We start from the raw sequence: 57,671 nt of genomic DNA on the forward strand, positions 1-57,671 counted from the left end.
GACGCGGAGGACGACGAGGACGTTGAATAGCAAAATTGGGACGGCATCGTGCCGTCTCCAATCCCATCGATAGCACGATCGCTGCTCATGCGCCGTGACCGGGTAGCTCAAAGTCGATGCTTATTGCGTCGCCGCATCGCAAAGATTCCGTGTCGGCGAGCTTGTGGAAATGACCTTCACCAACAACGCGCGGCCCGTTGCCTTTTGCCTCGGGCAAACCGTTTCAAGGTCGCGAATCACGATTGTTGCTCGTCCTTTGAGCTGACACGCCCCATCGGACGGTGCATGGGGAAGCCGCAGGTAACGCAGCGCATCGTGCTGATTCGAAAAAACGATCAGGCCGGCACGCTGCGAGTGGTCCGGCAGCCGGCCAGCTGATGTGCTGTCTTCTACAAACCATACTTCGAGCTCTGATCCAGCGCCTTGTCGCCTGCGCTGCAGTCATTTCGCTGCGTTCCGCGTTTGGCCCGCGCCCCCTCTCGCATCCCGCTATCCGTCAAAACTGAGCCGTCAACTGAAATCCAACCGTGACGCGCGCAGTCGGGAACCCCGAAGGCTTGTACACGGGCGTGCCGGCGAACAAATCGTACCCATAGGCTCCCAACCGCGTTGCGACGCTCCCCTTCACGCCAATCACTGCACCGGCCAACTGCGTTCCGACCAACACGATCGGCTGCGGCCCCCATACACGGCCGTAGTCCAGTCCAGCATAAATCGCCTGCCCGGTCTGCCCGATAGGCATTTGCAGTTCGTTGCGCCAGTACAGGCCACGCGCCGCCGCCAACATCGTTTCACCGTCGAAGCCGCGCACCGTGTATCGGCTGCCAATGGTCAGGTCATCGATGTAGTACAGCGTGTTCCCCGTGTATTGACCATGAACGCTCGCCACGTAACGGAACGGCTGCTTTGCAATCGCGAACGGCACCGACAGATTCGCGTCCAGCACCGCCATTCTGTAGCGGTAGGTTGGGCCGCCACCTGCCGCAAGTATGTCGTCCCGCGCGCCGAGTCCGCCGACGCCCTGACGATAGGCGAGCGCGCCGTCGAACTGTGCCCCGTCGAAGTAGTGACGATCGGTCAGGCCAAGTTCGATAACCGTGTTGTTGCGGCGCTGCTGCGTGATTTCCGTATCTTCGATAAAGCTTTCGCCAAAACGACGCGACAGGCGGACGTACCCGCCGAACACATCGTTCTGACTGCGCAACAGCACGCGCGCCAGTTTGAAATCTAGCGTCTTTGAATTGCCGCTCGCGACGAACGTCTGGTTCACGCCGGCAATCTGTTGATAGTAGGTGTTCGTGTACGCCGCAATCGTGGCGGTCCAGTAGCCCCACGGAATCGAATAGAAGCCATTCCAGCCGTGTGACCCAAGACGCTTGTCGCCAAATTCGAGGTCCTGACTAACGCCAACGTTAAACACGTCGTTCAAGCCGAGCGGGTTATCGATGCCGATCGAAAGATTGCCCTGCAGTCTGCCCGTTGCCCGCGTGCCTGAATTGTCGATCGATGCGACGACGGTCCACGGCTTGCCGCGCTTCACGTCCAGCACCACATCGCTTTCGCCCGGCTGGTCGGCGGGGACGATTTGCATCGACACGTCCTGACTGGTGACGCGCTTCATTTGCTCCAGACCTTGCTCAAGGTCGCGCAGGTTCAGCACTTCGCCGTCGCCGGTCGGGAACGCGGTCTTCCAGGTGCCGCGCAATTTCTCGTCGGCGAAACGGACGTGCCGAATTACGCCAGGAATCAAAGCAAGCTTCAGCGTACCGGTCGCCAAATCCTGCTCCGGCAGCAACACGCGCGTCGTGATGTAACCGCGCGCCAAGATTTCCCGAGACAACGCCTTGACGATCGTATCGACGCCTTGCTTACCGACACACTGGCCCGCGTAGTGGCCGAGCCATTCGCGTGCGAAGGCGAAGCGATCCATCGGCAGTGCGGAAGCACCGGCCGACTTCACGGCATCGGGCAATGAATCCGGTACGTCGAGCGCGAAGCGGTCGATACGGAAACACGGCTGTTCGCTCGGCAACGGCGGATAGGTTTCAGCACGCGGCACGTCCGACCGCACGGAAGGGGCGCGCAACGCCGCGTCACGTTGCTGCGCGTCGCGTTGCTGCTGTGCCTGCCGGTCCTGTTCCGCGTTAGCGCGTGCGGCGGCGGCCCGATCTTCGGGCGTGGGGGCCTGCTGTGCGTGAACCCCGAGCGATAGCAAGACTGTGATCGGAAAGGCAGCCAACCCCGGATATATTTTCATTATCGATCGAGTGTCGCGTTGCGTTCTATTTAATTAAATTCAGACAATCCATACGGCGCACCGTATTCGGCAATCGATTCCAAAACGTTCGAGTCGGCCTCGGAAATTATCTCTGACATATATTTCGATTTCCCCGAGTTGACATATGCAAGATGTGCGACATGACCAATTACCATAGCAATAAATACGAGCGCATTCAGACCGGCGGGGTTGCCGCAAAATATGGACTCCTGCATCCACGGATTCTCAGTCTCATCTGCATCAAGGTAGAACGCCAAGCTTTCCGGGGTGATGGGCTTGCCATCCAACCAATCTTTACATGCAATCAAGGCGCGTTCGCACACTTTAAAACTCTTCGGATGCGATGCCTTGATCGTCTCGTTAGCGCGGCTTGCCATCGCAAGCAGTGAAAGAACTCGATTCTCCCACGGCATAGCCATCAGCTTATTTGCAATATCAGTTAACAATCTTTATTCTTAACCCCTTGAAATCCAAACGTCATTTATCCACTCAGCAAGTCCAGCCCACGATTCGGCTGTGACCCCATCAGGTGACCAAAATCGAATTTTCCCATCCGGAACGATGCAGTAATAATCGCCGTTGTCCTCGCAGATCGGAAGCCAATCAAACGGTAGGCCAATTTGCCGTGCTTTTTGAATCGCCGAACTCAATTCGCAGCGGTCATTTCTTTCGCTGGTAATCACCAACGGTTCCATGACTCCAAAGAATATGGTGCTCGCGTCTTTCAAAAACAACCTATACTCTTCGGAAAATGAAAAGCCCACATCCTTTTCATATTCCGATATCAGGGTATCATCGGGCGCGGGCGTTTTAATGCGCGTTCCCGCCGATAAAATTTTAAGTTCGTCAATAGCAGATACTAATTTGGCGTCCATCAATGACCCCCGAAATCTTTGGCTCGATTCACCCAATAACTCGATCTCCACGAATTGAATTGAGAGCGATTAATTCCAGATGGTATATCAGTCCCTGAATTAATGTGAATCGTAGAGCTGTTTTGTTGGTGGAAGGTTTGCGTAACTTCCGCGATTGGTCCATCGTTGGATTGTAGCATGTGATGCAAGTTTATCGGCTGCCCATCTGGACCAATCGGCGCTCGGCCAGCCTCCATGAGTTCAAGATTTGTCATGCCGGTTCTACTATCTACGCGCGCAGGATCAATCAAGTCGCTACGCTGATATACTTTTGAACCGTCAAAATTGACGGGATCGCTAGTCCAATACGATCTATCTTTCCCGAATGCATTGGAAAGAGCATTTTCCGCTGCCGATTTATTATTACCATTCGTCGCCTGCGAATTACCTTGAGATGCACTTTGATTCGAAGTAACACCTTGACTGGAATCATCGCTCGATCCACCACCATTCGACAGAATAGCGTTAGATGGTGCGCCGCGCGAGCCCGTAAGTGCAGCGTTTGCCGCCTGTTCCCCAGATGAAGTAACCAACGCGGTGCCGGGATTTATCGGGGGTTCACCCCCTGTCGCCCCAGCGACCGCGCCCAACCCATTCGCGGTTCCTCTAGCGACTTGAACCACTGCGGGTTGCGACATCGTTGCTTTGGTATCGTTTTGCGCCATCCCAACAACCTGCTTCCCCCAGCGAGTCATGTCGCCAATCGGGTCCCCATACGTATCCTTCGCCCAGCTGACTACGCCATCCTTGAGCTTGTTAAGCCGGTCAAGGAACTCGCTTCCGGTGCTGCATTTCCCATCGTTGTTGCATTGGCTGCGGTTATACAGATCGGCATTCGATGCTGTGAAGGCCCCCGACGTACCGCCAATAAGCGCGCCGCCAGCACCAGCCAATACGTTCGACAGAACGTTGCCAGCCAGCAGCGAACCCGTACTGCCGCCAACCGCATCGGCAAGGCTGTTCAACTTACCTGCCATCGTTGACGACAGGGCAGCGCCTGCGGCCCCCGCAAAAGCGTTGCCACCGCCCATTCCCGCCAGCGCTGCACCGGCCGCCGTGTGCAGCAGCACTCGGTTGGTGCCGCCTTCCGCCCACGAATCGGCTTCGGCCTGATAAGCAGCCTGCGACGTTGTATCACCCGCGAGCTTGGCCGCATCAGCTGCGTGTTGGGCTTCGGCTTTCTTCAAATCCGCGTAAGCGCCGATGCCTTGCGCGACGACCTGACCGGCGGCCTGTCCCGCATTCATCAGGTCCGCCTGCTTATCGAGCAGGTTCTGCACGTCCGGCGTCTTCGACACCGTTCCGTTCAGATTCGACGTATCGCGGTTCAGGTTAGCCAGGTCCTGCGTCTGACCTGCCGGATTCGTGATGTTGATCGTTCCTGCGCTGACACCGCTACGGGTAGTCGCGTTCTCGCTTCCGCTATCCGATTGCGAAATCATCGGCGTCACGCCGCCCGAGCCGCTGACCGCTCCCGTTCCGATTGCCTTGCCGGTGACCCCCACACCGGCACCTGCGCTAAAGCCGCTGCTATCGGCGTTGTACGTCGATTGGTTCGCAATATCGCTAGTGGTCAGCGTGCCGGTCGTCAACGTGTTCTTCGACGGATCGGCCGTGCTGGCGATCGCTGCGCCCTTCAGGTCGGTATTGCCCTTGACGCTCACATTAAAGCCACCGTCGCCGGCCTGAATCCCGGCCTGTTCGTTCACGCCCGCATAATTGCCGTTTGCGTTACCCTTTGACGAACTAAAACTAGCACTGCCGCCCATTGTGCTGACACTGATGCCGCCGCCCGCGCTGCTTTGATGTGCGCTGCTGACGGTCGTATCCTGCACACTGCGAATATTCAGGTTGCCACCGACATCGGCCGTCACGGCTCGGCCCGATACGTCCGAACCGACGATGTTGGTATCGCCGCCGCTGACCATCGTCACGCTGTTCGCACCCGTGACGTGCGAATTGTTCTGCATCACGGCATCGCTGTTGCCGTCACCGTGCGCACGCGACATGGCTGCCGACACGCCGATACCGTTCGTGCCGATCGACACGCCGACGCTCGCGCTTGACGACGAATTCGAGCTGCGCGTTGAATCGGTATTGGTCGTGTTCTGGAGGTCAATCTGATTCTTCGCGACGAGCAACACATCGTTGCCCGACACGTTCGAACCCGCCACCGTGATATTGCCGCTGCCCAGCGTGCCGTTACCGGTCGCAATCAGGGAAGTGGTGCCGCCAGCCTTAACGTTCGATCCGACTTGCGTCGTCTGGTTTTCCGACGTATCGAGCCGGCTATGGCTCGATCCGACACTGACTTGAACGCCGATGCTCGGCGTACCGCCGCCTGCCAGTGCGCCACCAGTCATGCCAGCTACACCCATCGCAGCATCGCCAGCCGCAGCGATCGCATGCAGAGCCGTCGCCCGGCTGTCGCCGGCACCGCTCTTGGCTGCCTGCGCCTGCTGATACGCACCGTTGATCGCATCGCCGACGCTACCCGACAGGCCGAGCGTGACGCCGCTGCTGCTGGTTGTCTCGCTATGGGTCTTGTTGCTGGTATCCGTCGCCGAATCGATCACGACGTTCGCGGCACTGCCCGTCAGGTTCTTTCCGGCAACCAGGTCGCTACCCGTCACGTGCAGGGTATCGCCGGCCTTGACAGTCAAGTTGCCGTTAAGCGAACCAACCGTGCTCGCGTTGTTCGTGACCGACGATGCATGATCCGTATCGTTCTTCTTCTGCGTGCCGATACTCACGCTCAGGCCACTTGTGCCGATACCCGAATGCGTTTCGTGATAGTAGCTGTCCTGCGAAACCGTATCCTTGGACGTCGTGACATTGACGTTGTTCGTCGCCGCAAGACTCACGTCGTTCGTACCGACGACCGTGCTGCCTTGAACAGTCAGGTCGTGGCCGGATTGAATGTTGACGGTGTTACCCGAAACCGTACTGCCGACGCCGATGTTCGCCTGCGTGTTCTGCATCGAATCGGTCTTCGTGCTGCTGACGAAGCTGCCGCGCTGGACCTGCACCGACTGGTACTTGTCGTGTTCCTCCCGCGCTTCGTTCACCGTGACGTTGCCCGTTGCAGCAATGTTCGCTGCACCTGTGGCGTTCTCAACACCGTTCGTCATGCCAGCAATGAGGGAGGAGCCCGTGAGCGTCACGTTACCTTTCGACGCGTCGGTGCTCGCCGCCCCGAGCGACGCATTGCCACCTGCAGTGAATTGCGTACCGACGGCGTGCTCGTCGTAGTTGTGATCGACTTCTTTGCGCGTCTTGCTGTCCGCCGCGACGTTATCGAGCTTCGCGGTATCCGTGACCGTCGTCGCCGTCAGGTTACCGCCTGCAAGCACTGACAGATCCTTGCCGGCGGTCACCGTCGCGCCCTTGAGCGTCGTATCGTTACCGCTTTGCATCCCCAAGCTGCCACCTGCGGTGATGCCGCTCGTGACGTTCTTCGTCGTGGATTCTTCCCAATGATGCTGATCGTTCAGATACATCGATTGGTTCGTCGTGGACTGAACCGAATCGACGTTGATATCCCGGCCCGCCGTGACCAGCGCATCGCCGCCGGCCGAAAGATTTGCACCATGAAGCGTGAGGTCGCGACCAGCCTGCACGGACAAGTCGCCCGTTGCCGCGATCGTGCCTTGCTGGCCGATCAAGCTTGTACTGGCCTTGCTTGCACCCGATGCACCGGTCGCGCCTACTGCATCAACCAGCGTCGTGTTGACGATATCGCGACCGGCCGACACGGCAACTCGATTGCCGGTGATCATCCCCGACGAATTCACCACATCATTGCTGGCCGATACGACCGTCGTGCCGTTCGTGCTGCTACTCGAGATCGTGCCGCCACGGTTCAGGATATCGGTCGCGGTGAGTACCGTCTTCGTGCCGCCCTTGATGACGCCCGTATTTGTCGTGCTGCCGGTCGTATGAATTTCAACGTCATCAGCCGCGATCAAGGCACCGGTCGGTTGCAGGTCGTTCGCATGGGTTTGCGACATGTAGACGACCGGGGCCAACACATGCGTCGTGCTGCCGTCGGGCAGGGTCACGGTCTGGTCAACGAGCCACACGATATCGCTCGTCAGCGCATCCATTTGTGCGGCCGTCAGTGCCATGCCGGGCACCAAGCCGAATGACTTCGCGTAGTTCGCGCCATTCGTCATCAGCGCGCGATATTCGTCTTCGGCGCTGGCATAGCCCGGCAGGAAAGTACGACCCGTCAACTGCGTAATCTGGTTACGCACCATCTGTTGTTCATACATGCCGTCACCCAAGCGTTTTTCGATGCTCGCGGGGTTCAGGTTCAGCTGGCCGAGCATGTAGTCGCTCGAGATGAAATTCGTGTAGCTCGTCAACCGCGGATCGGTGACGATCAAATACGGTTGCCCCGGCGCGGAATGAATCGAGTACATGCCGCTGGTCGGCAACGTGATCGACAATGCACCGGTTGCGGTCGCAACCGATTGCAGTGCGGGGACCGTTGTCGAGCCGCTGGCCGCGCCGACCTTGTTCAGCGTGCTACCGGATACACCCTGATTGGCCGAATTGCTGCCGAGCGTGCCGCCCGTCGCGCCAGTCGCCGAATTCTGCGCGGCGACGTTCTGGTTATTGACGCTCTGTCCGGTGATCGACACCGACTGATTCGCGATGATCGTACCGCCCGTGCCACCGATCGCGACCGGCGTATGGACAACGGTCGGTTCTACGATCGTGCCGCGATCCTGCGTCGTGTCTTCGTTCCAAGCGTACATCGACACGATATTGTCGGTCTGGTACTGATACAGCGTCCGACCGACGTTGTTCACGACCGTGCCGCCGTAGCTGCCGCTACCGACAGACCCGTTCTGTTGCGTGCTGCCGATTTGAATCGACTTGCCGGCCGTGATCACGCTGTAGTCGTTATTGATCGTGCCGACGTTCGCCATCGTGATACTGCCGCCCGCGACGAGCTGCGCTTGTTGCGCCTGGCTCGTTACCTTGTCTTGCTGGGTCGTGGACGTGGTATCGCGCCAGATCTCGACACGCTGGTAGCCGTTGTGGCCGTCGCTGCGCGTCTTGTATTCCGTATCCGGGACGTAGTTGATGTGCGGGTCGTATGCGTCCCAATAGTTGACCGTAACCGACCCGTCCGCGTTGGTCGTCAGCGTGTTGTAGTAAATCGTCTGCTGCTTGCCGTTCACGTTCACGACCAGCACCTTGTCGGTCGCGTTCGGCCCCGATGTTTCCGATACAACCTGCGAAGGGCTATAGCTTGAAGTGAGCGCAGTTTTATAGCCGTTCACCCACATCGCCTGCGAGCAGCCGCCGTTCGGGTCCGCGTTCATCGTCGCGCACACGATGTATTTCTGGCGCTTGGTTTGGTGCGAGGTGGTCGTGCCGGTCGTTTCAGTCGTGACCGTCGGCGCGGGGCGCGAATTGGTGAACGTGCCGGCTGCAAGCTCCACGTTGCCTTGTGCTTCGATCGTGGATTGATCGTTCAGCACGTTCTGAGTACGGTTGGCGAGCAACCCGTTCGCGTCGCGCTGACCATTCGCCGCGATGTTGATATCGCCGACGCTGAACAGGTTCGCGCCGCCCGTATTCGACAACTGATTCGTCGCGTACAGGTTCAATTGGTTAGCGGCGGCGAAGACAGCGGCAGCACCGGTGTTCGTGATCGTATTCGCGTTCGCCGTCACGTTGGCACCGATCACGGTTCCCGTATTGTTCAACGTCGCGCTGTTGGTCGTGACCGAATCGCCTTCGATGCGGCCAGCGTTATCGATCGTGCCGCCGTTCGCGTTGACCGTCGTGTTAGCGGAATTCAAATCCGCACCACTCTGGTTGTCGACGTTCGCCGCATTCACCGTGAGCGCGCCATTGGCATCCAGCACGCCCTGGTTCGTCAGCTTGCCCGACGTAGTGAAATTCAGGTTGCCGTTTGCGTGAAGCTTGTTCGCCGCCGTCTGCGTGTAATCACTCGCGAGCGTGATTGAGCCGTTGCGACCCGCGATGATGGAACCGTCGCCGGACAACGTGCCCGTGTTCAGCGTCAGGTCTTGATCGCTACCAATCGCGCCGCCCTGATTCGACAATGCGCCGGTCTGAATCGACACGCTGCCGCCGCTGCCGGCGTCATTACCAATCTTGCCGGACGTGTCGTCAATCGATGCAGCCGTCAACGACAGCACGCCGTTTGCTCGCACAGATCCGTTCGAATTTGAAAGGACAGCGTTCGCGCCGTTCAGCGTCAGGTTGTTCGCGGCCGACAGTACGCCGCCTGAATTGTTCGCGTTACTGCCGACGTTCAACGTCAGGTCGTGGCCGGCCAGTGTCTGACCGCCTTGCGCGTTCGTGAGGGTTTGGGCGGTCAGCGTCACATCACCGTTGCCGCCGATCGTGCCGGCACCGGCTTTGCCGGATGCGTCCGTGTTCGTGATCGAAGCGCCGCCGTCGATCGTCGTTGCGCCCGTGCCGATATTGGCTATGCGCCCGTCACTATTATCAATGTTCGATCCGGACAGTTGGAGCGTCGCCGTTGCGCCGTTCGCTTCAATTTGCCCGCCGTTATTGAGCACCGCGCCTTGCGCTGCGACCTTCAAATTGCCGTTCGCTTGAATCAGGCCGGCCGAATTTGAGAGCTGGCCGTTCGACTGTACCGACAGCGATTGTGCGGCCAGCAAAGAACCGTTCGAATTGTCGACCGTGCCACTCGAAACCGACACGTCACCGTTGCCGCCGATCGTACCGCCTGCCGTGTTCGTCAGCGCGTTCGTCGTCGTGACGGACAGCGCATCCGTGCCGAGTGCTTTAACCGCACCGCCATCGTTCGCCAGGCTATCGGCCGAGACCGTCAGGGCGTGGTTCGACTCGATGGCACCGGTTTTGTTGTTGATCGCCCCTTGGGATTTGATCGTGACGCTATCGGCACCGATGTAGCCGGACGCGCTGTTGTCGAGCGACTGAACGCCGAGCGTGGCTTGTCGCTGCGCGGACAGGGTGCCGGCTTGATTCGACACGGCGGCGGCGGTCAGTGCCAGCGCGCCATTGGTCGCGATGGACCCGCCATTATTCGACAATGCGCCGGTCCCGATGGTCAGCGTCCCGCTGCCTGCATGCGCGATTTTGCCGTGGTCGTTAATCAGCGTCGCAGGCGTGAGGCTCAAATCGGCACTGTTGGTGTGCACGGTGCCCGAACTATTGTCGAGCGTGCCGGAAACGGCGATGGTGGTCGGGTTCGTGCCAGTCTGTGTGATCGCGCCTGAGCGGTTCCCAAGGTCGGTCGCCGTCAACGACAACTGGCTTCCCTGAATCGAACCTGAACTGTTGTCCAGATTGGTCGCGCGAACGTTTGCCAACGCGCCGGCAGAAATGCTGCCGGCTGCGTTAGCCAGGTGCGCGCCCGCATCGATCGATGCGTTCTGACCGGCCGTCAGTGACCCGCTACCGTTGTCGATGGACTGCGCACCGACGTTCAAATCGGTCGTGGCGCTGATCGATCCTTGGTTTGCGATGCTGCCGGCCTGAACCGTGACAGCGCCGTCACCACCGATCACGCCGCCTTGCGCGCCGTTCGCGGTCGTGCCCGCTGCATTCGTTAGTTGACCGCTCGTCGTGATGGACAGACCATCACTGTTCAGGGACGTAACGCGCCCTGCGGAATTCTGAAGCGAAGCGGCGACCACCTTCATTTGGCCGGCGCTCTGGATGATGCCTTGCTGATTGTTGATCGCGCCGCCTTCCACCTCGGCGGTGTTCTGCGATACCAGCGTACCGGCCTGATTCGAAATCGCGCCGGAAGATTTAACCGTCAACGGGCCTTGCGCCGACACCGTGCCGCCTTGGTTCGACATGCTGCCCGACGTCAGCGTGGCACCGCTTTGGCTGGACAGGCTGCCGTGGTCGTTGACGATCGCGCCCGCTGCGGTTGCGTTCAACACACCCTGTGCGCTTGTCGTCGCGTTCGACAGATTGATATCGCCCGCCGTCGCGTTCACATCCAGCGTGCCGTTCGTTGCCGTCTTGCTGCCGGCCAGACTGACGCCGTAGCCGCGCAAGGTCGTGTTACCGCCTGCGATGTTCTGGCCGGTCGCGCTCAATTGACCCGTCGTCGTCACTTGCAGGTCACCGGCTTGCGTGACGGTACCGTTGCTATCGACACCCGCGCCGATTGCGCCGGTCGAATTCAGCGAACCAGCATTCACGCCAACGTTGTGTTGCGCGGCGAGCGTGCCGGTATTCGTCATGTCCGCGCCGGTACTCATCGACACGGATTGCTGGCTGTAGGTCGTGCCGTTGTTGTCGATGCCGCCGCCGGCCGACACCGCGACATTGCCAAGCGCGCTAATCTTGCCGGACTGCACCAAGCGCCCGTCGGTGGTGAGCGTCATGCCGGCCGCGTCTGCCGAAAGCGTGCCGGCATTCTGGACACCGACAGCGCTGCCCGAGCTGACCAGAAAAATGCGGTTGGCGTACATACCACCGAGCTGCCCAACGTCGATCGCAACCGCCGGGGCCGCGCCGTCGCCCTGAATGGGTGTCGCCGCGAGCGTGTCGTGATTAACCTGATTCGAACCGGCGATTACGTTCAGATTTTTCGCATAAATAGCTGCATTCGCCTGAACGGCGCGCGCTATGATGTCAACCTGATCGATATTTGCCGCATTCAGACCCGATCCGGATACCGTTACAAGCCCGCGATTGACATTGAAACCGGCCACGGAACCATCCGCGCCGTAATACGGAACGCCGGTTGTCAGTACGGCGCGTGAGGTGTTAATAAATCCGCCGCCATCGATTTGCAATCCGGCCGGATTACTTATAATTAGCTCGGCTTTTTGTCCCGCAATCTCAACGAAACCGCGAATCGAGCTTGGGTTGTTGCTGTTGACCTGGTTGACGATGATCCGCGCGGCGTCGTTCGGCCCGAAGTTCGGGTTGCCGTTGATCATGCCGGCTTGCTGCGTGTTAACAATCGTGGGCGAATTATTCAATATCGCGCCAGATTTAGAAACGTCAAATTGGTTATAGGTATTTAAAGATACGCCCGCATTTCCTGGCTTATTAATGTTGACTTGCGGCAATCCGTTTTGCGTCTGAATCACAGAAGGCGCGTGCGCACCGCCGCCGACAATCTGCGCATTCGCCCACATCGGCGTCGCACCGGCCACGACCATTACCGCGAATGCCGCGTGGCGCAGCGCGAATCGTGCGAATACATGCGGTACCCGAGCTGCTGACGCAACTTCGCCTCGGCCGGCGTTGCCTGACGCACTGGCAGTTTCTTCGACGGCAATCAGCATGCCCCGGACGCGACTGAATACCAGTCGGTAGTTATTCTTGTTCATGGTTCTGGTCTACTCGCAAATCGCGCCACGGCGCACTACCGTTCAACGGACAATCACATTGTCTCGCAGAAGATATCTCGCTCGTTCTCGATGCGAGTTAAAGAGTGTCAAATCGTGGCGACAGCGAGACGTTTGTTAAGCGAGCCTGTCAATTTCAACAGGTCAATCGCAATATCTCGAAAATATATCGACCATCTCAATTCCCCTTTTTCCTCATCGAAACGCGAAAATCCGCACAACAATCGCCGGCCGGGAGTCAATCGTGCTCCTCGCCCTCGCATCGTTCGCGCTCTTGCGTCAATCTAGATGAACCGCACCAGGAATCGCGCGCTGTCAGGTCGGGCGACTGATGAAGCTGTAGGGTTTGCGAGGTGTGCGGCAAGCGAGTTCGCACGACGACTTCCGATATGTCCGCACCACGTCCGTCGGACCGGGTCAGGCTGCAATTCGTGGTCGGGCGGCTCAATCAGCCAAGGTGGTACATGTTGAAAGCCCACTGTGCCGCGAGCCTTTACCCTCGGATCGACCGAATGCCGACGATGGCGAATGCCCGAGAGCGGCACGAATGATTTGCGCGTTTCTTTACAGGATGGGAATACAAGGAAAAGACAGGGGCAACGAAAGTGCCAAACGAACTGAACGCCCTCATGCGTCCGGTGCGCGCCGGACCGGGCAATCCCGACCCGGCGCTCCGGGCAGCCGACCTCGCATCGGCAGCGCGGCGGACCTTCTTCTCTTATTCACTACGTCTGCTCTCTCAGGCTCGCTTCATTTTTTTCTTCGTCGCGCCGCGCCATTATCCGCCCAATCCGGTCAACGGGAAACGTTTGCGGGTGCACCGGGCACGTTATTCCCGCTATTCGGCAACAGTCTTTCTGAATGCTTACGGATCGCGCGCCACGGTTCGGCAATTCTTGCATTCGCGTCGGCGTTCCTTTTTAATGGAACTGGTTCCAGTCGCTGATTCGGCCATGTTCTCGCGTGACGCTTCGTCGTGTGCGCGTCATCATGCCGATTCAGGATCGAGGATCGCTCAGCTCAGGATTCGCATCGCCCGTCCCTCCCGGACACCCCGTCAAACGAGACCGTCATGCCCGATTCCGCCTCCCTGCAGCACCTGTTTCCCGCCTATCAGGACATCCCCGCCGAATTTCGGCTGAGTTCGCCGATCCACCAGCGCGTGTCGCTCGTCGACGGCGAACTGCGGCCGTGGGACGGTACGACCAAGACTGTGCTGTCGCCCGTGTGCGTGCGGCAGGCGGACGGCAGCGTCGAGCAGATGGAGATCGGCAGCTACCCGGTGATGGGCGAAACGGAAAGCGACGCGGCGCTCGACGCTGCGGTGCGCGCGTACGACTCGGGCCGCGGCGAATGGCCGACGATGAAGGTCGAGCAGCGCATCGCGTGCATGCAGGATTTCATCAAGCGGATGGTCGCGCAGCGCGAGCTCGTCGTGAACCTGATCATGTGGGAGATCGGCAAGAGCCTCGCCGATTCGCAGAAGGAGTTCGACCGCACCGTCACGTACATGACGCAGACGATCGATGCGCTGAAGGAGCTCGACAACGCGAACTCGCGCTTCGTGATCGCGGAAGGCACGATCGGCCAAATCCGCCGCACGCCGCTCGGCGTCGTGCTGTGCATGGGCCCGTACAACTATCCGCTGAACGAAACCTTCGCGACGCTGATCCCCGCGCTGCTGATGGGTAACACCGTGGTGTTCAAGCCGCCGCAGTACGGCACGCTGCTGTTCGAGCCGCTGCTCGAAGCGTTCCGCGATACGTTCCCGAAGGGCGTGATCAACACGATCTACGCGCCGGGCGCGGTGGTCGTGCCGCACATGCTCGCGTCGGGCAAGATCAACGTGCTCGCGCTGATCGGGTCGAGCAAGGTGGCCGATCACCTGAAGAAGCAGCACCCGAAGTCGCACCGGCTGCGCGCGATCCTCGGCCTCGACGCGAAGAACGCGGCGATCGTGCTGCCCGACGCCGATCTCGATCTCACCGTGAAGGAATGCCTGCTCGGCGCGCTGTCGTTCAACGGCCAGCGCTGCACCGCGCTGAAGATGCTGCTCGTGCACCGCTCGATCGTTGACGAATTCCTGAAGCGCTTCACCGCCGCGCTCGAACAGCTGAAGATCGGCATGCCGTGGGAAAAAGGCGTCAGCATCACGCCGCTGCCCGGCATGCATCGTACGGCCTACATGACGGACGCGATCGACGATGCGAAGGAAAAGGGGGCGCAGGTCGTCAACCACTCGGGCGGCGAGTTCAGCAAGACGCTGTTCTATCCGGCCGTCGTATACCCGGTGTCCGAAGGGATGAAGCTGTACCGCGAGGAACAGTTCGGGCCGATCATCCCGGTCGCGCCGTTCGACGACGTCGACACCGCGCTCGACTACGTGACGACGTCGGATCACGGCCAGCAGGTCAGCATCTTCGGTTCCGACCCGGCGCAGATCGGCGCGCTCGTCGATCCGCTCGTGAACCAGGTGTGCCGTGTGAACATCAACTGCCAGTGCCAGCGCGGGCCCGATGTGTTCCCGTTCGCGGGCCGCAAGGATTCGGCCGAAGGCACGCTGTCGGTGAGCGACGCGCTGCGCGCGTTCTCGATCCGCTCGATGGTCGCCGCGAAACAGACCGACGGCAGCAAGCAGTTGCTCGACTCGATCGTGTCGGACCACTACTCGAAGTTCATCAATACGGGCTTCATTTTCTGAAGCAACCGTGATGCGCGAACCCTTCGCCGTGCGTCAGCGCGGCGGAGGGTTCGTTCCGGCGAGTTATACGTTCGACGCCAGCAACCGGATCCCCGCCACGCCGAACACCACGGCGAGACACGCTTCCATCGCGCGCCGGCCGCGCACGTACAGCCGGCGTGCGCCATCCATCGAGAACACGAGCGCATAACCGCCGAACACCAGGCACCCGATCACGAGGCAGCCCGGCACGACGGCGCCATGCGACGCGCCCGCGCCGTTCGACGACAGCGCGACGATCGATACCCATACGAGGATGGCTTTCGGATTGGTCAGGTGCAGCATCGCGCCGCGTACGTAGAAACGCGACAGCCGCTGCTCGCGCGCCGCATTCACGGACGCCGCCGCCGGGCCCGCCAGCGCCGTGCGCCCCGACTTGAACGCGAGCCACAGCAGATACAGCCCGCCGAAGATCTTGATCGCGACCAGCAGTTTCGACCACGCGAGCAGCGCGGCCGACACGCCGAGTGCCGCCACCGTCGCCCAGCACATCGACCCCGAAATGACGCCGAGCGCGAACGCCAGCGCCGCCTTGCGGCCCTGGTTCGCGGCGACCGACATGATCGCAAGATTGCTCGGCCCGGGGCTGGCCGTACCGATGAAATAGGCCGTGTACGCAAGCAGCAGGTTGGCCGAGAAGAAGACGTGGACGCTCATGTCGAACCTCGCAGGGATGATCCGCAGATTGTTGGCAAACGCGCGCCATCTGCCCATGGACAATTGCGTGGCCAATCGCTGGGCCAGTTCGATGGCCGCGCGGCCGAAGCGCCGCTCGCGAAACCGTCTCGGTTCTGAAACAACTGGCGCATTAGCCGCCGGTTGCGACGGGCAATGGCGACCCTCTCGTACCATCTCTTCCGACAGGCCGAACGCGTTGCCGGCTCAGGCGGCACGCGCGGGCCGGCACGTTTCGGCCGTCCGCCGGCGGCAACGCGCAACGCGTTTTATTCCGGCGTTACGTTACATCCGTGAAGCATTTCACTTCGTCGAGCCGCTCGGTACGCCCGACGTCCGCCGCGCCCCACCTGTAGACGCCCTCCTCAGCCGCCTCCGCAACCCAGTACCGGCGGGACTCGCCGACCGGTGCGGTAGCGCGGCTCAACATTGCTCAACAATCGGATTGCGACGCTGGTACGGAACCTGCATTCCGTTCGGGTAAAAGTCGCGCCGGTCACCGCGCGGCCATGAGTCCACCCTCGGGCGCGTCCACCGGATACGCCCGAACGATCCGCGCAAGCAACGAGGCCCTTCATGGATGCGCTGCCCAATTCGTCCGACACGTCGTTCCAGCTCTTTCTCGCGAAGCTGCTCGAACAGCCGTTGCCCGACTGGACCGAAAAACAGCAGATGGAACTCGAGATGGCACGCACGCTGTCCACCGAGATGGTTCACCTCGCCGAAGACATGCGTGCCCGCACGCCCGATCTCGCGCGCTGCCTCGTGCTGCTCCGCTATGCGAAGGTGCTCGACTTCATGCTGACGTCGCTCGCCGCGCACCGCGACATTCACCCGCAGACGCTGCGCACGCTGTTCCGGCTCGCGAACCTGAAGGTCGACGACGCGTATCCGGCTTGAGCCGGCGCCACGCATCGGCCGCCACGGCCGGCAATCACGGCACGGGCGGCCCTTCCCGCTTCGCGCGAATGCCCGACGACATCGCCGCATGAGCATCAGGAACCGACAATCCCGATTGGCCGGCGAACTCGGCGTCTTCGTGCAGCGCGACGGACGCCGCGCGCAGAAGCATGTCGATCCGAACGATCGCCGCTACGATCACGACGTCGAGCGCATGATCGCGCGGCTGTCGCCGGCCGCCCTCTCCGATCTGCTGGCCGGCGATGATTTCAGCGAAGACGACGCCGCGGCCAGTTCCGCCGATACGAGACACACCCCGTGAACGCCGCCGACTTCGACCGGATCTGGCCGGCCATCTGCGATACGCCCGCGTGGTCCGTGACGAAAGGCCAGGGCAGCTTTCTCACGTGCGAATTCGGGGAACCCGCGCTGCATGTCAGGGAGCCGCTCGTCGGTTCGCCCGACCTGTCCGCGGCGGCGCGCGACCGGCTGGCGTCGCGGCACGTGACCGTCGCCGGCAACGGGCATCTGTGGATCTGCTACTGCCACTGGTCGATCGCGCTCGACGGTCGCGAACTCGCACACAGCGAATCGCGGTCCGGCGACATCGCGGCCGCCGCGCAACGTCTCGACGGACAGATCCTGCAATCGGTCGCGCCGCGTGACCAACCGGGTTCGTGGGCATTCGACTTCGACCTCGGCGGCAAACTGACGACCTGGCCCTACGGCGACGACCCGGCCGACGAACAGTGGCATCTGTACGACCGGCGCTCGGGCAACGTGCTGACTGCACGCGCGGACGGCACCTGGTCGTACGGCCCCGCGAACGCGCCGCCGGACGACGGACCGTTCGGTCCGGCCTAGCGGCTCCGTTTCCGCTTGCCCGCGGCTTATGCCGCCCATCAGCGCTGCCGCCGGCCCGGCCCCGCAAACGGATGTACAATCGCGCGCCATGAATGCACTTCGCCGCTTCCTGCTCCGGCAAGGCGTCGCGCGACAGCTGCTGTGGGGGTTCCTCCTCGTGACGCTGTTGTCCCGCGCGCTGATGTCGGGTGCCGTGATGCTCGATCCGGACGGTCCGGATGCGGGCTCGGTGGTGCTGTGTTCGGGCCGCGGCCCGCTGATCGTCGACGTGGCCGCGCTGAACGCCCGTTTCGATGCCGGCGCGCCGATCACACCGGCCAACGATGCGCTGGCGCTCGTCGATGCACTCAAGCATGACGCGCACGCCGGCAAGACGGCGTCCTCCGGGAACGGCGACAGCCTCTGCGCATTCGGTGCGGCGCTGTTCACGGCGCTGGCGTCGTTCGCGCTGCTGGTGCTGTTGTTCCCCGCCGCGGCGCCGCGGCGTATCCGGATTCACTTCGACTCTGTTCCCTTCGTGCGATCGATATTCGACGATCGCCCGCCTTCCCGCGCCCCTCCGCTGTTCTGCTGAACGTTCCGCCTAGCGGCTCGTGCACGTCGATGTGCATGGGCCTTCACGTCGTTCGTTTCACATCACCCGATTCAAGCGTTCACCCGAATGCCCGCGCCGCGCGGGCGACGCCGCCCTGCGCACCGCGTGCGCATGACGCCGCGTTGCCCGTTCCGTCGGCGCGTGCATGCGGGTGTGCCGCACGTTGACGACAGCCGGCCCGCGCCGGCCTGACCGATCGACGACCACGAGGAACTGACACCATGTCGACCACCGTCGAGCAGGCGATCTCGCCTGCCCGTTCCGCAAGCGCCGGTTACCGGACGCTCTGGCGCTGGCACTTCTATGCCGGCCTGTTCGTGATGCCGTTCCTGGTGATCCTCGCGATCACGGGGACGCTCTATTGCTTCCAGCCGCAGATCGAGCCGCTGCTGTATCCGCATCGGCTGGTCGTCGAGCCGCGCGCCACGCCGCGGCTCGCCCCCGACACGCTGCTCGCGAACGCGCGTACCGCGGTGCCGGCCGGTGCGACGCCGGTTTCGGTCCAGGTATCCACCGCGCCGGACCGCAGTGCCGAATATGTCTTCCGGCTGCGCGACGGCAGCCGCGAGAGCGTGTACGTGAACTCGTACGACGGCAGCGTGCTCGGCACGCTGAGCGTCGAGCGCCGCTTCATGCAGGTCGACCGGATGCTGCATCGCAAGCTGCTGCTCGGCAAGACGGGCGAGTTGCTGATGGAGCTCGCCGCGTGCTGGACGTTCGTGATGATCGGGACCGGCATCGCACTGTGGTGGCCGCGTGGCGAAGCGCGCGTCGGACGTGCGCTGCGACCCGACCTGTCTCTGCGCGGCCGGCCGCTGTGGAAAAGCGTCCACGCGACGGCGGGCATCTGGCTCGCGGCCGGCACGGTGGCGTTCATCCTGACGGGGCTGCCGTGGTCTGGCTCCTGGGGCAAGAACTTCAAGGCGCTGGCCGCAACCGTGAACCTCGGCGCGCCGGACGGCGTATGGGGCGGCGCGTCGTTGCACTCGACACGCCCGGGCGCACCCGCAGAGCCCATGCACGCGCAGGCCGCCGCACCGGCCGGCCATCATCACGAATCGGGCGAGTCGATGCCGGGGATGGTGATGGACGACCTGCCGTTGCCGCAAACGCCGTGGGCGGTCGGCAACGTGCCCGTGCCGCATTCGCCGTCGGCACCGACGCCGGCACCGCTGCCGCTGGCGCGCGCGATCGAGATCGTTGCGGGGCTCGGCGTGACGAGCGACTACACGCTCGCGTTGCCGTCGGGCCCGGACGGCGTGTTCACCGCGTCGTACTTCCCGGCCGACCCGAAAGCCGAGCGGACGATCTACCTCGACCAGTACAGCGGCGCGGTGTTGAAGGACATCCGCTATGACGACTACGGCGCGGTGTCGCAGGCCGTGTCGTACGGCACGTCGCTGCACATGGGTCGTTATTTCGGGCTCGCGAACCAGATCGTCTGCGCGGCGCTGTCGCTCGGGCTGGCCGCGATGGCCGTCACCGGCACGGTGATGTGGTGGAAGCGCCGCCCGGCCGGCAAGCTGGGCGCGCCGTCGCGCGAACGCGGCACGCCGCCGATGCGCGGCTGGATCGCGGGGCTCGTGCTGCTCGGCATCGTATTCCCGCTGATGGGGATCACGATCGTCGCGGTCTGGTTGATCGATCGTCTGCTGTTCGGCCGTGCGGCGCGCACGGCTGCGTGATCGAAAAACAATTACATGGATTCAAAGGATTCCGAAGCATGAAGTTCAGATTGATACTGCCCGCCGCCGTTCTCGCGACTTTTGCGCCCGCCGGGCAGGCGCAGGAAAGCGACATCAAAAGCACCGGCACGACGCTCGCACCGATTCGCGTCAGCGCACAGAAGCCGGCCCCGTTGACGCAGCCGCTCGACACCGGCAGCCATCTCGGGCTGTCGGCGCTCGAAACGCCCGCGAGCGTCGAGCAGATCGACCGCGCGACGCTCGACACGCGTGGCGACAGTTCGATCGTCGACGCAGTAAGCCGCGCCGCCGGCATCAGCGAGTCGCCGCATCCCGGCAACGGCGGATCGGAGCTCGGCGCACGCGGCTTCGTCGGCGCGGCGTCGGTGACGCAGCTCTACGACGGCGTGCGCCCGTACGGCGCGATCGGCGTCACGTTTCCGTTCGATACGTGGTCGGTCGACCATATCGACGTGCTGCGCGGCCCGGCGTCGGTGATCTACGGCGAAGGCGCGATCGGCGGCGTCGTCAACATCGTGCCGAAGAAGCCGACCCGCACGCCGATCCGGAACGAACTGCAGGTCGGCGGTGGCACCGAAGGCACGGCACGGGCCGCGTTCGGCAGCGGCGGCGCGATCAACGACAAGCTGTCGTACCGCTTCGACATCAGCGGCAATCGCTCGTCGAACTGGGTCGACCGCGGCGATTCGCGCAACCTGTCGATCTCGGGCGCGCTGCGCTACGACGTGACGCCCGACCTGTACGTGACGGCCTCGTACGCGCAGGGCTTCCAGCATCCGATGCAGTATTTCGGTGTACCGCTCGTGAACGGCGCACGCAATCCGGCGCTCGACAAGAAGAACTACAACGTCGGCGACAGCGACATCGCGTTCCGCGACAGCTGGGCGACGGTGTCGGCGAACTGGCAGCCGAGCGACAGCCTGAACGTGACGAGCACGCTGTACCGGATGAAGAGCAACCGTCACTGGAAGGACGCCGAGTACTACACGTATCTGCCGTCGACCGCGCAGGTCCGGCGCAGCAGCTACACGGAGATCTTCCACGACCAGGCGCAGTACGGCAACGTGACGACGGCCACCGTGAGCAGCGCGTTGCTCGGGATGCGCAACACGTTCTCGGCGGGGTTCGAGTTCAACCACACGACCTTCCAGCACGACAACAACGCGCCGTATTCGGGCACGTCGACGGTCGATCCGTTCAACTTCGATCCGGGCAGTTTCATCAACGTCGCGGGCACGTATCCGAAGTACCGCAGCCAGGCGAACCAGTACGCGCTGTTCGCGGAGAACCGGCTCGAAATCACGCCGCGCTGGTCGGTGATCGGCGGGCTGCGCTACGACCACGCGAGCGTGAACCGCGACGATCTCGTGAAAGGCGGCGCGTTCACGAAGGTGTTCGCGAACACGGGCTGGCGCATCGGCACCGTGTACGACGTGCGGCCCGGCCTCGCCGTGTACGGCCAGTACTCGGTCTCTGCCGATCCGGTCAGCTCGCTGCTGTCGTTGAATGCGTCGAAGGCGAACTTCACGCTCGCAACCGGCAAGCAGATCGAGATCGGCGTGAAGCAGTCGCTCCTGGATGGCAAGGCGGAATGGACGCTGGCCGCGTACCGGATCGTGAAGAGCAACCTGCTGACGGCCGATCCGATGAACCCGAACCAGTCGATCCAGGTCGGCCAGCAGTCGTCGCGCGGGCTGGAAGCGACGGTCGGCGCGGAGATTGCGAAGGACTGGCGCGTCGACGCGAACGTGTCGATCCTGCGCGCGAAATACGACGATTTCCAGCAGGTGTCCGGCGGCACGATGGTCTCGCGCGCGGGCAACGTACCGGTATCGGTGCCGCAGCGTCTTGCGAACCTGTGGGTAAGCTGGCACTTCGCGCCGGACTGGACGGGCATTGCCGGTGTGAAATACGTCGGCAAGCGCTTTGCCGACACGGCGAACCAGCTCGTGATGCCGTCGTATACGACCGTCGACCTCGGCCTCGCATGGAAGCCGCGCAAGGACACGACGATCACGGCACGCGCGTACAACGTGTTCAACCGCCGCTTCGTGCAGTCCGCGTACTACAACGAAACGCAGTATCTGCTCGGCAACGACCGGCGGCTCGAAGTGCTGGCGAACTACCGGTTCTGACGCCGCGCGATGCGGCATGGCGTGCCCGCCGGCGCATGCGCGGCGGCGGGCACGGCCATCGTCACGTCAATCACTTCACCGTGAACGCGTAGTGACCCTGCGTGCGGTGGCCATCGAGTGCGACGGCCACCCACGCGACCGTATAGACGCCCGGCGTCAGCGGGTTCAGCGCCACGGACATGTGCTTCCGGTTCGATGCGTCGACTTCGGCCTTGCCGTTCGTGACGGCGTGGCCCTGCGCATCGGTGACGGCGATCGAGCTGAACGCGGGTTCGAGCCCGTCGTCGAAATCGATCGCGACACGCTTCGGCGACGCGGTCACGGTCTCGCCCGCGGACGGCGCCTGATGCGTCGGATAGGCGTGTGCATGCGCGAGTTGCGCGCCGGCGAGGAGCAGCGCGGCGGCGGCCGTGCGCATCGTGGTCAGGACGTTCATGCGGTTTCTCCCTGGATCAGAAGAGCGGCTTGCCGAGCGAGCCGGGGAACAGGTCGTCGAAATACAGGTGCGCGTCGAACAGCACGCCGATATGGTTGCCGCTCGCGCGATTGACCGGAATCTGCGCCTCGACGCCAAACTGCCCATAACGATTGAGCCACAGTACGCCCGGGTTGATCGTGCCGGTTGTCTGGCCCGAACACGCGCCCGCCGTGCAGGTGCTCATCGGCGCCTCGACGACGAAGATCATGTTGCTGAGCGGCTGCGGCAGGCCGAGGTTCTTCACCTGCTGCTGCAGGTACGGGATGCTGTATTGCAGCGTCATGCCCCAGCCGAGCGAATTCGGACCCTGGTCGGACGATGCCGTGGTCAGGTTCGGCCCGAGTTCGGCCGTGATCGCGAACGGGCGCAGGTAGCCGAGCGACGCGGGCAGATCGCCGAAACCCTTGCCGACATAGACGGCCGGCGTGAACGTGGAGTACGGGCTCGCGATCGATTTCGCGCCGGTGCCGCCGATCTGGGTTTTGAGGCCGACCGACGCCATGAATTCGTGTTCCGGATTCGTATAGGCGAGGTACTTCACGCCGAGCGTCACGTTGTCCCAGCCCTTCGCGGAGCCACCGTCCGGGGCGTTCTGCGACACGTACTGGCTCGCGACGCTGAACGCGAGGTTCTTCGTGATCAGCTTGTCCCACTCGTACGACACGGTGTTGACGTTCACATTGTTGCCGCTGTCGTCGGTGGTCTTGATGTGGCCGAACTGTGTGTCGAATTCGTCGCCGACGCCGGGATCGTCCACGGTCATCGTGGCAGGAAAGACGCGATCGCCGACCACGGCGTGTGCGTTCGCGAATGACGCATGGGACAGGCCGGCGATGGCGGCCAGCAGCGCGGCGCATGCGCGAGGCGCGTGCCGTTTGGTAAAGCGGGGCATGGATGTGTCTCCAGTTATCGTTCGATGCCGTCGCGCATGCGCGACGAACGGCCGCTCGCTTCGGTCGCGAAGCGGCGGCTAATCAGATGAAATATCAGACGAACTCAGGAGAACGCGGGAGGCGCGCGCGATTGCGCGATGGTGTGGACGACACGAATGCGAGCCGGAACCGATGCCGACACAACCGGCATCTGCGAGTCGGCAAGCGGCACGGCGAAAGCAACCGGATGGCCCGGTAGCACGGTCGCATGCGCAACGAAGCTGCAATAAGGACACGCTTGCCAGTGCGTGTTGGCGTGATGCGCGGGCTTGCCGTCGTCGTGCGCGACCGGCGCCTCGTCGATGCTGGCCGAGCAATAGACGGCCAGCACATCGACGAGCCGGTGACGCGACGCCATCATCTGCGAAACCGCGGGGGCGAGCGCCATCATCAGGATTGCGATCAATCCGATCAGGCTGCCGGGTTTGCGGAAACGAGCGACGTGCATGACGCGCGAAGGGAGTGGAGTGCAATGAAGGTGGCAAATTATGCCACGCTGAATTTGCATTCACGCGCCTGAATAATGCAGTAAACGAACCCGATATTTCAGCAAGCAATCCGAAAGTATCGGCCCGGAAAATGACCCGCCGGGCGGCGGGTCATTCAGTCCGGAACAGGCGCTTCAGATGCGCCCATGCGCATCACGCGCGCGGCGCTGCCGCGCGCCCCGCCATCCACTTCCGGTAGCGCCGCGTCTGACACTGCGCGGCCAGTTGCTGCCTGACCAGCGCGCGCAGCGGCGACACCTGCGGGTGCGTGCGACGCCCTTCGCTGAGCCGCGTGAGCTGGAACTTGACGACAGCCATGTTGGCCAGCGCACCCAGCGCCTTGTTCTTCCACCGAATCGGCTGCAGCACCGGCGCGCTGTCCTTGCCGGCCCGCCAGTCGCGCGGCAGGTTCGGCTCGATCGACAGCGCGGTCGCGATACCGACCATCGCCACGCCGCTGTCGACCACCTGCTCGGCGACCGCGCGGCGCCGGATGCCGCCGGTGACCATCAGCGGCATCCGCGCGACGGCCGTGATGTCGCGCGCGAATTCGAGGAAATACGCTTCGCGGGCGAGCGTGCGCCCGTCGCGCGCTTCGCCCTGCATTGCCGGCACTTCATAGCTGCCGCCCGACAGTTCGACCAGATCGACGCCGAGCGGATTCAGCAGTTCGACCACGCCCTTCGCGTCTTCCGCGCTGAAGCCGCCGCGCTGGAAATCGGCCGAGTTCAGCTTCACCGCGACGACGAATGCCGGCGACACCGTCGCACGCACCTCTTGCACGATATCGAGCAGCAGGCGCGCGCGATTTTCGATGCTGCCGCCCCACTGGTCCTGCCGGCGGTTCGTCAGCGGCGACAGGAACTGGCTCAGCAGATAACCGTGCGCCGCGTGAATCTGCACGCCGGTAAAGCCGCTTTGCTCCGCGAGCTGCGCGGCGCGCACGAAGCGCTGCCGCACCTCGGCGATATCGGCTTCCGTCATCTCCTTCGGCACCGGGAACTGCTTCGACAACGCGCCGAGCGCAAGCGGCACGGCCGACGGCGCGAGTGTCGTCTGGCCGAGCGCCGCCTGCATCTGGCGCCCCGGATGGTTGATCTGCATCCACACGTGCCCGCCGCCCGATCGCGCGATCTGCGCCCAACGGCGGAAGCGGTCGAGATGCACATCGCTCTCGAGCACGACACCGTTCGGCCCCGTCATCGCGCGACCGTCCACCATCACGTTGCCGGTCAGCATCAGGCCGACCTGCCCGTCGGCCCACGCCTGGTACAGGCGCAGCAACGCGTCGGACGGCGCGTGATCCGCATCGGCCATGTTCTCTTCCATCGCGGCCTTGGCCAGCCGGTTCGGGATCACCGCCCCGTTGGGCAGTGTCAGGGGCGTAAACAGGTTCATGGAGGGCATCCTCGATTGACGATGCCCAACGATAACTTTAAAGTCAACTTTAAGGTCAAGCCCCTTTGGAGCACTGCATGAAAATCGGCGAACTGGCGCGTGCCAGCGGCATCGCGGCGTCGCGCATCCGTTTCTACGAAGCGAGCGGATTGCTCGAACCGGCCCGCCGGCAGGCGAACGGCTATCGGGAATACGGGTCGGAAGCGTTGACGCGGCTCGCGATCATCGACCGCGCGCAGCGTGCGGGCTTCGCACTCGACGAAATCCGCGCGGTGCTGCCACCCGATCTCGGCGCGTGGCCGCGCGACGAACTGCTGGTCGCGCTGCGGCACAAGGTCGACGAAATCGCGCTGCTCGAACAGCGTCTCGCGCAGAACCGGCGCCATCTGGAAACGCTGATCGACGAGATCGAGAACAAGCCGGCAGGCGAGGATTGCGCGGGCGCCGCGCAACGCATGCTCGACCGGCTGTGCGAGCAGGCCAGCGAACCACTGGCGCCGGCACCCGTCGCACGGCCGACGCGCAAGCGCGCATGACCGGTGACGCTGCGTCACCTACCGATCAATCCACCCACGTTGCGGCGAGACGAGACGACGCGTGCGCGTCGGCTTCCGCATCGCGACCTCATGATTCGAACCGCATGACGATCCCCCGCTTCAAAGGACTCCTCATCGCCGCGCTGCTGACATTCGGCATCGGCAATGCATACGCCACGCAGTGCGGCGACACGTCTTCGTCGATCCGCTGCCCGGACACCTCCGATCTTCCTGACGACATCGTCGCGCAGCTTCCCGCCGGTTACGAAGCACTGGATGCCGCATCCGGACGCCTGACCGACAGCGCCCGCCCCGGTTACGTCGTCGTCGCGCATCAGCCCGGCGATTCGATGCGCACGCCGTCGCCGCGTCCGCTGCTGGTCTTCCTGCAGGACAAGGACGGGCGCTACCGGCTGGCCGCGCGCAACGACACCGTGATCATGAAAGCCGACGAAGGCGGCATGGGTGACCCGTATCTCGATGGCGTCGCGGAGAACGCGCTCACGGTCGAGCCTCGTACGTTCACGGTCGAACAGGGTGTATTCGCGGGCCATAACCACTGGCGCGATCGCGTGACGTTTCGCTATGACGTCGCGCATCGCACGTGGGTGTTTCATCGCGAAGTGTTCCGCAACTGGCGGTTCAACTACGAGCAGGACGGCGATGCGCTGAAGGCCGACCCGGTGCGCGTCACGCGCGCCGATGCGACGAAGGCCGTCGCGTTCGAAGCGTGGCGGCCGAGTTACTGGTGCGATTCGGCCGAGCGGCGCGAAAGCGATCCGGTGTGCCGCAAGCATTGAGGGTGGTGCGGTTGCCACGATTCGCTTACGTCTCAGGTAATCGACGCGCGCGTTGCGCGCCGCGATCATGGCTCCATCCACGCACGAACCGCGTCACGACAAGGAGCCCCGCCATGACCGCCTACGCCATCGCCCACCTGCACGACGTCGACATGTGCGACGACATCGTCGAGTACCTCGAACGCATCGACGGCACGCTCGTGCCGTTCAATGGCCAGTTCGTCATTCATGGTGCACGGCCGGAGGTGCGCGAAGGCGTGTGGCGCGGCGACCTGATCGCGATCGCGTTTCCGGATCTCGACACGGCGCGCGCGTGGTACGAATCGGACGCGTACCGGCAGATCCAGCCGCTGCGCGCACGGCACGCGAGCGGCCCGCTGATCCTGATCGACGGCGTCGACGAACGGCACAAGGCGACCGACGTCCTGCGCTGATCTGCGACGCCGGCAATGCTTACGACGCCTTCCGCTCCATCGGCTCGCCAACGACGAACCCGCCGCCCTGGAACCGCTGCGCAGGATCGTCGTAGTCGGCGGTCGGCGCCGCGACCGGGAACAGCCCCGCGAACTGCTCGGAACTGTCGCGCGGGCGGAAGCCGAGGAAACCGGCCTTCGTGTTGTCCCACCACTTCACCGGGTTGTCCGACGCGCCGTAGACGATCGCGTGCCCGACGCGGTTCGTCAGCAGCGAGCAGCGCACCAGTTCGATGAAGTCGCGATAGCTGAGGAACGTCACGAGCATGCGCGGGTTCTTCGGCACCTCGAACGACGAGCCGATCCGCAGGCACACGGTCTCGATGCCGAAGCGGTCGAAGTAGTAGCGCGACAGCGATTCGCCGAAGCACTTCGTCACGCCGTACAGGCTGTCGGGGCGTAGCGGCGAATCGGCGTCGAGCACTTCCGTGACCGGGTGAAAGCCGATCGCGTGGTTCGAGCTCGCGAACACGATGCGCTTCACGCCGTGCTTGCGCGCGGCTTCGTACAGGTTGTACGTGCCGGTGATGTTCGCATCGACGAGATCGTCGAACGGCGCGTCGACCGAAATGCCGCCGAGGTGGACGATCGCGTCCACGCCGTCGACCAGCTGCATCACGGCCGGCCGGTCGGCCAGATCCACGACGCGGGTTTCTTCATGCGCAGCCGCGTCGTCCAGCACCGCGATGTCGCTGACGCGCACGACGTCGGCCCAGTCGGCGAGCGCGCCGCGCAACTGGCGGCCGAGGTTGCCGGCCGCGCCCGTCAGCAACAGGCGCCCGAACGGTTTGCGCGCGCCGGTGGATGAGGCGTTCATCGAATCTCCTTGAATCTGACCCAGAATGGAAAACGTTTTCCAACTATACGCGGGACCGCGGCCGAACGTCAATGGTCGAACCCGTTCGCAGCCATCCGCACTTTCCCGATATCGCCCCGTGGCCGTGCACCGGCTTTTTCTGCCACAATCCGGCGTTAATGAACGAAAACGTTACCCTTCGGATGAAAAAAGTTTCCCCGACGATCCGCGACGTGGCCGCGGAAGCCGGCGTGTCGGTCGCGACGGTATCGAAGTACGTGAACGGCACGCAGCGCTTCTCGCCGACCGTCGAGGCACGGCTCAAGGAAGCGATCGAGCGGCTCGGCTACCGTTCGAACCCGCTCGCGCGTTCGATGATCACCGGGCGCACGCGCACCATCGGCCTCGTGATCCTCGACATCAGCAACCCGCACTTCACGAACGTGGTCAAGGGCGCGAACCGCATCGCGCTCCAGCATGACTACACGCTGCTGCTCGTCGATACCGAAGAGAGCCAGGCGCGCGAACGCTCGCTGATCGAGGCACTTGCGCAGCGCGTCGACGGGCTGATCGTCAGCACGCGGATGCCCGACGACGAAGCCGGCTGGATGCTCGATCTCAACAAGCCGCTCGTGCTGTTGCGCCGCAGCCCCGGCCTGCCGATTCCGAGCGTCGGCATCGACAACCGGTTGTCGACCTACATGCTCGCGCGTCACCTGCTCAATCTCGGTCACACGCGCATCGCGTATCTCGGTTTCGGCACGGCACGCGTGAACGACGAGCGGATCCAGGGCGCGCGCGACTGTCTCGCCGAAGCGGGGCTCACGCTCGACGTGCACGACGCGCATGCGCCGACCGCCGAGGCCGGCGAGCGCGCGTGCTCGCGCGTGATGCTCGGGCCGCAGCGCCCGCAGGCAGTGATCTGCTACAACGACCTGATCGCGCTCGGCTTCATGAAGGAAGCCGCGTCGCTCGGCTTCCGGCTGCCGCAGGACGTATCGGTCGCGGGCATCGACAACGTGCCGTACGGCGAATACGCGGCGCCCGCGCTGACGACCGTCGACATCCAGAGCGAGAACATGGGCGAGCTCGCGATGCAGAAGCTGATCGACGCGCTCGCCGGGCGCACCGATGCGAGCTATTCGACGTTCGAGCCGCGGCTGATCATGCGTGCGTCGACGGCCGCGGCCGCCGCCGGTTGAAGCGCGCAGGGCACTCCGCTTTCCCGATCGCCAAAACAAAACGCGCCGCCCCAGGGGCGGCGCGTTCGCTTGTACGACGCACCATCAAGCATCAAGCATCGAGTTTCGCGGGCTTCATCTTCGGCGTGAGCACATGCATCACGGCCAACGCGATCAGGTAGGCCGACGCGCCGATCGCGAACAGCACCCAGTAGTGGCCCGTGCGCTGCAGCACCTGGCCGATCACTTCCGAGAACAGCACGCCGCCGATCGAACCGGCCATCCCGCCGATGCCGACCACCGACGCGACCGCGCGGCGCGGGAACAGGTCGGATGCCGTCGTGAACAGGTTCGCCGACCAGCCCTGGTGCGCGGCGGCGGCGAGGCCGACGATCAGCACCGCGATCCACAGGCTCTGCACCTGCGATACGAACGCGATCGGCAGCACGCAGCACGCGCAGATCAGCATCGCCGTCTTGCGCGCGCCGTTCACGCTCCAGCCCGCGCGCAGCAGCATCGACGACAGCCAGCCGCCGCCGATGCTGCCGACCGTCGTCAGCGCATAGATGCAGACGAGCGGCAGGCCGATGTGCTGCATGTCCATCCCGCGCGACTCGTTGAGCCACTTCGGCAGCCAGAACAGGTAGAACCACCACACCGGATCGGTCAGGAACTTGCCGATCAGGAACGCCCACGTCTCGCGCTTGCGGATCAGCTCGCCCCAGCGCGGCGCGCCGGCGTTCGCGTTCGCCGCGTCGAGCGCTTCGGCCTCGTCGCGCGGTTCGTCGTATTCCGCGGCGAGCGCGCGCGTGTCGGCCTGGCGATACAGCACGAGCCACACCGCGAGCCACACGAGGCCGATCGCGCCGATGATCACGAACGCCGCGCGCCAGCCGTAGGCCACCGCGATCGCCGGGATGATCGCCGGCGCGAACACCGCGCCGATGTTCGCGCCCGAGTTGAAGATGCCGGTGGCGAGCGCGCGTTCGCGGCGCGGGAACCACTCGGCCGTCGTCTTGATCGCGGCCGGGAAGTTGCCGCCCTCGCCGATCCCGAGCAGCGCGCGCACGAAGGCAAAGCCCATCACCGAACCGACCGCCGCGTGCAGCATCGCGGCGATGCTCCACACCAGCATCGCCAGCGCGTACGAGATGCGTGTGCCGAGCCAGTCGACGATGCGCCCGAAGCCGAGCAGCCCGAGCGCATAGAACGCGGAAAACGCCATCACGATGCGGCCGTACTGCACCTGGCTCCAGCCGATGTCGTGCTGGAGCATCGGCGCGAGCAGGCCGAGAATCTGCCGATCCATGTAGTTGATGACGGTCGCGAAAAACAGCAGCGCACAGACGGTCCAGCGGTAGCGGCTGGCGACGGCGCGCACCGTGCCGACGACGGCAGATTGCATGAATGTCTCCGATGCGCGGCCGCGCCCGTCGCGCCGCACGATGTTCGTTGACCGGCGACCGGCGCCGGGGCGGGCCGCGGGCACGCTGTCGCGGCACGGCCGATCGCCAATCAATCTGGAAAACGTTTTTCAAAGAATAGAGCGTCTTACGGCACCCTGTCAGTCGGGGATTTCGATGAGTCATCTCAAATTCGTCGCGGCAAAAGAGACGACTGTTTCGCAGTCAGGCATTAACCGTTTTTCCCGGATTTTCCAACGCGCGGACGGCGTGCGCGGTGGCCGATACACATGTCCGATTCCAGCCAGAATCGGTCGCGCGGATGGTTTACAGTCGTTTCATGCGCCTCGATCCCGACACCTGTTATGACGCCCTGCTTTCGCGGAACCGCCGTTTCGACGGCTGGTTCTTCGTCGGCGTGTCGACGACCGGTGTGTATTGCCGCCCCGTCTGCCCGGTCAAGCCGCCGAAAGCGCGGAACTGCCGTTATTACCCGACCGCCGCGGCCGCCGAGAAAGCGGGCTTCCGGCCGTGCATGCGGTGCCGCCCCGAACTCGCGCCCGGCCACGGCTTGCTCGACCTGTCCGGCAATCTCGCCGACGCGGCCGCCACGCTGATCGAGGACGGTTTCCTGAACCTGCATTCCGTCGACGCGCTCGCGCAGCGGGTCGGCGTGACCGAACGCCATCTGCGCCGGATCTTCGCCGCGCAGTTCGGCGTGTCGCCGGTCGAATTCGCGCAGACGCACCGGCTGCTGATGGCCAAGCGGCTGCTGACCGACACCACGTTGCCGGTGGCCGTCGTCGCATCGACGGCCGGGTTCGGCAGCGTGCGGCGCTTCAACGACCTGTTCCGCCAGCGCTACGGCCTCAATCCGTTGCGGCTGCGTAAAGGGGCCGGCCCCTCCGCCGATGGCGACATGACGTTCCCGCTGCCCTACCGGCCGCCGTTTGCGTGGGCCGACCTGATGCGCTTCCTCGCGCAGCGGCAGATCGACGGCGTCGAGCGGATCGACGCGCAGCGTTATGCGCGCGTCGTCGAACTGCCGAATCCGAACCGCGACAGCGGCACCGGCCGCGTGACGGGCTGGCTGTCCGTCGCGCACGTGCCGCAGCGGTTCGCGCTGGCCGTCACCGTGTCGCCCGCGCTGACGCCGGTCGTGCCGGCCGTGCTCGCACGCGTGCGGCGGCTGTTCGATCTCGACAGCCGCCCCGACGTGATCGACGCGCATCTCGGCGAACTCGCGAGCGGCTCGCCCGGCCTGCGTGTGCCCGGCGCGTTCGACGGCCTCGAGATTGCGATCCGCGCGATCGCGGGCGAGCAGCTCGCGGCAGCGCAGGCGAGTGCCGTGCTGGCACGCATCGCCGAACGCTTCGGCACCCCGGTGGACGGCGCGCCGCCGGGACTCACGCATGCGCTGCCTTCCGCGGCGACGCTGGCCGCGCTGCCGCCGGCCGCCCTCGATGCACTCGGCATCGCACGCGAAGCGGCGCAGGCGATCGTGTCGCTCGCACGCGCGGTCGCCGACGGCACGCTCGCACTCGAACCGATGGCGCCGCTCGACGCGACGCTCGCAGCGCTGCGCGCGCTGCCCGGCTTCGACGAGCGCGCGGTGCAGTACGTCGCGATGCGTGCGATGGCCTGGCCGAATGCGTTCCCGGCCGACGATGGGTTGCTGCCCGCCCGCACCGAACGCGCACGTGTGCCATCATCTGCGCCGCATGCCGCGCGCTGGGCACCCTGGCGCGCGTATGCCGCACTGCATGTGTGGCGCCTTCATGGAGAAATATCGCGATGACTCCCGCTCACCTGATTCCGAGCCCGCTGGGCGACATCGCCGTGCGCATCGAGGACGATGCGCTGACCGGCCTGTTCTTCGTCGGCCAGAAATACTTCCCGTCGCTTGCGATCGCGGATAAAGCAGACGCGCACGCGTCATCGCCGATCGCGCGCAAGGTCGCGGAAGAAATCGCGGAATACTTCACCGGCACGCGCGAAACGTTCTCGGTGCCGATCCACCTGCGCGGCACGACGTTTCAGCGGCGCGTGTGGAAGGAACTGCTCGCGATTCCGTTCGGCGAGCTCGTGTCGTACGGCGACATCACCGAACGCGTCGGGTTGCCGATGAGCGGGGCACGCGCAGTGGGCGGTGCCGTCGGCCGGAATCCGGTCTCGATCATCGTGCCGTGCCATCGCGTGGTTGGTGCGTCGGGCAGCCTGACCGGTTATGCGGGCGGCATCGACCGCAAGCGCGCGCTGCTGTCGCTCGAAGGCGCCGGGTTCCAGCGCGACGCAGCTCATCCAGTGCAGACAGCGCTCGCGTTCTGAACGACCGTGAGCGGCGCGCGTCGCCGCGTCACACGGTCAAGACAGGCCGGCGCGCTTCACGCTTCGCATACGCACCGGGCGTCATGCGGAACTTCGCCTGGAACAGCGCGATGAACGACGACGTCGAGTCGTAGCCCAGTTGCGCGGCCACCGCGCCGATCGGCTCGCCCGCATCGAGCAGCGGCAGCGACGCGAGCAGCCGCACGGCCTGCCGCCATTCGGTGAACGACAGCCCCGTGTCCTGCCGGAACAGCCGCGACAACGTGCGCCGCGTCGCGCCCACCTGATGTCCCCATTCGTCGAGACTGCGCGTATCGCCCGGATACGCATGCAACGCACGTGCGATTTTCAGCAGGCGCGGATCGCGCGGCAGCGGCACCGTCAGCGGCGCCGGGCGCATGCGCGCGATCCGGTCGGCGATCAGGCAGACCAGCGCGCCGTCCGGGCCCGTCTCGTCGTAGTTCACCGGCAACTCGCCGGTCGCGATCACCAGTTCGCGCAGCAGCGGCGTCATGCAGAGGATCGTGCAATCGTCGTTCGCGTCGTCGCGCGCGATCGCTTCGTCGAGATACAGGCTATGGAACGCGACACAATCGCGCGTCGACACCGCGTGCGGCACGTGCGGCGGAATCCACATCGCATAGTGCGGTGGCAGCAGCTGCCGGCCCGACGGCGTCGACACCTCGAGCACGCCGCTCGTCGCATACATCAGCTGGGCCCACGGATGACTGTGCGCGTCGACGCTCGCGTTGCCGGGAATCTCGAACGCACGCACGAACAGCGGCCTCGGCAGGCGCGCCATCGGCGGCACTGCGTAAGGGTCACCCGATTGTCCCGCCAGCAACATAAGACGTCCTCCGAAGGTCATTGCACGAACGAGCGCGATGCTACCGTGACGGCTCTACTTTCACACGGCTTCCGCTCATGAGCGCTCACACCCGCACCACCCGCAAGACCGTCACCGCGATCCGCTCGACCAAAGGCATCGGCAGCCTCGTGTCGCTCACCGCGTATTCCGCGCCGATGGCGAAGCTGGTCGACGACGTGGCCGACGTGATCATCGTCGGCGATTCCGTCGGCATGGTGCTGTACGGGATGCCCGATACGCTGCGCGTCACGCTCGACATGATGATTGCACACGGTGCGGCCGTCGTACGCGGCGCGGCGCAAGCGTGTGTCGTCGTCGACCTGCCGTTCTCGACGTACCAGGAATCGCCTGCGCAGGCCTATCGTTCCGCCGCGCGCCTGCTTGCGGAAACCGGCGCGCAAGCCGTGAAGCTCGAAGGCGGCAGCGAGATGGCCGACACGATCCGCTTCCTGACCGATCGCGGCATTCCGGTGATGGCGCATGTCGGCCTCATGCCGCAGCAGGCCAATGCAACAGGCGGTTTCCGCGCGCAGGGGATGGACCCGCGTTCGGCCGCGCAGGTGTTCGACGCCGCGTGCGCGGCCGAGCGGGCCGGCGCGTTCAGCGTCGTCATCGAAGGCACCGCCGAAGCACTCGCGCGCCATCTGACTGAAACGCTGACGATCCCGACGATCGGCATCGGTGCATCGCCCGCCTGCGACGGGCAAGTGCTCGTGACCGAGGACATGATCGGCGCATTCGATGCGTACACGCCGCGCTTCGTGAAGCGCTACGCCGATGCGAATGCGGTGATGCGCGACGCGATCCGCCAGTACGCGCACGACGTGCGGCAACGCGTGTTTCCCGAACCGGCGCATTGCTTCGGGTACGGCAAGCCGCTGCAACTGGCGGACGAGTCCGCTGCATGACGATGAGCGAACGAAGCGATCACGTGCGCTTGCGCATCGCATGCGCGACCCGCGCGTTCGCTTCGAACTTCGCGCGATGCGTCGAGAAGAACGTGCGCACGTTGCGGACGTTCGATGCGCCGGTGAACAACCGTCGCGCGAATTCGTCGTATTCGGCGACGTCGGCCAGATCGGCCACCACCACGAAATCGGGCCCCGGCGACACGCGGTAACACTGCGTGACGGCCGGCTCCGCGCATACGTACGCCTCGAATGCGTCGTAGTCTTCGGCCGTCTGCCGGTCGAGGCTGATCTCGATCAGCGCCGTGACGGCCGTGCCGATCGCCACCGGGTCGAGCACCGCGACCTGCCGGCGGATCACGCCGGCCTCGGTCAGCCGACGCACGCGGCGCATGCAGGTCGGCGGCGACGACAGCGCGCGCTCGGCCAGTTGCAGGTTCGACACCGACGCGTCGTCCTGCAGGATCGCGAGGATGCGCAGGTCGAGATCGTCGAGAGTGATGCCGGCCATCGGCGGCTCCTTCCGGTCATGAAGTGAAATTTAATTTCAACATGATAGACGATCTGCTTTCTGTTTCATTTATTCTTGTATTTTGAAATTTAATTCCATTCGACCACCTCTACCATCGCTCTCACTGATCCAGACAGGACATTTACGGAGCGCGATATGTGTGGAATTGTCGGGGCGGTCGCCCAGCGGGACATCCTGCCGAACCTTGTCGACGGCCTGAAGCGGCTCGAATACCGCGGCTACGACTCGTGCGGCGTCGTGGTCTATCGCGACCGTGCGCTGGCGCGGGCCCGCAGCGTCGACCGCGTCGCGAACCTGCAGCGCGAGATCGCCGAGCATGCGCTGTCGGGCTACACCGGCATCGCGCATACGCGCTGGGCCACGCACGGCGCGCCCGTCACGCTCAACGCGCATCCGCACTTCTCGCCGAGCGACGCCAACGCGCGCATCGCGCTGTCGCATAACGGAATCATCGAGAACTGCGACCCGTTGCGCGCGGAACTGCAGGCGCACGGCTACGTGTTCGCGAGCCAGACCGACAGCGAGGCGATCGCACACCTGATCGACCACCTGTATGACGGCGACCTGTTCGACGCGGTGCGCCGCGCCGTCGCGCGATTGCGCGGCAGCTACGCGATCGCGGTGATGTGCCGCGACGAGCCCCACCGGATCGTCGGCGCGCGCGACGGGATGCCGCTCGTGGTCGGCGTCGGCGAAGGCGAGAACTTCCTCGCATCCGATGCGATTGCGCTGTCGGGCATCACGGATCGCATCGCGTATCTGGAGAACGGCGACGTCGCCGATATCCAGCTGCATCGCTACTGGATCGTCGATGCGGCCGGCCAGCGCGTCGAGCGCGCGGTGCAGCGGGTCGCCGCGCATAGCGGCGCGGCCGATCTCGGGTCGTACCGCTACTACATGCAGAAGGAGATCTTCGAGCAGCCGCAGGCGGTGGCCGATACGCTGCTCGACGTCGCGTCGATCATGCCCGAGCTGTTCGGCGACGGTGCGTGGCGCGTATTCAACGATGTCGATTCGGTGCTGCTGCTCGCCTGCGGCGGCAGCTATCACGCGGCGCTGACCGCGAAGTACTGGATCGAGAGCATCGCGAAGCTGCCGGCGAGTGTAGAAATTGCCAGCGAGTTTCGTTATCGCGACAGCGTGCCGAATCCGCGCACGCTCGTCGTCGCGGTGTCGCAAAGCGGCGAGACGGCCGATGTGCTCGGCGCCGTGCATGTCGCGAAGCAGAGCGGGATGATGCATACGCTCGCGATCTGCAACGTCGCGACGAGTGCGTTGATGCGTGAATGTGCGCTGCAGTTCGTCACGCGTGCGGGTATCGAGATCGGGGTGGCTTCGACGAAAGCGTTCACGACGCAGCTCGTCGCGCTGTTCCTGCTCACGCTGTCGCTTGCGCAGGTGCGCGGGCGGTTGAGTGACGATGAGGAGAAGGAGCATCTGCGTGCATTGCGGCATCTGCCCGATGCGATGTCGAAGGTGCTCGCGCTGGAGCCGCAGATCATGGCGTGGTCGGAACTGCTCGCAAGACGCGACAACATGCTGTTTCTCGGGCGCGGGATGCATTACCCGATCGCGCTCGAAGGTGCGCTGAAGATGAAGGAGATTTCTTATATCCACGCGGAGGCTTATCCGGCGGGCGAGCTGAAGCATGGGCCGCTTGCGTTGGTCAGCAACGAGATGCCGGTGATTGCGGTTGCGCCGAATGACATGCTGCTCGAGAAGCTCAGGTCGAACATGCATGAGGTCAGTGCGCGGAATGGGCGGCTTTTTGTGTTCGCGGATGTGGACTGTGGGTTGGTGCCGAGTGACGGGATCGAGGTGATTCGGCTCAATGAGTACTACGGGCCGCTTTCGCCGATCTTGCATACGGTGCCGATGCAGTTGCTGGCGTATCACGCGGCGTTGGCGAGGGGGACGGATATTGATAAGCCAAGGAATTTGGCTAAGTCGGTGACGGTGGAGTGAACTACTGCTCGCGCCGCGCGAGTCTTGCCCGCAAGCGAATTCCCCAACCGCAGCGTGACCGCGTGCCTGGTCATGCAGGGGCAAGCTCCGTATGCGTCAAAACCCGCTGCGCCTGCCTTACTGATACGTCATGGTGAAGGTCAGCACCGCATTCGCGCTGCCGGCCTTCACGCTGGCGGACGTCTGGTAGTACGTGGCCTTGAGCGGGATCGTGTAGGACCCGCCTGTCGATTTGCTGTAGCTCGTCAGCGTGTACTGCGTGTTGTACTTCAGCGCATTGCCGTTGTTGTCCTTCAGTTGCAGGCCGATGCCGCTGGCCGTCGAATCGCTCGACAGCGCCAGCACGCCGTTGGTGCTGTCGAGCACGGCATTCACCGGGATGAACTGATACTGGATCGTGTTCAGGCCCGACGGGCAGGCATTGACAGCCACGGTGACCGGAATGGCCGGTGAAGTGGTCGAGCCGATGCCCTTGAATGCCGACTGCATATACGAACCCATGTTGACCGTCACGTTCGGCGTGACGCAAGCCGCGACGTTGACGATGGTTGGGGTTAGCGAAAACGACACGAGTGGCGACGCGGCGACCGTATAGACGGAGCCGCCGGTATTCGTTGCAGACGCCCCCACGACCAGCACGCCGCCCGTCACGGTGCCCGCGGTGATCGGGCCGGTCTTGACCAGCGCCGCCTGGACCTGGCCACCGTTGGTGATCGAAGAAACCGTGCCGGTTGTGTTGCAGGCGGTGCCCGTCCACGGACTGGGGAATGTCGAAAGCGGAACGCCGAGATCCCTCCAGGGCTGGTTTCCGCATTGGTTCGCGAAAGTAGCCGCGCCAATCGCGACACCGACGCCAGGCACATTGGTATTCCAGACGGTATAGGTTGCACCACTTGGCGCGGCCACGGTCATGCCGGCCCTGGTCATCGACTGCGGTTCGAAGACCATACCCGAGGACACCACACCCGACACCGTGCACGTGTAGTAGTTGGTGACATTCGACGTGCTGACCCAGCCGGTCAGAAGGGTGCCAACCGCTGCATCGCGCGGGATCGTCACCGAGGACGGCATCGCCAGCATTACCGTCTGCGCTGTTCCCGAGCAGCTTATGCTCGCGGCGAACACGGGACGTGTGCCAAGGCCAAGCATCAGCACCGCCAGCGTGAGCAGCCAAACCGCCAGGCGGCCCGAGCCTCGCGCCGATCTTGCGTGCCTGCGCATCGAGGCCGGCGTCTCGTTTCGTTTCATGATCTTTCCCAGGTCCATCGCGCCCGCTTCGCTCATTTCGTGCATACCGCTTCCGCATCGGTCCAGCGTTGTTTGCTCGTCTTGCTTGCCGTCGCCAGCGTGTACGACATCGAACAGCCCTCGGCGACCGTATCGCCCCACTTCACATTCAGCGTGCCGGTGTCGGTCTTCACGCCGCGCAGTACGATGCGGCCATCCTGCGCCACGGTGCCGACGTTCCGCCCCGCCGCATCGCTCACCTCGGCGCCGAACGGAACCGGCTCGCCATCGGCCATGCGCGCGCGCATGATCACCGCGCGCCCGCCGCCCTCGGTCTCGAACTTCAGTCGCACCACCGCGCCTGCGGTCGGCGCGATGTGCTGCGCGCTCGATTTCAGCTCGACACTCATCGGCACCCCCTTGGGATCGATCTCCACCTCGTTGGTCGAAAACGGCGTCAGGCTCGACACCAGCGCATGACCGAACGGATCGACGCGCAGCCCACTGCCGGCCGTCACGCGTGCCCCGTGCGCGTCCTTGGCCTCGACGATCGCGACGGTCTCGCCCATGGTCGGCGTAAAGGCCACGCCGCCCGCATAGGCCACCATGCCGCCCGAGATGCCGCCGCCGTACTGCTTGAAGCCGGTGCCCGTCGACGCATTGCCCGTGACGGTCGCATACGGCGACATGTAGGACACGTTGCCGCCCACGTTGGTCGCCGCTCGCGCGCCGCCGCCGCTGGTCTGGCCGACGTTCACGCCGTAGCTGAGCGCGTTGTCGACGCCGAGCGCGCCCGTCATCGACTGCTGGACCACGGTCGAACCACGGGAATCGTGCTGCAGGCTGGTCGACGAGTACACCGTGCGCGAGCCGAGGTTCAGCGGGATCGACACGTTCAGCATGAAACGGTTGTCCCAGCGGTTTTGCGTCACGTCGAATTGGCGCGCGGCCGACACGCCGTAGTTGATGCGCCGGAAATTATTGTTGTAGCCGGCCTGGTACTGGGTGTCGTTGCCGCCGCGATTCCAGTAGTTGACGGTCGAGCCCGACAGGTAGAAAGCGCCCCAACCCTCCGGCAAGCTCTGGTTCAGCGTGACCTGGAACTGGCCGCGACGCACGCCGCCCGACAGCAGACCGCTCACGCCGCCCGTCTGCTGGCCGCGCAACTGCATCGCGTCCTGCAGGCCCAGGTAGCCGCTGCTCGAATAACGATAGGCGGCCACCGCGATATTGGTATGGGTCGGGCTGATCAGCTTGCTGTACGAGATCCGCACGCTCTGGCCGTGGCGCGTGCCGATGCCGGGCAAATCGGTATTGGCCTGCGTGATGTCGAGCGCGAACGCGCCCAGCCGGGTATTGAGCGCGGCGCCGACCACGCCGGCCACGTAGCCGGGCGCAGCCGTCACGCCGCCGTAGCCGGTGATCAGGTTGGTGAATCCATGCTGGACGGTCGCCTGGAACAGCGCCGGCTTGCTCGACAGCAGCGGACTGCGGTACTGCCCGGCCGTCACGCTGAAGTGCGTGACGCCCGGCCGCAGCGAACTGACGGCCGACGCATACGGCACCTTGAAGGTGTGGATGCTGCCGTCGGCCTCGGTCACGATGACGTCGAGGTCGCCGCCATAACCGGTCGTATAGAGATCGTCGATCACGAACGGGCCGGTCGCGACGTTGGCGCTGTAGATGACGTTGCCGTTCTGGCGCACCTGTACCAGCGCATTGCTGTTGGCGATGCCGTGAATGGTCGGTGCGTAACCGCGTTGCGATTCCGGATACATGCGCTCGTCGCTGGCGAGCTGCACGCCGCGAAAACCCACGCTGTCGAACATCGTGCCGTCGGTGAACGCGTCGCCGATCACGAACTGCGCCTTCAGGCGCGCGATCGAGCGCTGCAGGCTGGTCTGCACGCTCTGGTAGTGCGGGCCGCCGCGCGAGTCGTAGGTAGTGTTGCCGTTGTGGCGGAAGCGCCAGGGCCCGACGTTCAGGCCGGCGGTGAGGCCCAGGAACGCCTGGGTCGACGAGGCGCCCCGGTTCTCGGCACGATAGATATTGCCGTTGTACGACAGCAGCGCGGCCGGCACGCCCTCGTCCCAGTAGCGCGGGTCCACGTAGCCGCGCGCCGCGCGGCTCAGCGACGCCTGCGGGATGCTGACGTCGAGCCGCTGCTCGCCATTGTCGAAAGTGGCAACCGCGTCCGGCACCAGCATGCCGATCGTCGCGCAAGCCTGGTTCGGGTCCGTCAGCATGTGCGTCGCCTCGGGAGACAGCTTCGCGAGATCCACGCCGACTTGCTGCAGCAGGTCGCGATTGAAGCAGGGCTGGACGTTGTTCGGGTTGTCGCCTACCTGGCGCAGCGTGATCTCGGCGCGACCGATCCAGTTCGTGTTGACGAACAGATCGGCGCGATACGAACCCGGCAACGCGACATTGCCCTTCTCGAAGCGGCTCACGTCCACCCGCGCGCCGCCCGGGCGCTGCAGAAACAGATCGTTGAACTGGACTTCCGCCACTTGCGTGGCATCCGTGGTCGCCGCCATCACACCAGTCGATGCGAACATCGCCAGTGCGAGCAGGCAGCACGGGCGCGGACGCCAGTGCATGGACAGCGGCAAGCTAGATATACGTTGGATCACGATAGACAGCCGAGCGTGAGCAAGCCTGCGCCCTGCCCGGGGCGAGCATGCTGGGTCTTGCGATAGGAGGGACGTGGCGCGCTAGCCGCGCCGCGCGCAATCGGAGAGGTCAGCCGCGCATCATTGCAACGGTGCCGCGGTGCCTGACCGCAGTGGCGCCTCGCTGCTGACCGCGCCACCGTAGTCGTTCAACGCCGTGTAGTGCACGGTGGCGCCGGCCGCATCGGGCACATCACCCTTCAGCGGGAACGCACGCGTCTCGCCCGGCCCGACCATGCCGCCATCGTCGAAGATCGCGCGATGGCCGCCCGACTGCACGCTGATCATGGTCAGCGAGACATGGAACGGCGTCGGGTTATGTACCTCGATGGCCGGCTTGCCGTCGGCCTGTGTGAGGCGCCACGTGAGCTGCGCCGGCGCATCGGCCGACGAACCCTTGAGCTTGTCCGGGCGATAGAACACCTTGATGCGCGAGCGGAACGCGAGCTGGATCCGGTTCATGTCCGCATCCGCCGCGCTCGCCTTGGGCGGCACTTCGAGCACGTTGAGCCAGAACACCGACTCGCGATCCTCCGGCAGCGGCTCGCCGGTATAGACGATGCGCAGCGTCTGCGACTTGGACGAATCGATCCGCGCAATCGGCGGCGTAACGGTGAACGGCACCTTGATATTGGACGGTGCGCTGCGCACGTCACCTGCATCGACCCATGACTGCACGAGCGCCGGCGCCTGGCCTGCGTTCGACAGTTTGAGCGTGACCTCGGATTCGCCCGCACCGTAGATCACGCGCGTGCCGCCGATCACCACCGACGCGTCGGCGGGTGTCGCCAGGTAACCGAGCCATGCGATACACACGGCGGCGATCAAGGATCTGAGTGCTGTTCGGGACTTCATGGTTTGGATCGATGCAGGTAGCGTACAGGAGGGGAGGAACGAAATCGTTTCGCCCCGCCCTACCTTATTATGTATTTCTAAATAACCGATTACTGATAAACGAGCGAGTACATGACGCTCGACGTCGCCGCACCGGCCGTTGCGGCGCCGGTGGCGTAGTATTCCGCGAGGTAGTTCAGCGTGGCGGTGCCGGTAGCGGTGATTGCAACCGACTGTGAGTTCTGCGAAGCGTCTGCGGCACCAAGCTTGATGGGCGTATAGTCGCCGTTCAGCAGGCGAATCTCGACGTTGGTCGCGCCGCCTGCGTTCAGGAACAGGTTGCCGGTGGCGGTGTCGACCGTCGGGCCCGGTTCGAAGTAGGCGTGGACTTTGCCCGACGCCGGCGTGCAGGCCGTCAGCGCGATGCTGAACGCCTTGGCGCTGGCAGTTTGGCCCGCGGCGGCCAGCGCGCTGGTCGACACGTTCAGCAGCGGAACATTGAAGTTGTTCGAGTTGCTGCCGTTGCCGTTGATCGTGCAAGTTTGCGCGGTTACGCTGCCGGTGAACGTAATCGTGCCGTCGGCTGCAGATGCGACTTGCGAAGCCGTGGCGGCGCCCGCGAGCAACAGCGCGGAAATGAGTTTGGTTTGCATGGGTTTTGTTTCAGAAGCGATCTGGATGGATTCACGACGCCGAGGCGATATTCACTCAATATCGCCACGCGTTATCCAATGACAAGCGCGAATAAAACATTGCATGGACGGATGCATTGCTTTCGATCCGGCTGCCCCTGGACTTCGAAAATATTACCCCGACCTTTCTATCGGTAATATGAACTATTGTCACCATGCAATCGTGACCGATGCGGCGTGGAATCTTCGGGCCGGCTGGGGGTGAAGAGGTCTGCAGCCCGCGGCCACAATCTCAGCGAAACTGTCCCAGCAATAGTCGCGCGGGCATCATTTCGACACGGCAACCGACTCCACGCCCTTCCACTTCCCGTCGACGACCTTGAATATCGTCACACGCGCAATCTGAAGATCACCCTTGTCGTCAAAGGAAATCTTGCCGGTCACGCCATCGAAGTTCACTTTCCGCAAGCCCGCCTGGATGTCCTCGCGCTTCACCGAGTTGCTTGCCTGCATTGCCTTGATCAACGCCCACGTTGCGTCGTACGCGTACGGCGAATACAGGACGGGCTTTCCATGCTTCGAAAACTTCTGAGTGAACGCCTTGCCCTTCGGCATCGCGTCCAGCGCGAACCCGGATTCGGACGAGATGTTGCCGTCGGCATTGGCGGGGCCGCCGGCGAGGTCGACGAACTTGTCGGTCTCGATGGCGCAGCCGGCGATAAGCGTCCTGGACATTCCCAGCGCGATCATCTGTTTTCGCATCGGTCCGGCCTGGGCGTCCACGCCCGCGTAGATGATTACGTCGGGATTTTTGGCCTTCAACGCCGTCAGCACGCCGCGAAAGTCGATGGTCTGCGTCGTGACGTATTGGCGGTCGACCGGCGTGACGTTCTTTTCCTTGAGCTGGGCGACGACATCGTCCGAGAACGATTGCCCGTACGCGCTGCGGTCATCGACGACGGCGATCCGCCTGGCCTTCATCTTGTCGAGAACGTAAGCGACCAGCACCCTGACCACGTCATGGTCGTCGCCGATGACGCGATGCGCGGTCTTGAATCCCTGCCGCGTGTACTGGGAGTTGGTCGAAGCGGGAGAAACTTCCGGAACACCCGCGTCCGAGTAAATCTTCGACGCCGGCAACGTAGCGCCGGAATTCAGGTGTCCAACCACACCCACGACTCCGTCGTCGACCAGCTTCTGCGCCACGGTGGTGGCCGTCTTCGGGTCGCCCATATCGTCCTGCGATTCGAGCTCGAACTTGACCGCCTGGCCAGCGATCCTGATGTTGCTCGCATTGGCCTCATCGATGGCCAGGCGAACGCCGCTTTCGCCGTCCTTGCCGATCTGGGCCACCGGCCCGGTAATCGGTCCGGCGTAGCCGATCTTCACGACTTGCTGCGCCATTGCGGTTCCGCAGCATGCAAACATGAGTATCGCGGCGATGGCGCCGCCTGCGATTTTGGCTTTCATGGGGTTCTCCTGGTCTCCGGTTTCATCATTTCGAGCCAAAACGGCTCAGTCAACCCGAAAGAACTGGGGCATTGCATGAGGAAATTGAGGCAGCGCCGACGCGCGGCGGCTGGGAAGGGCAAGCGGCCGTCACCAGACAAACGAAAGGTTGGACGAAAAAACGCGTCGTACGGAAGCGCTTCCATACGACGCGTGAAGGTCATCCTCTCATCGAAAAATGACCGTGGAGACGAAACCCTTCACGAGCGGCATCTCGAACGGCCCGGCTCAACGTGCCACGTGCGTTGCGCTTCTGAGCCGACGCAAGTACCGAAGGCTCGGTCGAAGTGCGTCATTCGTCCTCGACACATCGCGCTGCACAAACGCGTAAAGCGCTCGTTCGTGTTCGAGCAACAGCTCGATCGACGCCCGGTCATCAGCCGGCGCGATGCCTCGAAGCGCCTCGAACCGATGGAGCGCCGGCGTGATGCGTTGCCCCATCGCGTCCAGCAGCGCATGCCAGCCGAGCGGCCTGAGCAACCAGGCAACCACCAGCCCCTTGACCTCCGCTGCATGCCGGTCCGAGCAGGCGACGCGGTGCTTGACCAGCAAGTCGAGCATCAGTTGGCCGGTTTCATGCTCGACCTCGCTCAATATCGAGAACGCGCGCCTCGCATACGAGTCGTTGCGATAATGGCCCGCCATCTCGCTGAAGAAACTGCGGCCCGACACCTCTCCTTCGTGCGCGGCCAACAGTGCGTTTCGATAGGTCCGCGATATGTGCCCTCGTGAATGCCCAGACGAATGTTCGGTTTTGCGTCCGTTCATCGTGTGCTCCGAATGACTCAATGAGGCACACCTTTTTTGAAGAAGCGCCGCACGTAATCGTTCGCGGGGCGGTCGCGAATCTCTTCGGGCGTACCGACCTGCACGACTTCGCCGTCCTTCATGATGGCGATTCGAGAGCCCAGTTTCATCGCCTCGTCGATGTCATGGGTGATGAAAATGACCGTCTTCTTCAACTCCTTCTGCATCTCCAGCAGCAAATCCTGCAGGTCCGAACGAATCAGCGGGTCCAGCGCTGAAAATGCTTCGTCCATGAGCAGGATGTCGGGGTCCGAAACCAGTGCCCGCGCGAGGCCGACGCGCTGCCGCATGCCACCGGAAAGCTCGTCCGGAAACTTGTCGCCGTATCCGCGCAGCCCGATACGACCTTCGAGCCACTTGTGCGCGTCTGCCATCGACGTGGCTTTCGGATCTCCTCTGAGCATCCTGCCGAATACGATGTTCTCCATCACCGTCTTGTGCGGCAACAACGCGAAGCTTTGAAACACCATGCCGATGTTGTACCGGCGGATCTGACGCACCTCACCTTTCGAGAGCTTCAGGATGTCTCTTCCGCGAAAGAGCAGTTGCCCCGAGGTCGGCTCGATGAGACGGTTGAAGTGACGGACCAGCGTGGATTTCCCCGACCCCGACAAACCCATGATGACGAAGATTTCGCCCTCGCGGATTTCGAGCGATACGTCGCGAACGGCAACCGTGCACTGCGTGCTCTCGAGGATGTCCTGTCGGCTCACCCCGTTGCGTGCGGCCTCCTGAGCGGCGCGAAGGCTCCATGCGTCTCTGCCGAAGATCTTGTAGACGTTCCGCAACTCGATCAACGTATCAGCCATACTTTCGCCTCCTTTTGCTCCATCGCGGCGACGCTGCTCGACTTGCGTGCGCGCAACCTGTTCGCCTTCGATGTCTTCAAACGCTCACGACGCGAGCGGCCGTAGGATTGGGTGATGCGGTCGAACACCACGGCCAGCATGACGATGGCTAACCCCGCCTGAATGCCTTGTCCCATGTCCAGGTTGTTGATGCTTGCGAGCACGTCTTCGCCAAGGCCTTTCGCGCCGATCATCGATGCGATGACCACCATCGCCAATGACATCATCACCGCCTGATTCAGCCCCGCCATGATGGAAGGCAACGCAAGCGGCAGTTCGACGGCAAGCAGTTGCTGCGATGGCGTCGCCCCGAAAGCCTGAGATGCCTCGAGCACATCTTCAGGAAGTTGCCTGAGGCCCAGCTCCGTCAGTCGCATCAGCGGCGGCAACGCGTACACGGTGGTCGCGAAAACCGCGGGCACGCGCCCGAGACCAAACAGCATCAGGACCGGAATCAGATAAACGAACGACGGCAGCGTCTGCATCATGTCGAGAATCGGATTGAGCACCTTTCTCAACGTCTTCGACTTCGCCATCGCAATGCCCATCGGTATGCCGATGACGACCGTCACCACCACGGACACGAACATGATCGATACGGTGGAAACAAGCTTGTCCCACAGGCCGAGACATCCGATCGCGTAAGTGAGGCCGACCAGGACCAAGGTCGGCCCCAATCGCCGCGTGCCGAACCAGGCCAGCAGCCCGAGCGAGAACAGGAGCAACGTCGGCGGTGCGGCCTGGAGGCCATGTTCCACCGGGTTGAGGATCCAGACGAGCAGCCAGGTGCTCACTGCGTGGAACTGGTCAGCGTATTGCTGGACGATATGGGTGAAACCTGTGTTGATGCCATCAGCCAGGTTCACCGACACGAAAATGTCTTTCACACTTTGCTCCAGGTCCCGGCGCCTCGTGCGAGGCACCGGGCATTACGACTACTTCGAAATCGACGCTTCGACCTTCTGCGCCACATCGGCGGGAACCCAGGTGGCAAGTTCCTGCGGATTGGCCTTCAGATACTGAATGGCGAGCGTCTTCGGGTCGGCCTTCGTCGAGCCCATGCTCGCCAGCGCCTGATTCACCGCCGACATGGGTAATGACATCCTGCTCAGGAAATCCACCGCAGTCGGGTCGGCTTCGGCAAACGGCGCAGATACGACCACCTTGAGATTGGTGACCGGCGACGCCGACGGACACGGATTGGGGTCCTTGCTGTTGTTGATGGTTTTCCAGCACTGCGCGTTGTATGCCGGTTCGCTCAGCCGGACCGACGGGTACTTTGCGAGCAGCGTCGACGGCTGATAGTAGTAGTAGACAATCGGCTTGCCGCGCTCGTACGCCGACGCGATGGTGGCATCCATGGCGGCGCCCGTTCCCGGATGCGTGTTGGTATACGCGGCATCCAGCTTGTACGCTTTCAGCTTCTGCGAGTTGTCCGATTCGCACTGCCAGCCGATCGGACAATTGAGGATGCTGCCTTTGCCAGGGTCTTCCGGATCGGGAAATGCCTTGCTCAACGAGGCGAGCTGTGAAACGGACTTGAGGTCGGTGGCGACCGGCTTGATATTGCGTTTCGGATCACCCTGCACGACGTAAGCAGGCACGTAGAAGCCTTCCACGCTGCCCCCCTTGACGAGGTCCCCGACGAGCTTGACCTTGCCTTCCTTGGCCGCGGTCTCGACCGCGGCGGTACGGCCATTCCAGTACTCGACGAATACCTGCAGGTCGTTGGTCGCGACAGCGCCCAGCGTGATGGAGTTGGACCCGTTGACGGTCTCGGTCTTGCACCCGTAGCCCTTCTCCAGCACATAACGGGCGACCTCGGTGAAGAACTTGCCGCTGTCCCAGCCGATTTCCGCGAACTTGATGGGCTTCCCCGCACTACACCAGGGCGACGTCGTCGCGGCCGACGACGACGCAGAGATACTGGCAAGGCCGATGGCAAGCGTCGCTACTCCGAGAATCTTTCTGTGGTTCATGGGTGCCTCGTGGGGTCTGGGAAAAGTTCGACTCGACGCGTGCAGCCGAGTCGGGGTCGGTCAGTTACAACGCTTACTGGGCCTCAAGCCATTGGGGCACGGCAGTAAAGAGGTCGGCGACGAGGCCATAGTCCGCCACGCCGAAAATCGGCGCGTCCGGGTCCGAATTCACGGCGACGATGATTTTCGAATCGCGCATCCCCGCAAGGTGCTGGATAGCGCCGGAAAGGCCGATCGCGACATACACGTCGGGCGCGACGACTTTGCCCGTCTGTCCGACTTGGCGGTCGTTCGGCGCAAAGCCGGCATCGACCGCCGCACGTGACGCGCCCAACGCAGCACCCAGCTTGTCCGCCAGCGGAATCAGGACCCGGTCGTAGTTTTCCTTGCTGCCCAACCCGCGGCCGCCCGAGACGATGATTCTTGCGGACCCGAGGTCCGGCCGGTCCGACACTTCGCTGTGGCGTTCCGTCACTCGCGCATGACCCGCGTCGATCTCGGCGGGACGCGGCTCGACGGGCGCCGTGGCGTCTACGCTCTGCGCGGCGGGAAATGCCGTGGAACGGACGGTGATGACCTTGACTGCATCAAGCGCCTCGACCGTCGCGAACACGTTGCCCGCGTAGGTGGGACGCTCGAAAAGCGACTCCCCTTTGATCGCCGTGACGTCGGAGAACTGCGCGACATCCAGCTTCGCCGCGACACGCGGCGCAACGCTCTTGCCAAAACTCGACGTGCTGAAGAAGACGTGCGTGTAACCATCGCGAGCGACGGCGAGCACCGTTTTTGCGACACCCTCGGCATTGCGGTCGGCGAGTCGCTCGGAGGCTGCGGTCAGCACCTTGGCAACCGGGAGTCGTGACGCAGCGTTTGCAGACGCATCGAATCGATCGCCTGCCAGCAGCAAATGGACGTCGGCACCGTTGAGGTGCGCAACTTCGCGCGCCGCCGTCAGGGTGTTCAGGGTCGATGGAAGCAGGCAGTCGTCGAATACGTCTGCGATAACAAGAATGGCCATGTCCGTCCCTTCAGTTCAAGGTTGTCTCGGCACGCAGACGCGACACGAGTGCCGCGACATCCGCGATCCGCTCGCCCGGCTTGCGCGACGCGGGCTCTCGCACGGCGACGGTGCGAAAACGCGGCGCGATGTCGACGCCCAGGCTATCGGCATCGACAACCTCAAGAGGCTTCTTTTTCGCCTTCATCAGATTCGGCAACGTGACGTATCGCGGTTCGTTCAACCGAAGGTCCGCAGTGACAACGGAAGGAAGGCTCATCTCGACGGTTTCCCGACCGTCGTCCGTTTCCTTCACCACGATGAGCTGGTTGTCCCGGCGCTCGATCGACGACGCATACGTCGCCTGAGGAACGTCGAGCAGGGCCGCGAGCAGTTGGCCGGTTTGATTGGCGTCGTCGTCGATCGCCTGCTTGCCCAGAATCACCAGGTCCGCCGCTTCACTGGCAACCAGTTTCTTGAGAATCTTTGCGACGGCCAGCGGCTGAAGGTCGACATCCGTCTGAACCAGAATCGCCCGATCCGCTCCCATCGCCAATGCCGTGCGCAACGTCTCCTGAGATTGAGCGGTTCCGCATGACACGACCACCACTTCGGACGCGTCGCCCTTTTCCTTCAGCCTCACCGCGGACTCGACCGCGATTTCATCGAACGGATTGACCGCCATCTTGATGTTCGCGAGATCTACACCGGCGCCGTCCGCACGGACGCGAACCTTGACGTTCGGATCGGGGACGCGCTTCACGCCTACCAGAATCTTCATGCTTTCGAATCCTTGAATTACTTCGGTGCGCGCATGCGAGCGCCCGTCGGGTCATAGGGAACTTGCGAGAGCAGGCTGGCCGACCGACGCTCGCCGAGCACGTGAACTTCGTAGCCGGTGTTGGCGTGGATGGCGTCCGTCTCGATGTAGCCCAGCGCGAGACTCTTCTTCACCGTATGTCCGTAACCACCGGACGTCGTAAAGCCAACGACGTTGTCGCCGATCCAGATGGGCTCGAAGCCGCTCGCGTCCGCGTCGGTCGCTTCCACTTCGAGCATCACCAGCCGGTGCGTCGGCTTCTCGTCCTTCGCCTCGAGTGCCGCCTCCTTGCCGATGAACGCGGGTTTCGCGAGGTCGACGAAGTGTCCGAGTTCGTTCTGGAACGGCGTGTATTCGGGTGCAAATTCGCGCGACCAGATACCGAAGCCCTTCTCCAGTCGCATCGACAGGAGTGCCCACACACCGTATTCGCGCAGGCCGAGGTCCGTGCCGTTCTCGAACAGCTGTTTGTAGAGCGCGCGCACATAGGTGGATTCGCAGTAAAGCTCGAAGCCGTACTCGCCGGTCAGCGACATGCGAGCCATCATGACCGGCACCACACCCGCCTCGGCGTTCGTCACGGAAAGCAGCGGCCTGGCCGCGTCGACGGCCGTCCTGCCGACCAGGCGCTCCACGAGTTCGGCTGCCTTCGGGCCTGCAACAGCCAGCATCGAAAGGGAATCGCTGCGGTTTTCGACACGCACCGACCCGTCGGCGGGCAGATGCGACTCGAACCAGCGCATGTGCCATTCCTGCAAATAACCCGACCCGGTGATGAAGAACGTTGCTTCGGCCGGCCGGAGAATGGTGAGGTCGCCCATCAGGCGCCCGGACTCGCCGAGCATCGGGGCAAGACGCGCGCGACCGACGGCGGGAATCTTCGACGCGAAGATGCGGTCGAGCCATGCAAACGCGCCGGGGCCGGTGACTTCGTATTTGGCGTACCCGCTCGCATCGAACAGGCCCACGTTCTCGCGCACATTCGCGCACTCTTCGGCGACCACCTCGAACGCGTTCGAGCGTTTGAAGGTGGGCGTCTCGACGGCATCGTCGCCGGGGCGCGCGAACCACATCGGCGTTTCCAGACCGTAGCTGACACCGAACACCGCATTCTTTTCGTGCTGATACTCGTAAAGCGGCGTGGTACGCATCGGCCGGCCTGCCGGCCATTGCTCGTTCGGACGGGTCAGATAGAAGCGGTGTTCGTAGAATTCCTGAGCCTTGGCGGTGACGAAGTTCTGCGTCAGCTTCGGGAAGCGTGCGACATCGAAACCGAACACGTTGTCGGACGGTTCGCCGTGAATCATCCACTGGGCCAGCGCGAGGCCCATGCCGCCGCCTTGACTGAAACCGGCCATGCACCCGCATGCCGCCCAATAATTTTTCTTCCCGCGAACCGGACCGACGAGCGGGTTGCCGTCCGGCGTAAAGGTGAACGGGCCGTTGACGATGCGCTTGATGCCCGCGTTGCCGACGCTCGGGAAGCGCTCGAAACCCTTCATGAGTTCGTTCTCGAGCTTCTCGAGATCCGGTTGCAGGAGGTCGGTCTCGCCGTACTCCCAAGGCGTGCCGGCCAGCGACCAGGGTGTCGAGTTCTTCTCATAGACGCCGAAGAGCACACCGTTGTGCTCCTGCCGCATATAGATCTCGCCGTCGAGGTCCACCATGACGGGAATTTCCTTGCCGTGCGCTTCGAGCTCCGGAATCGTCTCCGTAATCAGGTAGTGATGTTCCATCGGGATGAGCGGCAGCTTCACGCCGGCCATCATCCCGACCTCGCGCGCCCAGAGGCCGGCCGCGTTCACGACGTGTTCGGCATGGATGACGCCCTTGTCCGTGTAGACGTTCCAGGTTCCGTCGGGACGCTGTTCGAGACGCTCCACCTTCGTCTGCTGAAAAATGTCGGCCCCTTGCTTCCTGGCCGCCCGGGCATAGGCCTGCGTCGCGCCGTACGGATCCAGGTGTCCCTCGTCCGGGGTCCACAGGCCGCCCAGCACTTCGCCGACTTCCACGAGCGGACACAGCGCCTTGATGTCGGCAGGCGTGATGAGTTCGCTCTCGATGCCCATGAAGCGATGACGGCTCCACTCCGTACGCAGAAACTCCCAACGCTCGGGCGTCGCGGCGAACGCAACGCCGCCCGGCACGTGCAGACCGACATCCTGGTCGCCGGCCTCCTGAATTTCCTTGTACAACGCGATCGTGTAGGCCTGCAGACGGACCACGTTCGGGTCGCTGTTGATGGAGTGGAAACCTGCTGCGGCGTGCCATGTCGAGCCGGCGGTCAGGACCTTGCGTTCGAGAAGCGCGACGTCCTTCCAGCCGAACTTGGTGAGGTGATAGAGGACGGAACAACCGACGACACCACCGCCGATTACGACTGCCTGATAGTGAGATTTCATTTTTTGCCAGTTTCCAATCTGTTCGTCTGCGCCCGAGCGAATCGAGCAGGCCCGTCAGTGCGCATCCACTGGAAGTGAATTTCGAGCCTCAAAAATAGGTAGTCAGAAATCTGGCGGAAACCGAAAAGAGCTGAGGTTGAGCATGAAAATTCTCATGCAAAGGGAAACCATTCCCAAACGGCCGATACAGCGGGGTTCCCCGTCGTGCCATGCCAGACGGGCGTCACCGGGTTAGGGAAATTCCTTACACCGCTCGGCGGCCTGTGCGTAGCCTGCTTTTTTGGAATCCAGTAAATTGCCGGGAACCCCTGATGTAGCGTCGAGTGCGGGAGCGGACCTGCACCTTGTGAGGTCTCATACGTGGCAAGCCAAAGAAAGCGTCTTCCCCCCCTGAACACCATCGCGGCCTTCGAAGCGTCAGCACGCCTGATGAGTTTCACGCGCGCGGCCGAGGAGCTGCACCTCTCGCAAGGTGCGGTGAGCCGACAGATCCAGGTGCTCGAGGAGCGCATGGGCGTGACGTTGTTCAACCGCCGCCACAAGGAAATTCAGCTGACCCGGGCCGGGCTCATCTTTCAGCAGGCGATCGCACAGAGTCTCAATTCGATCCGTCGTGCGGTGACGATGATCGAAGCGCTCGACACGAGTACGGTGACCATCGCGGCAAGCAATGCAATGGCCAGCTTCTGGCTGATGCCGGCCATCATCGATTTCCGGAGTCAGCATCCGAACATCGACATTCGCGTCCTGGCGAGCAATTCGCCGGTGGACCCGTGGCAGGACCCTGTCGATCTCGCGATCCGATACGGCGATGGGCACTGGCCAAACGTCACCAAGGTGAAGCTGTTCGACGAAGAGATTTTTCCGGTGTGCGCGCCCGCCTACCAACGCGAACACGGCATCAAGGAAATCGAGGATCTGCTGAAATGCGAGTTGATTGAACTGGACTCGGGTATCTCCGAGTTCAACTCATGGGACGCATGGCTCGAAGGCGCCGGATTTCAACCGGGTGTTCTGCACAAGAACCTCACCGTATCCAACTACGACCTCGTCTATCGGGCCGCGTGCAGCGGCAAAGGCGTCGCGCTCGCCTGGGCGTACGGCATCCCGCATGAGGCACGAGAAACGCTGCTCGTCCGACCGCTCGACATCTCCATCAAGACCGGCCTCTCGGAATACATCATCTATACGGAAAACGAAGAATTGAGCGCGCCCGCTCAAACGTTTCTGGAGTGGCTGATCGACTTCGGCAAACGCAGCCTCTGGACCTAGCCATCAGTATTCGATCGTGACGTCGGAGAGCGGCACCGAGCAGCAGGCGAGGATATACCCCTCCTCGACCTCTTCATCCATGATGCCGCCGTTGTGCCGCATGTCCACGTCACCCTCGAGCTTCTTCACCTTGCACGTGCCGCACACGCCGGAGCGGCACGCATTGGGAATCTTCACGCCCTGACGCGACGCGTGAACCGCATCCAGAATCGTGGTGCCCGGCGCGCACGACGCGTCGAAGCCGGATTCCGAGAGCCGAACGCTTGTCACGTTTGAACGCGTGACAACGTGGGCCGGCGGAGCGTCCGGGATAGTGAAGCTCTCCTGGTGAAATTTCGACGGGTCTCCGCCGCTGCTCACAAACGCTTCCCGCATATCGGCCATGAAGGAATCCGGCCCGCAGCAAAGGACGCGACGAGCCTCCCACCCGGGGACAGCCCGGTCGAGCAAGTCGGCGCACATCCTCCCTGCCTGACAATCGCCGGAGCTTGAGCGGGACGCATAAAAATGCGGAATCATTCCTCTTCCAGCGGCGCTCATCGCCGCCAGTTCCTCGCGAAAGAGGATGTCTTCAGGTGTTCTCGCGAACTGGAAAAACTGAATGTCCGAAGCCCGAGCGCGTGCATGCAGGTGACGAGCCATCGACATCAATGGCGTGACGCCCACACCACCGGCGACAAACAGCAGCGGCTCATCGTGGGCTTCCGGCACCACGAAGTCGCCTGCGGCGTGCGACGCCTGGATGCGCGCGCCAACCTGCAGCGCCTCGTGCAGCCACGTCGAGACGACGCCGCCCGGCGAGTGCTTCACCGTGATCTCGAACGCTCCGGCCTGCGTCGTTTCCGGTGCACAGGAAACCGTGTAGCAACGGTAGACATTCTCGCCGCCGATTTCCAATCCCAGCGTGACGTACTGGCCGGCCTGGAAATCGAACTTCCGGCTGGCGCGGGAGACGCGGAAGCGGAATGTTTTCACATTCCAGCTCTCGGGTTGAATGTCGACGCACGTCGCCTCGACGAAAGGACTGCCGGTCATGCTTCGATACACTCCACTGGGAAAACTTTGGGCGCCGCCGCCAATTCACGCCGAAGCGTGTCGAGATACCAGTCGATGAACTCGGTCACGCCGCTCTCGACCAGAGGCGAGTACGGACCCGGCTGATAGCCCTTCGAATTGATCCCTTGCTGGTTCGCCTCCACCAGCGTCTGATCCTGCGCATTGGTCGCCGCCCAGACTGCGGTGAGCTCGTCGACGGTGTAATCCTCTCCTTCGATAGCGTCGCCGTTGACGAGCCACCACGTCGTCACCTGGGTCTCGGTCGGACTGACAGGCAGCACGCGGAACGCAACCGCATGGTCCGACAGGACGTGGTTCCAGGTGTTGGGGAAGCGCAGGAGACGAAGCGAACCGACATCCGCGTCCTCGTTCGTTCCGAGCAGCTTCTTGCAGGCCAGCGCCCCCGTCATCGTGAACGACAACCCGCGTTCCATCGCCACGCGTACAAGGCGGTAGCCTTCGTCCGTTTCGATGGGCTTGTGCGGCAAGCCGGCACGATCCCAGCGTGCTTCGTCGTTGGCGCACTTGACCGCGTAGTCCCCGCCGAACCGTGGGTCGGTCGGGCCATCGAACTCGGAGATGGTTCGAAGCAGTTCCGGATGACTGCCGGTGCAGTGATAACACTCGCGGTTATTCTCGATGACGAGCTTCCAGTTTCCCTTTTCGATGATGGTCGACTGGTGAGCGATCTTGGCGTTATCGAGACCGTGAGGCTGAATATACGGCGACACCTTTGCCTTGAATGCATCAAACGGCGCGGGGTCGTCTGCGAGCGAAATAAAGATGTAGCCCTCGACCGTCTCGCAATGCACCGAGCGCAGAGCGAATGCCGACGTATCGAATTCCTCGCCCATTTCCTTGGCGAACATCAGTTTGCCGTCGAGCCCGTACGTCCACTGGTGATACGGACAGACCAGCGTGCCGGATGACCCCTTCTCGCCGGCGCAGATCCGCGAGCCCCGGTGACGACACGTGTTGTAAAACGCGCGGACGACTTTCGTGCGATCGCGAACGACCAGGATGGAGCTTTTGCCGACCTGAACCGTGAACCAGTTGCCCGGCTTCGGAATCTGCGCCGTCATGCCCGCAAACAGCCACTGACGTTCCCAGATGAGTTCGAGCTCCCGGTCAAATACGGCCTGATCCGTGTAGAACGGTTGCGGCAGCGACCGGCCGGGCTGACGGGAATCGACGAGTGCGGAAAGCTGCGAATTTGACAGCATGATGGGGGCCTGTGTTCGTTTCGGATGGTTCGCGGAGACCTGATCTACATGCGGATTTGAATCCGTACGAGAAACCCGCGCAAGCGAGAATTCTTGATGCTTTGCATGTGTTTTTCGAGGCCAGGAACGCCATCCGTCAACTCGTCCGGGTGCCCCATGCGTCGACGCGGCTCAGCGCATCGTCATGTCATTCGAAATTTCATACACGGTTCGCATCGCGCAGGCGGATTCCCGGCGTGGCGGTTGAACCGCGACGCGCGCCAACCTGAGTGGCCTGTCCTGCAATTCCGGTGGAATGCCGACCGAGCGGGACGGAAACATGCAAGGCCGCACGCGGCCTCGCATGATGAACATCGACCGAAACGCCGATCAGAAGAGGTGGCGGAGTGCGACACGCGCGACGAACTGCTTGCTGGTCGACGAAGAATTGTCCGTCCCGGTGATATACGCCTGATCGAGGAACGTGCCCGTCGAACCGGAAACCTTCTGGTAGACACCCTGCACGTAGATGTCCGTCCGTTTCGAGAGGTTGTAGTCGGCCATCAGCCCGAACTGGTTCCAGTTGGGGTGCGAGCTACCGTTGCTGCCCTCATAGCGGCCGCGGGTATAGGTGTACATGCCGCCGACATAGAAGGCTGTCGTGAAGTGGTAAAGCGCGTTGACTTCGAAGTTGTCGAAGGTCAGGGAGCCGACGCTGACGCCCGTCGGAAACGTCCCCGGGGTCAGGTATCCGTTGCCCGTCGGATTCTCGAGGCGAACATGGCTGTAAGCGAACCCCAAGGTCGCCGCGGCGATGTTGTAGTTGATACCCGCAGCGACTTCGCGCTGATGTCCCGCAAAGAAGCTGCTGTCATTGGTCGCGACCGCACCGGTCGAATTGCCGCCGACGTTGTCGATATCCATGTACGCGACGCCGGCGGTGATGGGGCCGCCCGCATAGCTCGCGCCGATGCTCATCAGCCGGTTGTTGGCGAATTGTCCGGCCGTGTTGCTGAAGCCATAAACACCACCGAACTTGAAGCCGCCCAGGTCCGGACTGGTGTACTTCACGGAGTTGCTCACGCGAAACGAGTTGTCCGTATTGTCGTTGTCGTAAGGATGGGCAAAGAGATAACCCGCCCACGACCCATTCGCGGTCGTGGGGCCGACAAAGTCCACCACGGAATCGTACTGACGGCCCATCGTGAAGGTGCCGTAGTGGCTCGAGACGCCGACGAACGATTGCCGGCCGAACATCCGGCCGCCCTGATTGGCTCGTCCCGTATTGAGGTCGAACCCGTTCTCGAGCGTGAAGATGGCTTTCATCCCGCCACCCAGGTCCTCTGCTCCCTTCATCCCCCAGCGGCTACCGTACGCATAGCCGGACTGCATCTCGACGTTACTGTGGCCGCCCGTGTTGTTCGTATAGTTCACCCCCTCATCGATCACCCCGTACAACGTAACCGTCGACTGCGCGAAAACCGCCGGGGCCGCCGAAAGCGCCAGGGCGAGGACAGTAAGTTGCTTTTTCATTTGTATCTCCAGACATGCACTTTGTGAACGTGGCTACGGGCAGAGCAGGAACCGCCTGACTGTTGGCCATTGCGAAATGAAGCATGGAGGAGCCTAAGAAGCCGAAATGCGCGTCGCAAACCAAAGAAACGAATGCACTGCATTCGTTATGGAATGCCTGCGTGGCATAAGGCCTCGCCGGGCCGCGTGCATCGGGCACTGAGTGAAAACACCAATGCACGACGCGTACATGCACGCTCGGGTTGTTGCGGCTTCGCCACTCTCGCGCAAGATTCCGGCACGGAAACCCGATGTTCAATAACGTGGAGTGCTGAACAATCTGATGAGAAAACAGCGGCAGATATCGCGGATTCGATACGCAGGGGCAGCCCGACGGATCGCAAGACCCGTCAGGCAGAACTGGAAACCTGATTGGAAGGTTTGAGCGGGTGCCTTACAGCCGTCCGGCCGCGGCGCGCTCCGCCGACTGCAAGGTATTGACCAGAAGCATCGTGATGGTCATCGGGCCGACACCGCCCGGAACAGGCGTCGCGAAACCTGCCACCTCGCGCACCGACGCGTAATCGATGTCGCCGCAGAGCTTGCCTTCGTCGTTCTTGTTCATGCCCACGTCGACTACCGTTGCGCCGGGC

Annotated in this window: 46 protein-coding genes and 1 pseudogene (2 of these 47 running past the window's edge); 18 read left to right on the plus strand and 29 right to left on the minus strand. The window is 63.2% G+C overall.

The window, feature by feature from the left end; genetic code table 11:
* Positions 1–30, plus strand: partial view of a LysR family transcriptional regulator gene (locus H3H55_RS29995; RefSeq protein ID WP_129516496.1) — the final stretch only. It extends 918 nt beyond the left edge of the window; the window shows 30 of its 948 coding nt (coding positions 919–948); its start codon lies beyond the left edge, outside the window; it ends in the stop codon at positions 28–30.
* A 466-nt stretch (positions 31–496) separates the two neighbouring features.
* Here H3H55_RS29995 and H3H55_RS30000 read toward each other — a convergent pair whose 3' ends face one another.
* The 4 genes from H3H55_RS30000 to H3H55_RS30015 are packed head-to-tail and all read right to left on the minus strand — an operon-like array spanning position 497 to position 12,530.
* Complete coding sequence (locus tag H3H55_RS30000) at positions 497–2,257, minus strand: ShlB/FhaC/HecB family hemolysin secretion/activation protein (RefSeq protein ID WP_193101351.1); 1,761 nt, start codon at positions 2,255–2,257, stop codon at positions 497–499.
* A gap of 29 nt (positions 2,258–2,286) precedes the next feature.
* Positions 2,287–2,697, minus strand: a complete 411-nt coding sequence (locus H3H55_RS30005) for an Imm6 family immunity protein (RefSeq protein ID WP_193101352.1) — start codon at positions 2,695–2,697, stop codon at positions 2,287–2,289.
* A gap of 36 nt (positions 2,698–2,733) precedes the next feature.
* Positions 2,734–3,153, minus strand: a complete 420-nt coding sequence (locus tag H3H55_RS30010) for an SMI1/KNR4 family protein (RefSeq protein ID WP_193101353.1) — start codon at positions 3,151–3,153, stop codon at positions 2,734–2,736.
* Positions 3,153–12,530, minus strand: coding sequence for a hemagglutinin repeat-containing protein (locus H3H55_RS30015; RefSeq protein ID WP_193101354.1), 9,378 nt, complete (start codon positions 12,528–12,530; stop codon positions 3,153–3,155). Before H3H55_RS30015 ends, H3H55_RS30010 begins: the two co-directional genes overlap by 1 nt.
* Positions 12,531–12,852: 322 nt before the next feature.
* Here H3H55_RS30015 and H3H55_RS30020 point away from each other — a divergent pair.
* Together H3H55_RS30020 and H3H55_RS30025 are read left to right on the plus strand one after the other, a co-directional pair.
* Positions 12,853–13,000 (plus strand): annotated as a pseudogene (locus tag H3H55_RS30020) (IS3 family transposase); the annotation flags it as partial.
* Between the two features lie 620 nt (positions 13,001–13,620).
* Entirely contained in the window at positions 13,621–15,249 is a 1,629-nt protein-coding gene (locus tag H3H55_RS30025) for an NADP-dependent glyceraldehyde-3-phosphate dehydrogenase (protein WP_193101355.1), read from the plus strand.
* 63 nt (positions 15,250–15,312) lie between these two features.
* Here the strand turns inward: H3H55_RS30025 and H3H55_RS30030 are convergent, their stop codons facing one another.
* The gene (locus H3H55_RS30030; protein ID WP_193101356.1) at positions 15,313–15,945 is read right to left on the minus strand and encodes a LysE family translocator; all 633 of its coding nucleotides are present in this window, start codon (positions 15,943–15,945) and stop codon (positions 15,313–15,315) included.
* 594 nt (positions 15,946–16,539) lie between these two features.
* Between H3H55_RS30030 and H3H55_RS30035 the strand changes: the two genes are divergently transcribed.
* From H3H55_RS30035 to H3H55_RS30060, 6 genes are all read left to right on the plus strand, one after another.
* Entirely contained in the window at positions 16,540–16,863 is a 324-nt protein-coding gene (locus H3H55_RS30035; protein WP_048251745.1) for a hypothetical protein, read from the plus strand.
* Positions 16,864–16,978: 115 nt separating this feature from the next.
* The gene (locus tag H3H55_RS30040; protein WP_226800406.1) at positions 16,979–17,185 is read left to right on the plus strand and encodes a hypothetical protein; all 207 of its coding nucleotides are present in this window, start codon (positions 16,979–16,981) and stop codon (positions 17,183–17,185) included.
* The gene (locus H3H55_RS30045) at positions 17,182–17,727 is read left to right on the plus strand and encodes a hypothetical protein (RefSeq protein WP_193101358.1); all 546 of its coding nucleotides are present in this window, start codon (positions 17,182–17,184) and stop codon (positions 17,725–17,727) included. The genes H3H55_RS30040 and H3H55_RS30045 overlap by 4 nt, the downstream gene beginning before the upstream one ends.
* Before the next feature lie 88 nt (positions 17,728–17,815).
* Positions 17,816–18,301, plus strand: a complete 486-nt coding sequence (locus H3H55_RS30050) for a hypothetical protein (protein ID WP_193102234.1) — start codon at positions 17,816–17,818, stop codon at positions 18,299–18,301.
* A 242-nt stretch (positions 18,302–18,543) separates the two neighbouring features.
* On the plus strand, positions 18,544–20,007 hold the full coding sequence (locus H3H55_RS30055) for a PepSY-associated TM helix domain-containing protein (RefSeq protein WP_193101359.1): 1,464 nt from the start codon (positions 18,544–18,546) through the stop codon (positions 20,005–20,007).
* 38 nt (positions 20,008–20,045) lie between these two features.
* Positions 20,046–22,163 carry a TonB-dependent receptor gene (locus tag H3H55_RS30060; RefSeq protein WP_193101360.1) on the plus strand — a complete coding sequence of 706 codons (2,118 nt, stop codon included), beginning with the start codon at positions 20,046–20,048 and terminating at the stop codon, positions 22,161–22,163.
* A 70-nt stretch (positions 22,164–22,233) separates the two neighbouring features.
* On the opposite strand, the gene H3H55_RS30065 is transcribed toward H3H55_RS30060, so the two are convergent.
* From H3H55_RS30065 to H3H55_RS30080, 4 genes are all read right to left on the minus strand, one after another.
* Positions 22,234–22,599, minus strand: a complete 366-nt coding sequence (locus tag H3H55_RS30065; RefSeq protein ID WP_129516488.1) for a copper resistance protein CopC — start codon at positions 22,597–22,599, stop codon at positions 22,234–22,236.
* Between the two features lie 16 nt (positions 22,600–22,615).
* Positions 22,616–23,533, minus strand: a complete 918-nt coding sequence (locus H3H55_RS30070; RefSeq protein ID WP_193101361.1) for a transporter — start codon at positions 23,531–23,533, stop codon at positions 22,616–22,618.
* Positions 23,534–23,637: 104 nt separating this feature from the next.
* Positions 23,638–24,021 carry a DUF2946 domain-containing protein gene (locus tag H3H55_RS30075; protein ID WP_193101362.1) on the minus strand — a complete coding sequence of 128 codons (384 nt, stop codon included), beginning with the start codon at positions 24,019–24,021 and terminating at the stop codon, positions 23,638–23,640.
* Between the two features lie 193 nt (positions 24,022–24,214).
* Complete coding sequence (locus tag H3H55_RS30080; protein ID WP_193101363.1) at positions 24,215–25,459, minus strand: NADH:flavin oxidoreductase/NADH oxidase family protein; 1,245 nt, start codon at positions 25,457–25,459, stop codon at positions 24,215–24,217.
* Between the two features lie 77 nt (positions 25,460–25,536).
* Here H3H55_RS30080 and H3H55_RS30085 point away from each other — a divergent pair, with 77 nt between their 5' ends.
* From H3H55_RS30085 to H3H55_RS30095, 3 genes are all read left to right on the plus strand, one after another.
* Positions 25,537–25,995: a MerR family transcriptional regulator gene (locus H3H55_RS30085; RefSeq protein ID WP_048251728.1), complete on the plus strand. Its 459-nt coding sequence runs from the start codon at positions 25,537–25,539 to the stop codon at positions 25,993–25,995.
* A 104-nt stretch (positions 25,996–26,099) separates the two neighbouring features.
* Positions 26,100–26,795 carry a hypothetical protein gene (locus tag H3H55_RS30090; RefSeq protein ID WP_193101364.1) on the plus strand — a complete coding sequence of 232 codons (696 nt, stop codon included), beginning with the start codon at positions 26,100–26,102 and terminating at the stop codon, positions 26,793–26,795.
* Between the two features lie 113 nt (positions 26,796–26,908).
* The gene (locus H3H55_RS30095; protein WP_193101365.1) at positions 26,909–27,229 is read left to right on the plus strand and encodes a DUF1330 domain-containing protein; all 321 of its coding nucleotides are present in this window, start codon (positions 26,909–26,911) and stop codon (positions 27,227–27,229) included.
* A 19-nt stretch (positions 27,230–27,248) separates the two neighbouring features.
* Here the strand turns inward: H3H55_RS30095 and H3H55_RS30100 are convergent, their stop codons facing one another.
* A complete protein-coding gene (locus H3H55_RS30100) occupies positions 27,249–28,085 on the minus strand; it encodes an NAD-dependent epimerase/dehydratase family protein (protein ID WP_193101366.1) in 837 nt (278 codons plus the stop codon).
* Between the two features lie 71 nt (positions 28,086–28,156).
* Between H3H55_RS30100 and H3H55_RS30105 the strand changes: the two genes are divergently transcribed.
* Entirely contained in the window at positions 28,157–29,266 is a 1,110-nt protein-coding gene (locus H3H55_RS30105) for a LacI family DNA-binding transcriptional regulator (RefSeq protein ID WP_193101367.1), read from the plus strand.
* A 91-nt stretch (positions 29,267–29,357) separates the two neighbouring features.
* Here the strand turns inward: H3H55_RS30105 and H3H55_RS30110 are convergent, their stop codons facing one another.
* Positions 29,358–30,650: an MFS transporter gene (locus H3H55_RS30110; RefSeq protein WP_129516482.1), complete on the minus strand. Its 1,293-nt coding sequence runs from the start codon at positions 30,648–30,650 to the stop codon at positions 29,358–29,360.
* 320 nt (positions 30,651–30,970) lie between these two features.
* On the opposite strand from H3H55_RS30110, the gene H3H55_RS30115 reads away from it, so the two are divergent.
* Positions 30,971–32,446: a DNA-3-methyladenine glycosylase 2 family protein gene (locus H3H55_RS30115; RefSeq protein ID WP_193101368.1), complete on the plus strand. Its 1,476-nt coding sequence runs from the start codon at positions 30,971–30,973 to the stop codon at positions 32,444–32,446.
* Positions 32,443–32,976: a methylated-DNA--[protein]-cysteine S-methyltransferase gene (locus H3H55_RS30120; protein WP_193101369.1), complete on the plus strand. Its 534-nt coding sequence runs from the start codon at positions 32,443–32,445 to the stop codon at positions 32,974–32,976. Before H3H55_RS30115 ends, H3H55_RS30120 begins: the two co-directional genes overlap by 4 nt.
* A 28-nt stretch (positions 32,977–33,004) precedes the next feature.
* Here H3H55_RS30120 and H3H55_RS30125 read toward each other — a convergent pair whose 3' ends face one another.
* Positions 33,005–33,823, minus strand: a complete 819-nt coding sequence (locus H3H55_RS30125) for an AraC family transcriptional regulator (RefSeq protein ID WP_193101370.1) — start codon at positions 33,821–33,823, stop codon at positions 33,005–33,007.
* 77 nt (positions 33,824–33,900) lie between these two features.
* Here H3H55_RS30125 and panB point away from each other — a divergent pair, with 77 nt between their 5' ends.
* On the plus strand, positions 33,901–34,752 hold the full coding sequence (panB, locus tag H3H55_RS30130) for a 3-methyl-2-oxobutanoate hydroxymethyltransferase (protein WP_193101371.1): 852 nt from the start codon (positions 33,901–33,903) through the stop codon (positions 34,750–34,752).
* Between the two features lie 19 nt (positions 34,753–34,771).
* On the opposite strand, the gene H3H55_RS30135 is transcribed toward panB, so the two are convergent.
* Positions 34,772–35,263, minus strand: a complete 492-nt coding sequence (locus H3H55_RS30135; protein ID WP_048251710.1) for an Lrp/AsnC family transcriptional regulator — start codon at positions 35,261–35,263, stop codon at positions 34,772–34,774.
* Between the two features lie 156 nt (positions 35,264–35,419).
* Between H3H55_RS30135 and glmS the strand changes: the two genes are divergently transcribed.
* A complete protein-coding gene (gene glmS / locus H3H55_RS30140; RefSeq protein ID WP_193101372.1) occupies positions 35,420–37,249 on the plus strand; it encodes a glutamine--fructose-6-phosphate transaminase (isomerizing) in 1,830 nt (609 codons plus the stop codon).
* 117 nt (positions 37,250–37,366) lie between these two features.
* Here glmS and H3H55_RS30145 read toward each other — a convergent pair whose 3' ends face one another.
* The 12 genes from H3H55_RS30145 to H3H55_RS30200 all read right to left on the minus strand — a co-directional run bounded on the left by H3H55_RS30145 (position 37,367) and on the right by H3H55_RS30200 (position 51,976).
* Complete coding sequence (locus H3H55_RS30145) at positions 37,367–38,542, minus strand: fimbrial protein (protein ID WP_193101373.1); 1,176 nt, start codon at positions 38,540–38,542, stop codon at positions 37,367–37,369.
* On the minus strand, positions 38,530–41,076 hold the full coding sequence (locus H3H55_RS30150; RefSeq protein WP_193102236.1) for a fimbria/pilus outer membrane usher protein: 2,547 nt from the start codon (positions 41,074–41,076) through the stop codon (positions 38,530–38,532). The genes H3H55_RS30145 and H3H55_RS30150 overlap by 13 nt, the downstream gene beginning before the upstream one ends.
* A 153-nt stretch (positions 41,077–41,229) precedes the next feature.
* Complete coding sequence (locus H3H55_RS30155) at positions 41,230–42,003, minus strand: fimbria/pilus periplasmic chaperone (protein WP_193101374.1); 774 nt, start codon at positions 42,001–42,003, stop codon at positions 41,230–41,232.
* 89 nt (positions 42,004–42,092) lie between these two features.
* Complete coding sequence (locus H3H55_RS30160) at positions 42,093–42,635, minus strand: fimbrial protein (protein ID WP_129516474.1); 543 nt, start codon at positions 42,633–42,635, stop codon at positions 42,093–42,095.
* Between the two features lie 306 nt (positions 42,636–42,941).
* Positions 42,942–44,084, minus strand: coding sequence for a branched-chain amino acid ABC transporter substrate-binding protein (locus tag H3H55_RS30165; protein ID WP_193101375.1), 1,143 nt, complete (start codon positions 44,082–44,084; stop codon positions 42,942–42,944).
* Between the two features lie 267 nt (positions 44,085–44,351).
* The gene (locus H3H55_RS30170; protein ID WP_193101376.1) at positions 44,352–44,891 is read right to left on the minus strand and encodes a hypothetical protein; all 540 of its coding nucleotides are present in this window, start codon (positions 44,889–44,891) and stop codon (positions 44,352–44,354) included.
* A 17-nt stretch (positions 44,892–44,908) separates the two neighbouring features.
* The gene (locus H3H55_RS30175; RefSeq protein ID WP_193101386.1) at positions 44,909–45,739 is read right to left on the minus strand and encodes a quaternary amine ABC transporter ATP-binding protein; all 831 of its coding nucleotides are present in this window, start codon (positions 45,737–45,739) and stop codon (positions 44,909–44,911) included.
* The gene (locus H3H55_RS30180) at positions 45,724–46,665 is read right to left on the minus strand and encodes an ABC transporter permease (RefSeq protein ID WP_193101388.1); all 942 of its coding nucleotides are present in this window, start codon (positions 46,663–46,665) and stop codon (positions 45,724–45,726) included. Before H3H55_RS30180 ends, H3H55_RS30175 begins: the two co-directional genes overlap by 16 nt.
* A 48-nt stretch (positions 46,666–46,713) precedes the next feature.
* Positions 46,714–47,757 carry a glycine betaine ABC transporter substrate-binding protein gene (locus tag H3H55_RS30185; protein WP_193101390.1) on the minus strand — a complete coding sequence of 348 codons (1,044 nt, stop codon included), beginning with the start codon at positions 47,755–47,757 and terminating at the stop codon, positions 46,714–46,716.
* Between the two features lie 73 nt (positions 47,758–47,830).
* The gene (locus H3H55_RS30190; RefSeq protein ID WP_193101392.1) at positions 47,831–48,775 is read right to left on the minus strand and encodes an electron transfer flavoprotein subunit alpha/FixB family protein; all 945 of its coding nucleotides are present in this window, start codon (positions 48,773–48,775) and stop codon (positions 47,831–47,833) included.
* A 10-nt stretch (positions 48,776–48,785) separates the two neighbouring features.
* Complete coding sequence (locus H3H55_RS30195; RefSeq protein WP_193101394.1) at positions 48,786–49,535, minus strand: electron transfer flavoprotein subunit beta/FixA family protein; 750 nt, start codon at positions 49,533–49,535, stop codon at positions 48,786–48,788.
* 17 nt (positions 49,536–49,552) lie between these two features.
* Complete coding sequence (locus H3H55_RS30200) at positions 49,553–51,976, minus strand: GcvT family protein (RefSeq protein WP_193101396.1); 2,424 nt, start codon at positions 51,974–51,976, stop codon at positions 49,553–49,555.
* Positions 51,977–52,336: 360 nt separating this feature from the next.
* Here H3H55_RS30200 and H3H55_RS30205 point away from each other — a divergent pair, with 360 nt between their 5' ends.
* Positions 52,337–53,248: a LysR substrate-binding domain-containing protein gene (locus tag H3H55_RS30205; RefSeq protein WP_193101398.1), complete on the plus strand. Its 912-nt coding sequence runs from the start codon at positions 52,337–52,339 to the stop codon at positions 53,246–53,248.
* 3 nt (positions 53,249–53,251) lie between these two features.
* Here the strand turns inward: H3H55_RS30205 and H3H55_RS30210 are convergent, their stop codons facing one another.
* The 4 genes from H3H55_RS30210 to folD form a co-directional block, all read right to left on the minus strand.
* Positions 53,252–54,283 carry a flavin reductase family protein gene (locus H3H55_RS30210; protein WP_193101399.1) on the minus strand — a complete coding sequence of 344 codons (1,032 nt, stop codon included), beginning with the start codon at positions 54,281–54,283 and terminating at the stop codon, positions 53,252–53,254.
* Positions 54,280–55,527 carry an aromatic ring-hydroxylating oxygenase subunit alpha gene (locus tag H3H55_RS30215; RefSeq protein ID WP_193101400.1) on the minus strand — a complete coding sequence of 416 codons (1,248 nt, stop codon included), beginning with the start codon at positions 55,525–55,527 and terminating at the stop codon, positions 54,280–54,282. Before H3H55_RS30215 ends, H3H55_RS30210 begins: the two co-directional genes overlap by 4 nt.
* Before the next feature lie 369 nt (positions 55,528–55,896).
* Complete coding sequence (locus tag H3H55_RS30220; RefSeq protein WP_193101402.1) at positions 55,897–57,039, minus strand: porin; 1,143 nt, start codon at positions 57,037–57,039, stop codon at positions 55,897–55,899.
* A 433-nt stretch (positions 57,040–57,472) separates the two neighbouring features.
* On the minus strand, positions 57,473–57,671 hold the 3' portion of the coding sequence (gene folD, locus H3H55_RS30225) for a bifunctional methylenetetrahydrofolate dehydrogenase/methenyltetrahydrofolate cyclohydrolase FolD (RefSeq protein WP_193101404.1). 665 nt of this gene lie beyond the right edge of the window; 199 of the gene's 864 nt are visible here — the last part of the coding sequence; the start codon falls outside the window, past its right edge; it ends in the stop codon at positions 57,473–57,475.

The organism is Burkholderia sp. Z1, from assembly GCF_014893795.1.
GTDB lineage: Bacteria > Pseudomonadota > Gammaproteobacteria > Burkholderiales > Burkholderiaceae > Burkholderia > Burkholderia theae.

Excerpts from the sequence above, each read along its gene's own strand:
- H3H55_RS30000 (WP_193101351.1), bottom strand. The coding sequence starts at position 2,257 with ATGAAAATATATCCGGGGTTGGCTGCCTTTCCGATCACAGTCTTGCTA.
- H3H55_RS30005 (WP_193101352.1), bottom strand. The coding sequence starts at position 2,697 with ATGGCTATGCCGTGGGAGAATCGAGTTCTTTCACTGCTTGCGATGGCA.
- H3H55_RS30010 (WP_193101353.1), bottom strand. The coding sequence starts at position 3,153 with ATGGACGCCAAATTAGTATCTGCTATTGACGAACTTAAAATTTTATCG.
- H3H55_RS30015 (WP_193101354.1), bottom strand. The coding sequence starts at position 12,530 with ATGAACAAGAATAACTACCGACTGGTATTCAGTCGCGTCCGGGGCATG.
- H3H55_RS30025 (WP_193101355.1), top strand. The coding sequence starts at position 13,621 with ATGCCCGATTCCGCCTCCCTGCAGCACCTGTTTCCCGCCTATCAGGAC.
- H3H55_RS30030 (WP_193101356.1), bottom strand. The coding sequence starts at position 15,945 with ATGAGCGTCCACGTCTTCTTCTCGGCCAACCTGCTGCTTGCGTACACG.
- H3H55_RS30035 (WP_048251745.1), top strand. The coding sequence starts at position 16,540 with ATGGATGCGCTGCCCAATTCGTCCGACACGTCGTTCCAGCTCTTTCTC.
- H3H55_RS30050 (WP_193102234.1), top strand. The coding sequence starts at position 17,816 with ATGAATGCACTTCGCCGCTTCCTGCTCCGGCAAGGCGTCGCGCGACAG.
- H3H55_RS30055 (WP_193101359.1), top strand. The coding sequence starts at position 18,544 with ATGTCGACCACCGTCGAGCAGGCGATCTCGCCTGCCCGTTCCGCAAGC.
- H3H55_RS30060 (WP_193101360.1), top strand. The coding sequence starts at position 20,046 with ATGAAGTTCAGATTGATACTGCCCGCCGCCGTTCTCGCGACTTTTGCG.
- H3H55_RS30065 (WP_129516488.1), bottom strand. The coding sequence starts at position 22,599 with ATGAACGTCCTGACCACGATGCGCACGGCCGCCGCCGCGCTGCTCCTC.
- H3H55_RS30070 (WP_193101361.1), bottom strand. The coding sequence starts at position 23,533 with ATGCCCCGCTTTACCAAACGGCACGCGCCTCGCGCATGCGCCGCGCTG.
- H3H55_RS30075 (WP_193101362.1), bottom strand. The coding sequence starts at position 24,021 with ATGCACGTCGCTCGTTTCCGCAAACCCGGCAGCCTGATCGGATTGATC.
- H3H55_RS30080 (WP_193101363.1), bottom strand. The coding sequence starts at position 25,459 with ATGAACCTGTTTACGCCCCTGACACTGCCCAACGGGGCGGTGATCCCG.
- H3H55_RS30085 (WP_048251728.1), top strand. The coding sequence starts at position 25,537 with ATGAAAATCGGCGAACTGGCGCGTGCCAGCGGCATCGCGGCGTCGCGC.
- H3H55_RS30090 (WP_193101364.1), top strand. The coding sequence starts at position 26,100 with ATGACGATCCCCCGCTTCAAAGGACTCCTCATCGCCGCGCTGCTGACA.
- H3H55_RS30095 (WP_193101365.1), top strand. The coding sequence starts at position 26,909 with ATGACCGCCTACGCCATCGCCCACCTGCACGACGTCGACATGTGCGAC.
- H3H55_RS30100 (WP_193101366.1), bottom strand. The coding sequence starts at position 28,085 with ATGAACGCCTCATCCACCGGCGCGCGCAAACCGTTCGGGCGCCTGTTG.
- H3H55_RS30105 (WP_193101367.1), top strand. The coding sequence starts at position 28,157 with ATGGTCGAACCCGTTCGCAGCCATCCGCACTTTCCCGATATCGCCCCG.
- H3H55_RS30110 (WP_129516482.1), bottom strand. The coding sequence starts at position 30,650 with ATGCAATCTGCCGTCGTCGGCACGGTGCGCGCCGTCGCCAGCCGCTAC.
- H3H55_RS30115 (WP_193101368.1), top strand. The coding sequence starts at position 30,971 with ATGGTTTACAGTCGTTTCATGCGCCTCGATCCCGACACCTGTTATGAC.
- H3H55_RS30120 (WP_193101369.1), top strand. The coding sequence starts at position 32,443 with ATGACTCCCGCTCACCTGATTCCGAGCCCGCTGGGCGACATCGCCGTG.
- H3H55_RS30125 (WP_193101370.1), bottom strand. The coding sequence starts at position 33,823 with ATGTTGCTGGCGGGACAATCGGGTGACCCTTACGCAGTGCCGCCGATG.
- panB (WP_193101371.1), top strand. The coding sequence starts at position 33,901 with ATGAGCGCTCACACCCGCACCACCCGCAAGACCGTCACCGCGATCCGC.
- H3H55_RS30135 (WP_048251710.1), bottom strand. The coding sequence starts at position 35,263 with ATGGCCGGCATCACTCTCGACGATCTCGACCTGCGCATCCTCGCGATC.
- glmS (WP_193101372.1), top strand. The coding sequence starts at position 35,420 with ATGTGTGGAATTGTCGGGGCGGTCGCCCAGCGGGACATCCTGCCGAAC.
- H3H55_RS30145 (WP_193101373.1), bottom strand. The coding sequence starts at position 38,542 with ATGCACGAAATGAGCGAAGCGGGCGCGATGGACCTGGGAAAGATCATG.
- H3H55_RS30150 (WP_193102236.1), bottom strand. The coding sequence starts at position 41,076 with ATGCACTGGCGTCCGCGCCCGTGCTGCCTGCTCGCACTGGCGATGTTC.
- H3H55_RS30155 (WP_193101374.1), bottom strand. The coding sequence starts at position 42,003 with ATGAAGTCCCGAACAGCACTCAGATCCTTGATCGCCGCCGTGTGTATC.
- H3H55_RS30160 (WP_129516474.1), bottom strand. The coding sequence starts at position 42,635 with ATGCAAACCAAACTCATTTCCGCGCTGTTGCTCGCGGGCGCCGCCACG.
- H3H55_RS30165 (WP_193101375.1), bottom strand. The coding sequence starts at position 44,084 with ATGAAAGCCAAAATCGCAGGCGGCGCCATCGCCGCGATACTCATGTTT.
- H3H55_RS30170 (WP_193101376.1), bottom strand. The coding sequence starts at position 44,891 with ATGAACGGACGCAAAACCGAACATTCGTCTGGGCATTCACGAGGGCAC.
- H3H55_RS30175 (WP_193101386.1), bottom strand. The coding sequence starts at position 45,739 with ATGGCTGATACGTTGATCGAGTTGCGGAACGTCTACAAGATCTTCGGC.
- H3H55_RS30185 (WP_193101390.1), bottom strand. The coding sequence starts at position 47,757 with ATGAACCACAGAAAGATTCTCGGAGTAGCGACGCTTGCCATCGGCCTT.
- H3H55_RS30190 (WP_193101392.1), bottom strand. The coding sequence starts at position 48,775 with ATGGCCATTCTTGTTATCGCAGACGTATTCGACGACTGCCTGCTTCCA.
- H3H55_RS30195 (WP_193101394.1), bottom strand. The coding sequence starts at position 49,535 with ATGAAGATTCTGGTAGGCGTGAAGCGCGTCCCCGATCCGAACGTCAAG.
- H3H55_RS30200 (WP_193101396.1), bottom strand. The coding sequence starts at position 51,976 with ATGAAATCTCACTATCAGGCAGTCGTAATCGGCGGTGGTGTCGTCGGT.
- H3H55_RS30210 (WP_193101399.1), bottom strand. The coding sequence starts at position 54,283 with ATGACCGGCAGTCCTTTCGTCGAGGCGACGTGCGTCGACATTCAACCC.
- H3H55_RS30215 (WP_193101400.1), bottom strand. The coding sequence starts at position 55,527 with ATGCTGTCAAATTCGCAGCTTTCCGCACTCGTCGATTCCCGTCAGCCC.
- H3H55_RS30220 (WP_193101402.1), bottom strand. The coding sequence starts at position 57,039 with ATGAAAAAGCAACTTACTGTCCTCGCCCTGGCGCTTTCGGCGGCCCCG.